General features: G+C 52.5%; 40 protein-coding genes and 2 tRNA genes (1 of these 42 running past the window's edge). 18 read left to right on the plus strand and 24 right to left on the minus strand.

Going from position 1 to position 57,671, the window contains the following annotated elements; genetic code table 11:
* Positions 1 to 609: 609 nt before the first annotated feature.
* Positions 610 to 750 (plus strand): hypothetical protein, encoded by a 141-nt coding sequence (locus P8N76_28745; GenBank protein ID MDG2385691.1) that lies wholly within the window; start codon positions 610 to 612, stop codon positions 748 to 750.
* 15 nt (positions 751 to 765) lie between these two features.
* Here the strand turns inward: P8N76_28745 and P8N76_28750 are convergent, their stop codons facing one another.
* On the minus strand, positions 766 to 2,205 hold the full coding sequence (locus tag P8N76_28750; GenBank protein ID MDG2385692.1) for an MATE family efflux transporter: 1,440 nt from the start codon (positions 2,203 to 2,205) through the stop codon (positions 766 to 768).
* Positions 2,206 to 2,682: 477 nt separating this feature from the next.
* Positions 2,683 to 3,402, minus strand: coding sequence for a hypothetical protein (locus P8N76_28755; GenBank protein MDG2385693.1), 720 nt, complete (start codon positions 3,400 to 3,402; stop codon positions 2,683 to 2,685).
* Between the two features lie 259 nt (positions 3,403 to 3,661).
* On the opposite strand from P8N76_28755, the gene P8N76_28760 reads away from it, so the two are divergent.
* Entirely contained in the window at positions 3,662 to 4,720 is a 1,059-nt protein-coding gene (locus tag P8N76_28760) for a glycosyltransferase family 2 protein (protein ID MDG2385694.1), read from the plus strand.
* Positions 4,721 to 4,749: 29 nt separating this feature from the next.
* Here P8N76_28760 and P8N76_28765 read toward each other — a convergent pair whose 3' ends face one another.
* Positions 4,750 to 5,883, minus strand: coding sequence for a glycosyltransferase family 4 protein (locus P8N76_28765; GenBank protein MDG2385695.1), 1,134 nt, complete (start codon positions 5,881 to 5,883; stop codon positions 4,750 to 4,752).
* A gap of 244 nt (positions 5,884 to 6,127) precedes the next feature.
* Here P8N76_28765 and P8N76_28770 point away from each other — a divergent pair, with 244 nt between their 5' ends.
* Positions 6,128 to 7,318, plus strand: coding sequence for a glycosyltransferase family 4 protein (locus P8N76_28770; protein MDG2385696.1), 1,191 nt, complete (start codon positions 6,128 to 6,130; stop codon positions 7,316 to 7,318).
* A gap of 255 nt (positions 7,319 to 7,573) precedes the next feature.
* On the opposite strand, the gene P8N76_28775 is transcribed toward P8N76_28770, so the two are convergent.
* The 4 genes from P8N76_28775 to P8N76_28790 form a co-directional block, all read right to left on the minus strand.
* The gene (locus P8N76_28775; GenBank protein ID MDG2385697.1) at positions 7,574 to 7,906 is read right to left on the minus strand and encodes a hypothetical protein; all 333 of its coding nucleotides are present in this window, start codon (positions 7,904 to 7,906) and stop codon (positions 7,574 to 7,576) included.
* A gap of 232 nt (positions 7,907 to 8,138) precedes the next feature.
* A complete protein-coding gene (locus P8N76_28780) occupies positions 8,139 to 8,288 on the minus strand; it encodes a hypothetical protein (protein MDG2385698.1) in 150 nt (49 codons plus the stop codon).
* Positions 8,289 to 9,175: 887 nt separating this feature from the next.
* A complete protein-coding gene (locus P8N76_28785) occupies positions 9,176 to 10,897 on the minus strand; it encodes an ASPIC/UnbV domain-containing protein (GenBank protein ID MDG2385699.1) in 1,722 nt (573 codons plus the stop codon).
* Positions 10,898 to 10,918: 21 nt separating this feature from the next.
* On the minus strand, positions 10,919 to 12,760 hold the full coding sequence (locus tag P8N76_28790; protein ID MDG2385700.1) for a VCBS repeat-containing protein: 1,842 nt from the start codon (positions 12,758 to 12,760) through the stop codon (positions 10,919 to 10,921).
* Positions 12,761 to 13,868: 1,108 nt separating this feature from the next.
* Here P8N76_28790 and P8N76_28795 point away from each other — a divergent pair.
* The 4 genes from P8N76_28795 to P8N76_28810 are packed head-to-tail and all read left to right on the plus strand — an operon-like array spanning position 13,869 to position 19,883.
* Positions 13,869 to 16,178 carry a 3-hydroxyacyl-CoA dehydrogenase NAD-binding domain-containing protein gene (locus P8N76_28795; protein MDG2385701.1) on the plus strand — a complete coding sequence of 770 codons (2,310 nt, stop codon included), beginning with the start codon at positions 13,869 to 13,871 and terminating at the stop codon, positions 16,176 to 16,178.
* A 42-nt stretch (positions 16,179 to 16,220) separates the two neighbouring features.
* Entirely contained in the window at positions 16,221 to 17,516 is a 1,296-nt protein-coding gene (locus P8N76_28800; protein ID MDG2385702.1) for an O-acetylhomoserine aminocarboxypropyltransferase, read from the plus strand.
* 43 nt (positions 17,517 to 17,559) lie between these two features.
* Entirely contained in the window at positions 17,560 to 18,357 is a 798-nt protein-coding gene (locus P8N76_28805; GenBank protein MDG2385703.1) for an alpha/beta hydrolase, read from the plus strand.
* Positions 18,354 to 19,883, plus strand: a complete 1,530-nt coding sequence (locus tag P8N76_28810; GenBank protein ID MDG2385704.1) for a BCCT family transporter — start codon at positions 18,354 to 18,356, stop codon at positions 19,881 to 19,883. The genes P8N76_28805 and P8N76_28810 overlap by 4 nt, the downstream gene beginning before the upstream one ends.
* A 15-nt stretch (positions 19,884 to 19,898) precedes the next feature.
* Here P8N76_28810 and P8N76_28815 read toward each other — a convergent pair whose 3' ends face one another.
* On the minus strand, positions 19,899 to 20,804 hold the full coding sequence (locus tag P8N76_28815; protein MDG2385705.1) for a homocysteine S-methyltransferase family protein: 906 nt from the start codon (positions 20,802 to 20,804) through the stop codon (positions 19,899 to 19,901).
* 180 nt (positions 20,805 to 20,984) lie between these two features.
* Here P8N76_28815 and P8N76_28820 point away from each other — a divergent pair, with 180 nt between their 5' ends.
* On the plus strand, positions 20,985 to 22,589 hold the full coding sequence (locus P8N76_28820; GenBank protein MDG2385706.1) for a long-chain fatty acid--CoA ligase: 1,605 nt from the start codon (positions 20,985 to 20,987) through the stop codon (positions 22,587 to 22,589).
* A gap of 55 nt (positions 22,590 to 22,644) precedes the next feature.
* On the opposite strand, the gene P8N76_28825 is transcribed toward P8N76_28820, so the two are convergent.
* Both P8N76_28825 and P8N76_28830 read right to left on the minus strand, forming a co-directional pair.
* Positions 22,645 to 23,535 (minus strand): aldo/keto reductase, encoded by an 891-nt coding sequence (locus P8N76_28825; GenBank protein ID MDG2385707.1) that lies wholly within the window; start codon positions 23,533 to 23,535, stop codon positions 22,645 to 22,647.
* 46 nt (positions 23,536 to 23,581) lie between these two features.
* Positions 23,582 to 25,075: a radical SAM protein gene (locus tag P8N76_28830; GenBank protein MDG2385708.1), complete on the minus strand. Its 1,494-nt coding sequence runs from the start codon at positions 25,073 to 25,075 to the stop codon at positions 23,582 to 23,584.
* Between the two features lie 535 nt (positions 25,076 to 25,610).
* On the opposite strand from P8N76_28830, the gene P8N76_28835 reads away from it, so the two are divergent.
* From P8N76_28835 to P8N76_28845, 3 genes are all read left to right on the plus strand, one after another.
* Positions 25,611 to 31,385: a lamin tail domain-containing protein gene (locus P8N76_28835; protein ID MDG2385709.1), complete on the plus strand. Its 5,775-nt coding sequence runs from the start codon at positions 25,611 to 25,613 to the stop codon at positions 31,383 to 31,385.
* Positions 31,386 to 31,474: 89 nt separating this feature from the next.
* The gene (locus P8N76_28840; GenBank protein ID MDG2385710.1) at positions 31,475 to 32,164 is read left to right on the plus strand and encodes a TIGR02466 family protein; all 690 of its coding nucleotides are present in this window, start codon (positions 31,475 to 31,477) and stop codon (positions 32,162 to 32,164) included.
* A 323-nt stretch (positions 32,165 to 32,487) separates the two neighbouring features.
* A tRNA-Ala gene (locus P8N76_28845) sits at positions 32,488 to 32,560 on the plus strand.
* A gap of 102 nt (positions 32,561 to 32,662) precedes the next feature.
* Here the strand turns inward: P8N76_28845 and P8N76_28850 are convergent.
* The gene (locus P8N76_28850; protein MDG2385711.1) at positions 32,663 to 33,769 is read right to left on the minus strand and encodes a sulfotransferase family 2 domain-containing protein; all 1,107 of its coding nucleotides are present in this window, start codon (positions 33,767 to 33,769) and stop codon (positions 32,663 to 32,665) included.
* A gap of 415 nt (positions 33,770 to 34,184) precedes the next feature.
* Between P8N76_28850 and P8N76_28855 the strand changes: the two genes are divergently transcribed.
* The 3 genes from P8N76_28855 (at position 34,185) to P8N76_28865 (ending at position 38,202) form a co-directional block, all read left to right on the plus strand.
* A complete protein-coding gene (locus P8N76_28855; protein MDG2385712.1) occupies positions 34,185 to 36,380 on the plus strand; it encodes a PEP-CTERM sorting domain-containing protein in 2,196 nt (731 codons plus the stop codon).
* A gap of 254 nt (positions 36,381 to 36,634) precedes the next feature.
* Positions 36,635 to 36,952 (plus strand): DUF202 domain-containing protein, encoded by a 318-nt coding sequence (locus P8N76_28860; GenBank protein ID MDG2385713.1) that lies wholly within the window; start codon positions 36,635 to 36,637, stop codon positions 36,950 to 36,952.
* Positions 36,953 to 37,083: 131 nt separating this feature from the next.
* The gene (locus P8N76_28865; protein ID MDG2385714.1) at positions 37,084 to 38,202 is read left to right on the plus strand and encodes a Gfo/Idh/MocA family oxidoreductase; all 1,119 of its coding nucleotides are present in this window, start codon (positions 37,084 to 37,086) and stop codon (positions 38,200 to 38,202) included.
* Between the two features lie 73 nt (positions 38,203 to 38,275).
* On the opposite strand, the gene P8N76_28870 is transcribed toward P8N76_28865, so the two are convergent.
* Positions 38,276 to 38,395: a winged helix-turn-helix domain-containing protein gene (locus tag P8N76_28870; protein MDG2385715.1), complete on the minus strand. Its 120-nt coding sequence runs from the start codon at positions 38,393 to 38,395 to the stop codon at positions 38,276 to 38,278.
* A 1,338-nt stretch (positions 38,396 to 39,733) separates the two neighbouring features.
* Here P8N76_28870 and P8N76_28875 point away from each other — a divergent pair.
* From P8N76_28875 to P8N76_28885, 3 genes are all read left to right on the plus strand, one after another.
* Complete coding sequence (locus P8N76_28875; protein MDG2385716.1) at positions 39,734 to 39,946, plus strand: hypothetical protein; 213 nt, start codon at positions 39,734 to 39,736, stop codon at positions 39,944 to 39,946.
* Between the two features lie 426 nt (positions 39,947 to 40,372).
* Positions 40,373 to 41,491: a Gfo/Idh/MocA family oxidoreductase gene (locus P8N76_28880; protein ID MDG2385717.1), complete on the plus strand. Its 1,119-nt coding sequence runs from the start codon at positions 40,373 to 40,375 to the stop codon at positions 41,489 to 41,491.
* A gap of 68 nt (positions 41,492 to 41,559) precedes the next feature.
* Positions 41,560 to 46,035, plus strand: a complete 4,476-nt coding sequence (locus tag P8N76_28885; protein MDG2385718.1) for a ThuA domain-containing protein — start codon at positions 41,560 to 41,562, stop codon at positions 46,033 to 46,035.
* Positions 46,036 to 46,173: 138 nt separating this feature from the next.
* On the opposite strand, the gene P8N76_28890 is transcribed toward P8N76_28885, so the two are convergent.
* The 4 genes from P8N76_28890 to P8N76_28905 form a co-directional block, all read right to left on the minus strand.
* Positions 46,174 to 46,743 (minus strand): hypothetical protein, encoded by a 570-nt coding sequence (locus P8N76_28890; protein ID MDG2385719.1) that lies wholly within the window; start codon positions 46,741 to 46,743, stop codon positions 46,174 to 46,176.
* A gap of 259 nt (positions 46,744 to 47,002) precedes the next feature.
* Positions 47,003 to 48,121, minus strand: coding sequence for a BON domain-containing protein (locus P8N76_28895; GenBank protein MDG2385720.1), 1,119 nt, complete (start codon positions 48,119 to 48,121; stop codon positions 47,003 to 47,005).
* Positions 48,122 to 48,421: 300 nt separating this feature from the next.
* Complete coding sequence (locus tag P8N76_28900) at positions 48,422 to 48,703, minus strand: hypothetical protein (protein MDG2385721.1); 282 nt, start codon at positions 48,701 to 48,703, stop codon at positions 48,422 to 48,424.
* 889 nt (positions 48,704 to 49,592) lie between these two features.
* Entirely contained in the window at positions 49,593 to 51,485 is a 1,893-nt protein-coding gene (locus P8N76_28905; GenBank protein MDG2385722.1) for a thioredoxin-like domain-containing protein, read from the minus strand.
* Positions 51,486 to 51,897: 412 nt separating this feature from the next.
* Between P8N76_28905 and P8N76_28910 the strand changes: the two genes are divergently transcribed.
* A tRNA-Ile gene (locus P8N76_28910) sits at positions 51,898 to 51,971 on the plus strand.
* A gap of 36 nt (positions 51,972 to 52,007) precedes the next feature.
* Here the strand turns inward: P8N76_28910 and acpS are convergent.
* The 8 genes from acpS to moaA form a co-directional block, all read right to left on the minus strand.
* Positions 52,008 to 52,394 (minus strand): holo-ACP synthase, encoded by a 387-nt coding sequence (acpS, locus tag P8N76_28915; protein ID MDG2385723.1) that lies wholly within the window; start codon positions 52,392 to 52,394, stop codon positions 52,008 to 52,010.
* A gap of 12 nt (positions 52,395 to 52,406) precedes the next feature.
* Positions 52,407 to 53,375, minus strand: coding sequence for a tryptophan--tRNA ligase (trpS, locus tag P8N76_28920; GenBank protein MDG2385724.1), 969 nt, complete (start codon positions 53,373 to 53,375; stop codon positions 52,407 to 52,409).
* A 114-nt stretch (positions 53,376 to 53,489) separates the two neighbouring features.
* A complete protein-coding gene (locus P8N76_28925; protein ID MDG2385725.1) occupies positions 53,490 to 54,494 on the minus strand; it encodes a dihydroorotate dehydrogenase in 1,005 nt (334 codons plus the stop codon).
* A 136-nt stretch (positions 54,495 to 54,630) separates the two neighbouring features.
* On the minus strand, positions 54,631 to 54,849 hold the full coding sequence (locus P8N76_28930; GenBank protein ID MDG2385726.1) for a hypothetical protein: 219 nt from the start codon (positions 54,847 to 54,849) through the stop codon (positions 54,631 to 54,633).
* A 39-nt stretch (positions 54,850 to 54,888) separates the two neighbouring features.
* Positions 54,889 to 55,311: an integration host factor subunit beta gene (locus tag P8N76_28935; GenBank protein MDG2385727.1), complete on the minus strand. Its 423-nt coding sequence runs from the start codon at positions 55,309 to 55,311 to the stop codon at positions 54,889 to 54,891.
* Positions 55,312 to 55,802: 491 nt separating this feature from the next.
* Positions 55,803 to 56,234: a YkgJ family cysteine cluster protein gene (locus tag P8N76_28940; protein MDG2385728.1), complete on the minus strand. Its 432-nt coding sequence runs from the start codon at positions 56,232 to 56,234 to the stop codon at positions 55,803 to 55,805.
* A gap of 25 nt (positions 56,235 to 56,259) precedes the next feature.
* On the minus strand, positions 56,260 to 57,414 hold the full coding sequence (locus tag P8N76_28945; GenBank protein MDG2385729.1) for an aminotransferase class V-fold PLP-dependent enzyme: 1,155 nt from the start codon (positions 57,412 to 57,414) through the stop codon (positions 56,260 to 56,262).
* Between the two features lie 3 nt (positions 57,415 to 57,417).
* Positions 57,418 to 57,671, minus strand: partial view of a GTP 3',8-cyclase MoaA gene (gene moaA, locus P8N76_28950; GenBank protein ID MDG2385730.1) — the final stretch only. It continues 775 nt past the right edge of the window; only the last 254 of its 1,029 coding nucleotides appear in the window; its start codon lies off the right edge, out of view — the gene reads right to left on this strand; it ends in the stop codon at positions 57,418 to 57,420.

A 57,671-nucleotide genomic window follows, 5' to 3' on the forward strand; every position in this document is an offset into this window, starting at 1 on the left:
TCCAGCCACCCGGATCAAGCACTGGCGCTTCAAAGCTGGCGTTGTTGATGTTAATCGTCTCGGCCGACGCGTATCCCGTACACGCAAGAACCGCGACAAGGGCGATAAGTTTCTTCATTGTTTCACCTCGGTGCATGCTCAATAAGCAAAAAAAAAAGGCACCCAATCTCACATTGAGCCAGAACCCTCGTCTTGGGGTTTAAGCACAACGTCGAGACCAGATGCCTTCGTTAGCGTTCTCCAAAAAATTGGTCAAAAGGTTGCCTGCCGATTAGTCGGAAAGCAGCCCATAGCTCCGCATTGTAAAGCTAACTTCTAAGCAATCAAGTAATTTCTGTGAGAAAGGCAGGTGGAGTGGGGTGAATAGGGGTGTTTCGAGGTCGAAGCATCCATTGGTTTTTGTTCGCAAAAGCGTTTTTTTCAGCGAAAAATTGGCTCCGATCGGATGCCTGGATCGGCCAGCTTGCTTGGATTTGTCCGTTTCAACCGCGGAAATTGTCTTTCCCTTGGCGCTAACTTTCGCTATCGTTCCTCGCAATTCACACATTCACTTTTTGCACTTGTCTGTCTTGTTGAAAACTTAACTGCTCGTTTTCAAGGAAGAATGCGATGTCCCAAGAACTATCGAACGGTCGCAAGGATTCTCAAAAGCTCACACCCGAAGAAGCTCGGCTGGTCATGAAAGCGATTGAAGAGGTCGAACGCGAAGAAGCAGCTGATCAGGAAAGTCAACACGACGGCCCATCTTAAGCAGGTTTGGCCTTTTCAAACTTGCACTCGTGTCCATCGTCCACTTTTATAATAGGCTGTGGACACGATTGCGCGAAACGTGATCTCGCTACAGATAGCGACCCAAATGCCGGCCACCCCTTGGTCATATACGACACCGACGATGTAGGCAGCGGGTAGGCGGATGAAGATGGTTGAACCGGCGACAATCAGCGTTGCCATTCTCGTATCTCCAGCTCCTCGCAACGATTGATCGAAGACCATTGCCGTTCCCAGGAATACCTGTGCAGGCCCGCAAATGCGCAAAAGTTGGGGAGCCATCTTAAGTAATTCTGGTTCGCTAGTGATCAAACGCACTAACTGATAGGGGACCAGCATAAAAATCAGTCCCATACTACCCATCGTGATGGCCGCGATCAGCAGGCAGTAAGAGGTTGCTTGTTTGGCTCGCTGCACGTCTCCCAGTCCCAGGTACTGGCCGGTGAGTGTTGCGGCTGCAACTGCCAGCGCCCAACCGGGTAAATAGCTGATCGCTTCGATGCGAATCACGATCACGTGAGCACCTAGAGCTCCTGGTTCACTCGTTCTTCCGATGTAACCCACGATCGACGCGATCAAGAAATTACCGGTCCACATCGTCAAAGAGTCGAGGAATTGTGGAGTGCTAATGCGTAAAATCCGCCGCATGGTTTTCGGCTCTGGCCGCAATCGGCCCCAACCAAGTCGAAGCGGGGAGTTGCCACTGCGAAGTGCACGTACAGCCAGAATCGAACCCACACACCAGGCAATTACCGTCCCGGCGGCAATACCGTGCACCCCGTATCCACCCAGGGGTGCGGAAGCGAATACAAACAGCAAGCTACAAGCGACATTGATCAGGTTGACAACGGCAAGGATTCGGAACGGAGTTTTGGTATCGCCGGAGGCGCGGAGACAAGCATTCGAAACGAACAGAACGCCGCTGGCTGGGGCTGCGATCGCTAGGACTCGTAAGTAGGTGGCTGCCATCTGAATACTGTCATCGGACAGGTTCATGGAGGCCGAGATTAAATCGGCAGTCAGTAGTAGAAATGCGGTCAGGAAAAGACCGACTACCAAACCGAATACGATCGCTTGTCCCAACGCTTTGTTTGCCAAACGCCGCTGGCGTGCGCCAATCGCACGCGAGACCAATGCGGCCGCACCGATACCGACCGCTCCATACATGAGCACCATCAGCCAGCCGATATAGGCCGCAACCGCAATTGATTCAGTGGCCTGGACGCTTAGCCGTCCAGCAATCGCGGTATCAACGAAGCCAACCAGAAATCCGAGTAACTGTTCCATGAGCGGCCAAATGGCCAGGACCAAGACCTGGCGCCAGACAGACAGCCCCGCAAGTCGTCCTGGTAGTTCAGGCGTCTTGGAGCTGGAAGAATTTTTCGGTTCGCTGGTATCTGGTTCGCTGGTATCTGATTCGCTGGTATCTGGTGCCATCTCGTTAATTTTCTTGGTCGAACACGTGGGCAGGGGGCTCACTATAGCGTAGCAGTTACCAATCGACGAATCCTCTGACGGCGAGATTCGAGATCGATGATGCCCACGGTTGATGCCCGCGGTTGATGCCCGCGGTTCGTTCGATTGATTGGTCGATACCTATCAGATACCGCGGAAGGCACGCCCGCTGCATTGTCGTGGGGTAAGCGGAGCTTGACAATTGTGAGTCACCGAGGTGATCGACGCTCGCAGTCATTCCGTTTCCACCCGGTCAGTTGTCCAAACGACCTGCGTTGCGAATCGTGACTAGAAAGCCCGCATCGCGTGGTGATCGGGCGCGGAGCGTGCGAAAGGGGAGGCTGCAATACGGGTTGCTGACTGATGCCGTTTGACCTGGTAGAACGTTTTGGAATCGGAAGTTTTCGTCTCACGCATCGACTGTTTGATCGAAATAGAAGAGCCGTAAAGGATCATTGTTTAGGCTGCCTTTGATCGGCGACCTCCTGAGGTAAAGCGGAGCTTTCGTTGGATATAACTTCGAAAGCGAAAGGCTCGGTTGCTAATCGCTTGGCAGCCAATGAAAGCTTCGTGCCCGCTTCGATGTGGGTCACGATAATCGAACTTCCAGTCGGCGAAGGTGCCTTCCCATTTCTCAGGTTTACAGCTGGCGACAGATAATGTGTAGACGGAGGAGGCTCGATGGCGATTGAAGTCTTGATAAATCAGCTCGAATCCCTGACGTTCAAAGAGTTTCTGGATGGCAAGTGGCGTTAATCGCCAATAATCACCGTAATTCGAGTGATACTGTTGCAGGAATGGCAGGATGATCACAACTGTATCCCGCGACATGCTGCACAGATTACTAAACGCTTGCTGAATATTGAATACATGTTCGAGTGTCGTGTGATTGAACACGGTGTCAAAGCGGCTTTCCAATTCCTCGGGGAGAGTGGCTTCTAGATCGAGATAGATCTCACCCTCTTGGCCTTGGAAACCGCGTTTGTCAGCGTCGAAATTTGTGATGGTATAGCTGGATGCATTTTCGAAGTAGTCACGGTATTCGCGACCTTGTTTGTCCTTGTCTTTCCACGCGCTTACGTTCACGATGTCTCCCTCGAAAAGGTGTGCGATTTGATCGAGGGTCTGATTGGACCAAATGCGTGGAATTCGATGGATACGGTCAGTGAATGGATTCATGACTTTCCAGTAAGAAAAGGAAGGGGACAGTGTCAGCTAGCACTTTGGGTGCCATGCTAATTCATATTGTTGCCCCATGTCCTATTGATTAGCTTTTGCGAAGTTCGAATATCTGCGAAGGCATCGAGCCTGTCTTCAAACAGAATTTAAATTGATAAGTCAAACGCTAAGCTAGGTCAACGTCAGTCGCTCTGCCTGCCATCAGGATGCTTGTTGACTCTGACACAATAAACTCGGATCGACTCAAAGGAATTGTGGTATGTCATTCAGCTTGCGGAAGGAAGTCGTAAGGGCCTATACACGATACATTCGCCCGTCTGTGCAGAAAATTAAGATTTCTTGCGACGTTGAAGTCGTGCGATTGTGTTCCAACTGTCGCTTGAACGAAACCGATCTGGTGGTTTGTTGTTTGGTGCGCGATGCGGCCTATCAAGTTGATTCCTTCATCGATTATTATCAGCGGCTTGGAGCCCGCCATATCGTCATTATGGACAACGGTTCCGTTGATGACACGATGGAGCGGGCTCTGAGTTGGGATGGCGTGACAGTCTTGCGGACAGGACTGCCCTATCCGGTGTACAAGTACGGATTCAAGCAGTATTTCTTGGATCGATTCGGACTGCAATGTTGGTGTTTGATTGCAGATGTTGACGAGCGATTTGATTATCCCGCGTCATCACGGATTTTGATGTCGCAGTTTCTTGCTTATCTCAACCTGCACGGCTACACCGCTGTGATGAGCCAGATGCTAGATTTGTTTCCTGCGGGGCCTATTGCTTCTTGGTCCGAGAATGGGCACCTGCTGGAACAAGAAAGTCGCTTTTACGATTTGTCGAGGTTGCGATTGCACTCGCCGATCCGCGGCGCCGGTAATCGATTTGCGAATTCGGGAATTCTGCGATTCTCTGGCGGGGTCCGTGAGGATAAGTTTCAAATGGCGACAGCTCCGGCGTTGACAAAGATGCCACTCTTATTTCGTTCGAAAGGGGCGATCCAGTCGCCCCTCTCCGCTCATGAATGTCGATTTGCTCGCGTTGCCGACATCAGTTGCGTCTTGCGTCACTACAAATTCCATCGTGATTTTGTCGAGCAATGTAAAATGGCTGTCGAAAGACAGAACTATCACAACGGCTCCAAAGAATATGCGTGTTATCTCAAAGCGATGCGGAAAAATTCTCTGCTGACCTTAAAGGGTGAAACTTCTCGCGAATTCCAAGGGGTTGACGCTCTGGTTGATGAGGGGTTTCTTGTGGTATCGGCTGAATATGAAGCGTTTGTGGAATCGCACTGCGGGCGTTGGCGCCAAGCCGCGGCTTAGTCGAACCGTGTCGCCATCTTATGGGGAGGTTAGGCGCTTTGGCGGGACGATTCACTCGTCAGCGATCGAACCCATGCGACAAAGTCAATTGCCCAGCTCTCTTCGCAGAATGGTCGAATGGCTTCTTGTCCTTGCTGGACCATTCTGTATTTTTCTTCGGAGGACAAATTGCATCCGATCCGGATCTGTTCTGCGAGTGAATTCGGTGAATCCGCCTGATAAAGCAGGCCGTTGCAACCGTGAGTCAAGAGTTCTGAGACGCAAGGCAGATCGGGGGCGATGACCGGTCGTTGCCATGACAGATAGTCGAGCAACTTGAACGGCATTCGCAGCTGTTCTTTTGCAGCAAGTGTTGCCACCAGCACGTGGCTCTGATTGGCCAGCTGGGGTAGCCGCCCCATGGGAACAAATGGTGTGAATGTCGTGCGATCTGCTATACCCAATTTAATCGCGTCCTGGATGAGTTGTTGGCGGTATTCGTCTTCTGGTGCGCCGCCTATGATTTCCAGGTGGAAGTTGGTGGGAAGGAGCGTGTGTGCTTTCAGTAATAATTCCAGGTTTTTCCACGGCAAGATGCTGCCGGCGTACATCGCGCGTTGGATGTTGTTCGAGCCAACTGGGGGGATTGTGGCTGCGTTGATCTTTGTATTGATCTTGTGGTGGGAGACTCGCTGGGCCTTTGACTTGATGAAGGGATAGCGATGAACCATTTCCTTCTGAAGTGACTCGGAAGTGAAGATCAAAGCGTCCGCAGCCAGCAATTCGGAGCCGTCGTCAAAATCTGCATCGTGGCATTCCAGCAGCAAGAAAAAGGAGGTTGGCTTGCTACGTCGTAGTTGCTGAAAGAAGCGAGCGCACTTGCGCTGTGAGACGTAAACCACGCGGGTGCGAGATTTGCCCTGATTTAACCATCTCTTGGCAAGCTGTTTTCGCCATATGCTGGAAAGTCCCTTGTGGTGAATGGGAGGCGCATGAAGCTGAAATTTGGGGAAATTCTTTAAATTGATCCCGTACAGCTCCTGCAGGGAAAATGCAGAGTGACCATTGGCGGCGATCATTTGCACGGGCACATGATGGCTGAGTAGGGCACAAGAGCGAACGCCGTAAAGCGAGTGGGCTGTTGTGCTGGGAACTCGCACGTTGCGATAGCAAAGGATCTCCATCAGCTGACTACCAATCGATGCAGAGTTTAAGCGCCGTTTTGCTCAGAATGAGCGAGAATCTTATCAGTTGTCTGAAGGAACTGTAACGCCAGAATATCCATGTTGAAGCAAAAGTCGGCGAGCGATAAGATCAGTGCAAAGAGGGCGCAGTCCAAGTTCTTTGCTAGCGTCTTCTGAGGCTCCGAATCTTCCTGTTGACCGCATTTTCCAAGAGGGGCCCCGGTCCATCTGTGTCTGGTGAACTTTGCGTATTGCATTTGCTATCGAGCGTCTTGATCCATCACGAGGTGGTCGTGAGCGGTCGACGCTGGAAATCGCGCGGACGCTTCAACGCCAAGGCAATGAGATCACCATTCTTTGTCAGGATAATGCGGTAAAAGACTCCTCGATGAAAGTCGAGCGTTTGGGCCCGGTCTCTGGTTCGCGGGTACAACGGCTGCGAGGCTTCATTGTGGATGTGCAAAAGTTGATTCGAGCGAAGAAGTTCGAAATTGTGCATGCGATGTTACCTGTTCCGCAGGCAGACGTCTATCAGATCCGTAGCGGGACGCTTCCAGAATTACGCGCTGCGGCACTGCGGCGTCGCGGTTTATTGAGTCGCGGAGGAGCCTTGCTCGCTTGGCACCTTAATTCATACCGTAACTACTTGATGGGGCTAGAGCAGCAGGTGATGCGAGATCGATCAGTCTTGTGCTTGCCCGTGAGTCAAGCGGTTGCCGTCGAGGTGGCTCGTTACTATGACCGGATCAAAGGTGTCAATGTCGTCTACAATGGCGTGGCTTGCGTCCGCCCCTCGGATTGGCAGGCAACTCGACAAAATCGCCGTCGTCGGCTTGGGTTAAACGATGACGATTTGATGATGTTATTGCCGGCCAATGATTTTCGTCGCAAGGGAGTGCGGGAAACGTTAGTGGCTTTCGCGAGGTGGCTGAAAGTCCAGCGGGGGCGATCGTCCGCGAAACTGGTTGTGATTGGACGAGAATCGACGTCTGAATATCAGCGATTGGCTACCAGGCTGGGATGTGCCGACGCAACGGTTTTCGCTGAGTTCGACGAAGATATTGCCGGCTGGTTTTGCGCTGCGGATGCCTGTTTGTTGTTGTCCTGGTATGACCCGTGTAGTCGAGTGATTCTCGAATCTATTCGCTTCGGGGTTCCGTCGGTTACCACCTTGATGAATGGCGCCAGTGAAATTCTGCGGGACGGGGCCGGAATTGTCGTCTCATCGCCCGACAGTTCAGCTGAGGTTCTGTCTGCTTTTAATCACCTGTCGGACACAAAAACGAGAGCCGAAATGAGCGAGTCCTGTTTGAGGATTCAAGGGCGATTGAGTATTGAGTCTCACGTTGCGCAGCTGCGAAGGATCTACGATCGGATCGTTCGAGATCGAGAGTCGTCAGGCAAGGGGCTCGGAGGCACGCGGCACGCGGCCTAGTTTCGATGGGGCGGACCCGTCTAGACTTTTGGGTGAGACTTTTTAAGGCGGATAGACGCGAGCTGTTTTTTGCCCAATGACAGACGAGACGTCAGCCTGTTTGAAGTCATTGGCGTTGGCGACCATCCGGCGGGCTCTGTTCGTTCGTGGACCGAAGACCGCCATTTTGCGTCGAGGTTGCTGCCTTCCTGCAGTGAGTGCAGCAACCTGAGGCTCGTGGGCTGACGTGAAATCAATGCTTCCGGACACGAACGGCTAGTTGGAATGGCTATCGAGCACGTTGCGAATGCGATTCCACGGTTCATGCTCACGGGCCCAAGCTAAAGCCCAGGCGTCCGGCGACGCGAGTTCTCGAAGCATGTTCTCGAGCTCGTCGATTCTGCGCTGCAGCCGATCGACAACATCATCGTCGGAAGGGCCTTTGCAATCCGCCTCAGATAACTCCGAAAGAAGCGATTCGAGCTGGGAAATCCGTTCGATCTGCTTTTCCAGTGCGTCGTTATCGGTTCTCGTGGTATCCCTCGCGACAGGTACCGCTGTTTTATTTTGCGAGGAAATCATCCCAGCTTGGGTGTCGGATATCGGCATTGGTATGCCTCCCTTCTCAAAGACGAGATATTCTGAATCACGACTACCTTGTCGTTTTCACAGACCGGCTCTGATAATCAGAAACCGGCGAAACCACCACCTGATGGGGGGAACGCCTCATGCGTCTATCAAACAACGCGTCAAATGAGTGAGTGCCCCGCCAAATATAGCTTGCTACTCTGGAGAAGGCCTATTCACGATTCCTGATTCTCGCAATTCTTCCGAAGGCTCGTCAATAGAGATTTGGCGGTGGTGCGGGTTGGTTCAATTGTAATAAGTCGGGCTTTTGGGCCACGTCAAAACCATGTCGAGGAGCGGTACTTGGGTCGGCGGGAGTGGGTTCGTTCCGTTTGCGATTCGGAGTCACCAGTGGCGGGGGCATCGGTGCTGCCTTCGGCGCGGTGACTTCTGAGGGCGGCGTAGGGAGGGCGATAGGGATTCTTGCGGACTTTGGGGGAGTTCGTTCGGTATTGACCTTGCAGAAAGATAGCTGGCCATGAGAGATACTCTCGCAGCAGGTTGGACGACACGCCCGGTAGCAACCTAGGCGATATCCGCATCCGTATTGCCCCACTAGCAAGATGCCGAAAATCAGCAGGAGATTGAAACGTTGCATGAGTTCGCCCTTTCGTACTCGGAAACTCAGGGAGGTGCGATCTGTGTGTTGACTACAACCGATCTGTTTCGTGAGATGGTGTTGAATGTTTCGATTGGCAGTTTGAGTTTCATTGATGCATCACATGGGAGACTATCGACAGTGACAAAAAGGTTCATCGGCGCAACTGTTGCGAGCTTGTCAACAAAATCATCTGAACATGCATAACCAGACACGCTCGCGCCGGTAGAATAAAAACGAATCGGACGAGTGTCGATTGTGCTAAAACCGATTTGAGTCGTTCATTAGGGAGGATCAAACTCTTCGATATTCGTGGGGAAAAACGAATGACTGTCTTTAGCTCCAAAATCCTTTCGATCCTTATAATCGGATCCTCTCCGAGGCTGCCGAATTCGCGGTCTCCTGATAGAACCTGATTTGCGCTGGATTTCAGCTTTGCGTGGGAATTCTATTGGAGCCGACCGAATCCAATAAATGAGAGTGGCGCGCAACGATTGGCTTGAGGATTAGGTGAAAGAATAGCCCGCAGGGCATCGGCCAGAAACTTTTCATTTGGGTTGGAAGGTGACGTTTTCGACTGCTCGGTGTTGTACAGGATGCCAGTCGGCCCCGATTCCTTCCGGTCGATCGCTTTATCTAAAACCACATCGCTGTTAGAGGCTGCGATAGGGTTCTCCGCGACCATAGAGAGTGAGACGACTTCGTAGTCGTCCTGATAACGGAAGATTGCCCGACCGTTCTGCGATCTCGATTGCTCGCTTGCTGACTCCGATGGCTTGAGAAAAGTCACCCGCTTCGGCCAGGCTGGCTGCGAGGGTATCGAGTAAACCCGGGTTGTTGTTTTGCGTGAGTTTGGCAGCATGAGTTGCCATTTTGACTGCCATTTGACCGTTGCGAATATCATCGCGGGGATTTGTTGCCAGCTGCCATGCGAAATTATTTAACGCAATAAGATCGTTGGGGTTTACTTGTAAGGCTTGCCGATACTGATCGAGACCATCCTTGAGCTTACCGTCTTCAATTAATTGATCGCCTAGCCAGACGAGTATTTTTGAAAAATCACTATGCGTCTTGAGTGTTTCAAGGTGAGTTTGCGTAAAGGCCAAGACGTCCTCGGTAAACCCTCGCGTCAGAAGGTCTCGCGGTAAATCGAGCGAGGCTCGATTTGATGGGGAGCGGTTCCATTTGCCTGTGAATCTTGCCGCATAGGCTTTCCAATCGCTGGGGGAATCAGCGAGGTGTTGGACATCAGCGAGTATCTGCTGACTGTCAACCGGGCCGTGGTAAATCGCAGCCAGTTGGCCAGCTTGGTTGAAAAGGAGGCTGGTCGGTACGGGAATGTCGGCCTTTACGTTGAAATTGAGGTCGCGTATCAATCCGACACGGGTAAATAGTTCATCGGTGGCCAGCCCGGCGTCGAAGGGGAATTTAAGTTCCTGCAGGATTTTTTGGCTTGCAGGCCGCTTACCTGAGCGCGGCGCGGCGCCGTCCGTTGCCAGGACAAGAATATTGATTTTGGCCGCCCGGATTGCTTCAGCGTTTTGTGTCAACTCTTCCAGTTCAGCGAGGCAGGGGAGGCAGGTGGTTGACCAGAGGTTCACCAGCAACGGGCCCTGTACGGCGGGATCAATGATGCGTGTCTTTCCGTCGAACTGTCGGTAGGGTAGCCGAGTTGCTGGAATGGGATTGGAAAGTAAGATTCTGGCGCGGGGAGTCTCACTCGGGACGGGTTGATCTGTGGCTTGAATCTTCAGCTGTCGCTCTTGGCGGTGATCGGCGATCGCGGATGACTCTCCTTGTATCAGATGGTATCGCTGATCAGGCTGGAGTTTCGTAAACATCTGCGTTTCACCGCCGGGCCATCGTACTTCGACGTCAATTGGCGTCTCGTTGTCGCCAAGGCCAAAATGAAGCCACTTGCTTGACTGCGAGAGGAAGCCTTCACCTGCTCGCAAAGTTTTGAGGAGCGGTTTTTCGCCGAGTTGTATCCGAACGGTCGCACCGATGGCGTCGCGGTTGCATTTCACCCCTTTGAGCCGGAGGCTGATAAAATGATGTTGCGTGGGGGTTTGGTTGCTGAGGAACCGAACTCGAGGAGCCGTCCGATTGCTGGTCCAAATATCAAGATCCCCATCGCCGTCCCAATCGCACACCGCCATACCTCGTGCGTCATCGGTGAAATCAAAACCGATGATCGATGCGATATTGGCGAAACGCTTGCCTTGGGTGTTCAGGAATGCGCAGTTGGCTTCTCGACCGCTCAGACTTCCACCTTGGCTCATCAGCTCATTTAGGCTTTTGAGGTTGCGACGATAGACTGATTCCGGATTGATTGCTGCTGAGAATTGTTCCTCGGAAACGGGCGAACGCGACACGACCTGTCGCCACAGCAGGCTTCACATGTCGTCGGTCGACTCGCCGGTAATAAAGCCGTTGGTGACTAATAGGTCTTCCCAGCTGTCGTTGTTGATATCCACAAATTGAGACGCCCAGCTCCATCGTCCCATGGTGACGCCCGCTTCGACGCTCACATCTTCAAAGCGGTTGTTACCGAGGTTTCGGAATAGCGAATTCCCTCGGGCCAAATGTTGGAATTTGGCCCGAGTTTCTTCGTCGTATTGTGACTTGAAACGGGGCTGGAAGGTGACTCGATTACCAGCTGCTGAAAACATGTTGGATACGTAGAGGTCGGCTTGGCCATCATGATCATAGTCGCCAAAACTAGCTGACATTCCGAAGGCACCATCGAGGAGCCCGACCTGCTTGGCAATCTCTTTGAATTGGCCCTCATCGTTCCGGTAAAGGTGATTTGGGCCAAAGTCGTTGACGACCAATAAATCGGAATCGCCGTCATTGTCGATGTCTTCCCAAGCAGATGCGAAGCTGAATCGGCGATTGTCCTGGTCGAGTCCGGTCGCTTCAGTGACGTCGGAGAATCGCCAGTTACCATCATTGCGAATCAAATGGTTGCTGCCGCCGTTTGTCGCGTCGAAGTAAGGGAGGGGGAGAGGTAAATTCGAGATCGATTCCTTCGGTCCGTAATAAACGCAAACGTACAAGTCGGTCAAACCGTCCAGATCGTAGTCCGCAGCTGCCATCGAGAAACCCTGGGTGACGCTCGAAATCTTTGCTCGCTCCTGAAATCGACCCTTTCCGTCATTTTCCAAGAAAATAATTCCGCTTGCCAAGGCAACGACAAGGTCTTGGTCGGAGTCGTTGTCGAGGTCAATGAACAAAGCACTCCGAGTGTTGTCGAGATAGTCGAGAGATGCCGCCTGAGCCTCGTCACGGACGGTACCGTCTTCCTGCTGGACGAGCAGGTGGTTGGGGATCGCGCCTGTCTGACAAATGTAAATGTCGTCGAGTCCGTCACCGTTAATATCACCAATTGCAAGGCCGTGATGGCCGAAATTGTAGACGCCGTGATTGTCTTCAATACGTGGGTGCCAATGAGCGATGTTGCGGAGTAAGGCTTCTTGGTAGATCGGCCAGTCCTGCACTAATGATGAGGTGCAGTCGACAAGCATCGGTTGGCCGATCGACGAGTTCGCCGAAACATGTTCGACATCAATCAGCCGTATCGATTCGATTTTCAGCTTCTTGCCTTTTTCTGTGGCCGTCCAATCAATCTCCCAAGTTGCGTTGTATTCGTGACGCCCTTCGGAGTTCTGACCACTCAAATGGAAATACTGTTGCGTCGATGGCGCGGCAGCTTGAAGATCCACTCGGAACAGTTTGAATTTGAAATGGACGTTGTCCAATTTCGCGGCCAAATTACGTAAGTTACTGATGCCTGTCGGAAGGGATTGACTGTTGGGTAATGCTTCTGATGTTTGACCACGCCTTACTTCAAATACATCATCGCGAAATACGACGGGTAAATCGGTGGGTAACAGAGAAGAACAACGTGCCTCAGAGGTCGCGATTGATTCTAAATCCTGCTCAGTGGACTTGCCGAGGATTATCTCCCCAAGTTCGTTTAACTGTTGCATGCCCCGTCGACTGATGTCCTCAGAGTCCCAGCCATCCAAGGATGGATCATCAGCGGTCAGTCGAAACGAACGAAGCATGGGGAGCGGCATGTTCGCCAAGAGGTCGTCTGTTTGTCTCCGCGTCTGAGAGCGATCGACCATGGCACCATTCGGTGACTGCTGGGAATTGCAGCCGATTCCGATTGCTGCGAATAACAGCACGAATTCGGCCAGTGCCAGGCGAACTGAATCCAAGCGGAGTATCATTTTATTCTTGTTGTTTTTTTCGTCTGATATTTCGAGGTGATTTGTGAGCCGGTGAGTCGTTTGTGACCGTCTGGCTCGGCTGTTCGCATTGTAGTGGAATACGTTCGGAGTCCGTCCGGGTTCATTTTGGCTCCATGGTTCCTCAAATCGACTTAAAAGTGGGCAGTTTTAGAGATTCTCATCGCTCGACGTCGACCTTCTTGAATTATTTTAACCCGTAAATAGGCTTTGAGTTCGAGGGTCGCGGACTTGTATTCCACCTGCTGCTACACGTCGATCGACCGTTTTAATGGAATTGTTTCTCGTAAACTGTCTTGTCGACGAGAAATTCGTGCAAATTGTATTGCCTTGTACCGTTCTGAGGAAAACGGACATTCTTGGAGGCCCAGCTTGGAAAAGGATCGTTGGAAATAAAAGGCTGCTGCGGTTGATTCGAGGTGAGTTCTGTTGTTCGTTTGGTCCCATGCTTGGCATGCTTTGGGAGGAATCCACACGCTTTGTTTCCGCAATCGTATCTCGCTGGCCTTGGGCCGAGGCCGCATGGAACGTCTGAGTCCACAGGGTTCTCTGTCCGGAATCGCAGACGATTCGAAATGCGTTCATTTCGATGGCTGGGCATCGCATTCCGGTGCTGGTTTTTAGTCTCTGTGGTGGAGTGGGTGACGACAGAGTGACCGGATCTGCAGTTGTGGGGTGGGCTGGTTTGGGGAGTTGGCGTTGCCTCACTCTCTCCGTCCCAACAAGTCAATGCTGCGAATTGATCCAAATCATGTTCGCCGTATGGTTGAGGCGATTCACGGCCTTTATTTTTGCCTCGCTGACGAAACCGATGCGGATTGGAGAATGACGTGCCCAGAGATTCATTAAGATCGCTGGCCATCGTTAATTTTCATCCGCTTCCATCAAGCTGTCATCTTCCGTGTTTCTTGTCGGAATGGAGGGGCGTTTCACGTTTCGTTTGGCGATAGGGTTGCCGACTGCTCAATCAGGACTCGTGGTGTTGCACTGAGAGATGCGTTATGATCCACGCCCGCAGGTCTCAACGGCTTTTGTTGAGGCGGGAGTTTGGATTTCCCCCTCCTTGTTTCAATGAAGATATCAGGCTTTTATGAAACCGATTCAACGCGTGGCGGTGATTGGTGCTGGGACGATGGGGTCTGGCATTGCTAGTCACCTGGCCAACGCCGGAATTTCCGTTCTCTTGTTGGATGTTGTTCCGTCGGGTTCGACTGATCGTAATCAGATTACCGAGCAATCACTGGAACGCATTCGCAAGTCGCGACCTCCTGCCTTGATGACGCCCGAAGTAATCGAGCAAATCGAAATTGGAAATTTGGAAGACGATTTGCATCGCATCTCTGAAGTGGACTGGATTGCAGAGGCGATTGTCGAACGGCTTGATGCCAAGCATCAGTTATACGTTGAGATTGAGGAGCATCGGCGTCCGGGCACGATCGTTTCCTCGAATACGTCAACCATTCCGCTGCGTGACTTGACGCAGGAAATGCCACCTGAATTGCAGCGGGACTTCTGTATTACGCATTTTTTCAATCCCGTTCGTTACATGCGGTTGCTGGAAATTGTCGCTGGACCAGCGACGGATCCTGAGGTGATAAAACGACTGACTGCTTGTTGTGATTTGCAGTTAGGCAAGGGGGTCGTGCACTGCAAGGATACGCCCGGATTCCTTGGCAATCGTGTGGGTTTGTTTGCGATTCAATGTGCGATCGCCACCGCAGTTCGGATGGAGCTGGCTCCGGAAGTCGCCGATGCCGTGATGGGGCGCCCGATGGGCATGCCAAAAACGGGTGTCTTTCGACTTTATGATTTGATCGGACTTGATTTGATGCTCGACGTGTTGGAAAGCTTGCGGAACACGCTTGCGGCTGATGACGCGTTTCATCCATGGATCGACTGCCCGGCGGTTGAATCTTTGGTTGAGCAGGGGCACACGGGCGATAAACGGGGAGCCGGTTTTTATCGAACGCGACAGACGACCGATGGTCGAAAAGCGGAAGTATTTGACCTGCAGCGGCAGGAATATCGTCCGCTCATCCGACCCCAACTGCCAGCCATGGCAGCTGGGGGAGCAGGCGGCCTGCGAGCGTTGGTCGAGCGCGACGATCCTGCCGGTCAATTCGCTTGGGAAGTTCTGTCGCGGACCTTGGTCTATGCCGCATCGTTGGTACCGGATGTGGCTGACGAGTTGGTTTCGATTGATGAAGCGATGAAGCTGGGCTTCAGTTGGACTCACGGACCGTTTGGGATGATTGATTTGCTCGGGACCCAATGGTTTTGCGAACGAATCGAGCAGGATGGTCTCGTCGTGCCGCCATTGCTACAAGTGGCTGCCGGTCAACCGATGTATCGCGCCAATCGTGGTCGACTGCAACAAATGACGATCGATGGTAGTTACCGAGACGTGGAGCGACCTGCTGGTGTAATAAGACTGGGCGATGTGGCCAAGACGACCGAGGCGATTATTACAAATGATGCGGCGACACTTTGGGATCTCGGTGATGGCGTTGCTTGCTTCGAATTTCACACGAAAGCAAACTCGCTTGATTCCCGTACGATGTCGTTGCTGGACCAGGCTTTGTCGATTGTCGAAACTCGTTTTCGTGGATTGGTGGTTTACAACGAAGGCCCTCATTTTTCTGTCGGGGTAAATCTGCAGTGCGTGCTGGATTGGGCTGAGCAACGAGCATGGTCAGAAATCGAAGCGATGCTCAGCGATTTTCAGCAGACTTGCAAACGAATGAAATATTCATCCTTTCCCGTCGTTGGAGCGCCCGCGGGAATGTCGATCGGCGGCGGTTTTGAAGTGTTGCTGCACTGCGACGTTTTGCAGGCCCATGCCAATACAGTCGTTGGCTTGGTGGAAACAAAAGTGGGTTTGATTCCGGCTGGAGGAGGATGCAAGGAGCTGCTGCTCCGTTGGTCGGAGGTTGAGGGCGATGAAGGGATTCCGCCTCAGCAGAGAGTATTTGACTTAATTGCTGCCGGGGTGACAGCTTCTTCGCCTCTCGAAGCGATGCCTCTGAAAATGTTTCGTGCTCTTGATCAGTTCACTATGAATCGAGATCGTGTTTTGGCGGCTGCGAAGACCCGTGTGATTTCAATGATTGACGGTTATCAACCACCGGTCCAAAAGCGGCTTGTGCCCACCCACATCGGCCCGCTGATCCAGCGGTGTGAGGAATTGCGCGATGCAAAACAGATTAGCCCGCACGATTTGACTGTTGGACACGCCCTCGCCAAGATACTCTGCGATTCAGCAGTAGACAAAGAATCGTATTTAACTGAGGACGAACTATTTGAACGCGAACGGGAGGCTTTTTTGGGACTTGTGCAAACGCCTCAGACGATCGCGAGAATTCGACACATGTTAGCGACCGGACGTCCGCTCAAGAATTGAGGCCCAAATTGTTGTTACGTTTACGTTGATAGGGAGCCACAGATGTCGAAGTCAAAGACGTATCAATTTGATACGCTCACCTTGCATGCCGGGCAGCAGCCAGATCCCACGACCGGAGCACGCGCGACACCGATTTATCAGACATCCTCTTACGTCTTTCGGGATACAGATCATGCGGCTTCCATCTTCAACATTGAACGTACCGGACACGTTTATTCTCGAATTACGAATCCAACGAATGCCGTCTTAGAAGAACGTATTTCTGCTCTGGATGGAGGCGTGGGAGCGGTCGCCACCGCCAGTGGGCAAGCCGCGCTGCACTTGGCCCTGGTTACCCTGATGGGAATGGGTTCGCATATCGTATCTTCACGATCGATTTACGGCGGCACTCACAATTTGTTGTCCCATACGTTGCCTCGTTTCGGGATTGAAACAACGTTCGTGGACCCGCGCGATCTTGATGCAATTCGAGCTGCGATTCGGCCGGAAACCCGGCTCGTGTTCGGTGAAACGTTAGGTAACCCGGGCTTGGAGGTACTCGATATTCCTCGAGTTTCCGAGCTGGCGCACGAAGCGGGCGTGCCGTTGTTAGTGGATTCCACGTTTACCACACCCTATCTGTCTCGGCCTTTGGAGCTGGGAGCTGATATTGTCGTTCACTCGGCGACGAAATTTCTGAGTGGGCACGGTGTTGTGATAGGGGGGTTGTTAGTGGATGGTGGTAAATTTGATTGGGAGCAATCAGGAAAGTTTCCCGCGATGACAGAGCCATATTCGGGGTTCCATGACTTGGTATTCACCGAAGAGTTTGGCCCGGCTGCCTACATTACGCGGGCTCGCAATGAAGGTGGGCGAGATTTTGGGGCTTGTATGAGTGCCCATACGGCTTTCTTGGTGTTGCAAGGGCTGGAAACGCTTCCATTGCGAATGCAGCGGCATGTGAGTAACGCTCGCAAAGTTGTCGAGTTTCTCGGGCAACAGGATGTGGTTGAATGGGTCAATTACCCGGAGTTACCCTCGCACCCGGACTATGATCTGGCGAAACAGCTGCTGCCGAAGGGGGCAGGGGCGGTCTTTAGCTTTGGAGTCAAAGGAGGAAGGGCGGCCGGGCAACGCTTCATTGAAAGACTCGAACTCGTTTCGCATCTGGCAAATATCGGTGATGCAAAGTCTCTGGTGATTCATCCCGCCAGCACGACGCACCATCGAATGGATGCCGAAGCTCTCAAGGCTGCGGGAATTACGGAAGGACTCATCCGAATTTCCATCGGATTGGAAGATCCAAATGACTTGCTCGTTGATCTCGAACGCGGGCTACGTGCCTCGCAACGGACGTAACGATTCGGGTTGAGGTTGAGGCAGACTGTTTAAGGGGATTCGCTTGAAACTAATCATTGATGAACAGCAGGTGTTTTGTTCCACGGCCGGGCAAAAAATTGATCCCCGTCGTGAATCGGTTGTGTTCGTGCATGGTGCGGGGCAAGATCATTCCATTTGGGTGTTGGCAGGTCGTTATTTTGCGCGCCACAATCGTAATGTGTTATCAGTCGATCTGCCTGGTCACGGTCGTTCCCAAGGCGATCCACTCCCGTCAATTTCAGAAATGGTCGATTGGCTGCGGTCAGTGATGAAGGCAGCAGGGATTTCACAGGCTTCGATTGTAGGGCACAGCATGGGATCGCTGGTTGCTTTGGCGATGGCGTCACAGTTTCCGAATGAAGTCAAGTCTGTCGCCATGGTGGCCACGGCAGTGCCGATGCGGGTCAGCGATTCTTTACTCGCGATGGCGGAGGCAAATGACGATGAGGCAGTCCAGCTGTTGACCCTTTGGGGGCATAGCGCCAGAGCGCATTTGGGTGGATCGCCAACGCCCGGATTGTGGATGTTGAATTCCAGTACAGAGCTGATGAGGCGGTCCAATCCAGATGTGCTTTTTACTGATCTTTCAGCTTGTCAAAACTATTCGACGGGACTTTCGGATGCTGGCAAGGTTGACTGCCCTGTACTCCTGGTTCTGGGGGAGCGAGATGCGATGACGCCGGTGCGTGCCACCAAGGAATTGTGCGACGCGCTCCGTCGACCTTTCAAAACCGTGATTCCCGCTGCTGGTCATTCGCTCCTGAACGAATGTCCGGATCAAGTTCTTGATGCTTTGATTCCGATCGTGGAAGGGGGTTGAATTTGCAAAATTCGCCTAAAGTCGAATGGACCGTATTTACCGCGGCGCTCGGCATCTTAATCCTTGTCTGTGCGCCATTGTTTGCCTTTCCTACTGAGAGCGAACAGATGATTACCCAAATCTACAAAGGTATTACGAATAGCTTTGGCGTGGTCTATCTGTGGGGAGGGGCGGCGGTGCTGATTTTCTGCCTCTGGCTCGCCTTCAGCCGCTTCGGAAATGTGACTCTTGGGGATCCTCAAGAGCCGCCTCAATTCTCAAACTATAGCTGGATTTCGATGCTGTTTTGTGCTGGTGTGGCGACCGGTATTTTGTATTGGGGTTCGATTGAATGGACCTTTTACTATCTTGCGCCGCCATTTGGGATTGAGCCGAAGTCGGTCGAGGCGATCGAATGGGCTGCGACCTACGGTATCTTTCACTGGGGGCCGACCGGTTGGGCCTTCTATTGTTTGCCTGCGCTGGCGATCGGGCACGCGTACTACTGTCGGAAAATTCCCCGCATACGTGTCAGTTCGGCGTGTCATGCAGTCTTGGGACGGCAAACCGACGGGGCGTTGGGAAAGCTGTTTGATCTTTGTTTCATGATCGGCCTGCTAGGGGCTGCTGGCACCTCGCTTGGTTTTGGTACGCCGATGATTGCCGCGGGGGTCAGCCATATCTTTGGAATCGAACAATCTCGTACTCTGATTATCCTTATTTCCGCCCTTTGCGCACTGATTTTTGCGACCAGTGTTTATCTGGGACTTGAGAAAGGAATCCGTCGGCTCAGCAATATCAACATGGGGATGACGTTAGTCCTGCTGGCGTTCATCGGGATAGTTGGTCCAACAGCTTTTATTCTCAAGATGGGGACCAATAGTCTTGGTCTCCTCTTGCAGAATTTTATTCGCATGCACAGTTGGACCGATCCCTTGACGGATTCAATGTTCGTTGAACAGTGGACGGTGTTTTACTGGGCTTGGTGGATTGCGGTGGGGCCGTTCATGGGCATCTTTATTGCCCAGATCTCCCGTGGGCGCACATTTCGTCAAGTTGTACTCGGAACGTTGACGTGCGGTAGCTTGGGTTGTGCGATTTACTACATCGTGCTGGGAAATTATGCGCTTTACTTGGAAACAAAAACTGATTTGTCGATCGTGGCAGTTCAAGCCAGCCAGGGAACCGAAGCCGCGATTATTGCCGTTATTGCCAGCTTACCGGTTTCCCAAGTGATCGTGCCTTTTTTCTGTCTAATCAGTCTGGTATTTCTGGCGACGACCTACGATTCGGCGTCGTACGCGTTGGCTGCCAGCGCATCCCGCTCCTTGGTCGGAGATCTCGCTCCCGCTCGTTGGCATCGCTTGTTCTGGGCGCTCACGTTGGCGATTTTGCCGACCGCATTGTTGGTGGGAGAGCCCGGCCGGGGGAGTTTGCGGGCCTTGCAGTTTGCGTCGTTAATTGTGTCTGTGCCGCTGTTCGCGATCTTTATCGTGATGGGAGTTTCATTAGTTCGCGCGTTGCGACAAGATGAAGAACGCAATTAGCACGTTTCGTTACGCTCACCGAGCTGCGTTCAATTCTGGCATGGCCTGCCGCAAAGCTTGAATGTGGTCCGGTCCCGTGCCACAGCATCCGCCCAATAAGCGAACACCGTCAGCGACCCAGGCGTTGGCACGGCCTGCCAGTTCAGCAGGTGGAATGATGTCAACAAAGTTCCAGTCTGGTCGCGTGAAATAGCCCGATTCCGGATAGACGCCGATCGGTCCCTCCCATCGCTCTCGCACCATCTTTATCGCGGGGGTGATGGTATCAACATCACTGTGCATGATATTCACGACATCAGGGCCCAAGGGGATCAGACAATCGAGCACCTCGTCTAAAGGCAAATTGGTGTCTCCGAAGCTGACCAGTCGTCCATCGTTTAATTTGCAACTGATACCCAGCCAGATCGGTAAATCTGATTTCAATGCTGCCTGCATCGCCAGTTTTGCGTGATGGGTGTCATCCATCATTTCCAGAGCGATCAAGTCGGCGCCTGCTTCGGTTTGTGCGTGAATGGCTTCTTCGTAACAGGCAAGTTCTTCTGCCGGGGAGAGATATTGATCCCGTTTAAAACTGGGAGGCATCGCGGAAAGGGAACCCGCTACGGCAATCGGACGATCAGCGGCCTGTCTGGCAGCAATTGCCAGCTTGATGGCCTTTTGATTGACCTCTTGTACCCGCTCTCCATACCCAGCCGGCTCAAGCATTTGGCGGGTGGAACCGAACGTGTTGGCGATGACTACTTCTGCGCCTGCTGCGATATACGCCAGGTGGGTGTCGCGAACCGCCTCTGGGTGGCTGAGCACTGCTGCGCCGCTCCAGGCGATCTCGTTCATGGGGACCCCGCGACGCTGAAGTTCGGTTCCCGTACCGCCATCGATCAGAATGATCTCATTCGTTGCTAATTGTCGTTGCCAATGCACTGGCAGACTTCCAGTTATGGGGTGATTGGATTCAGCCACGCTGCGTCGAATGTTCCGCTTGTGAACTTAGGGTGGTTTTTTATTCTGCCCCGAGTTCGACGTTTTTGCTTGGAGGCGCAACGGATTATCAAATATGATAACACGTTTTCACGAACGTGTCTTTTGCGGTCGAGGCCTACGATGGATGGTTTAATGATGGAGGTTCCGCTCACGCTCGATATGATTTTACGTCGCGCGGAAACAATTCACGCGGACCGCCAAGTGGTTACTCGTTTGGCCGACAAATCATGGCATCGGTATACCTATGGCGAGATGGCCGAGCGCGCCAAGCGATTGTCGCTGGCATTGAACGCTTTAGGGATCAAGTCGGGCGATCGAGTGGCGACTTTGTGTTGGAACCACTATCGACATCTGGAGGCTTATTTTGGTGTCCCGATTGGCGGTGCTGTTCTGCACACTCTGAACTTGCGATTGCATCCTGATGAGCTGGCCTACATCGTCAATCAAGCTCAAGATAAGGTTTTGATTGTGGATGAATCCCTGTTGGGAACTCTGGCCAGATTTCGCGAGCAAATCCAACCCGAACAAATCATTGTGATTCGGGAGTCGGATGGCGACTTGCCAAGTGAACTGTTTGATTATGAGTTGCTGTTAGCCGATGTCGATCCGGCTGCTTACCAGCAAGTCGCGTTGGACGAAAGCTCCGCTGCAGCCATGTGTTACACGTCAGGAACGGTCGGTCAACCGAAGGGCGTTGTCTATTCGCACCGAGCTGTCACGTTGCACACGCTGGGTGCAGCGTTAACGAGCGGCTTGGAGGTATGGGAACAGGATTGTATTTTGCCGGTGGTGCCCATGTTTCATGTGAATGCATGGGGCTTGCCTTATGTTGCCGCGATGATGGGGGCGAAGCTGGTGCTTGTTGGTCAGCATGTTGACGCGCCTTGTCTGCTGGAGGCATTTGAGCAAGAACAGGTAACGATTACCGCGGGCGTACCAACGATTTGGATCGGCTTGCTGCAAGAACTTGATGCAAACCCGCAGAAGTATAATTTAAGTGCTTTACGGAAATTGGTGGTGGGCGGAGCGTCTCTGGCGAAAAGCCTGATTCAGGCTTTTGAAGAGAGGCATCAACTGCGGCTCGTACAAGCTTGGGGAATGACCGAAACAACACCGATTGGAACGGTTTCGCTGTTGCGAGAGGGACAAGATCAAGCCGGGCAAGATCAGCAGTACGAATGGCGTGCTCGACAAGGTACACCGGTAGCCTTTGTTGAAGTGCGTGCGCGAGGTGATGCTGGTTTGGTCCCTTGGGACGGAAGCACGATGGGGGAACTTGAGGTCCGTGGCCCCTGGATCGCACGAGCTTATTATCAACGTGCGGATACGGCAGATCGATTTACCGATGACGGATGGTTTCGTACCGGAGATATTGTCTCGATCGATACCAACGGTTGCGTCAAAATTGAAGATCGACTCAAGGACCTGATCAAATCAGGTGGGGAATGGATTAGTTCGCAAGATCTCGAAAATACCTTACTTGCACATCCGAGTGTTCTGGAGGCAGCAGTCGTCGCGATTCCGGACGAGAAATGGAGTGAACGGCCGTTGGCCGTTGTCGTGCTCCATGCAGATCAGCAGGTGACTGCTGATCAACTTCGTGATCACCTGCGCGATAAGGTCGCCAAATGGTGGTTGCCGGAAAGATTTGAATTTGTCGAGTCACTTCCCAAAACATCCGTTGGGAAAATCAAGAAATCTGTTTTGCGAGAAATCTACAGCTGACTGGATTGATGAAATTAACTTCACCCACTTGGCTGCTGGTATGCATCCCCAACACTTAGTAACTCAAGGCGGCTTCATTAACGAGGCCAAAATCGTTCTTCCATAACTCGATCAGGCTATTCTCAAGCTGTGGATTGAGTGGAGGTGCTTCCTTCAGCCGGGCCAGTTGCCTGACATGATCCGGCTTGCGTACGCCCGCGATGACTTGGTCAATTTGCTGATGCGACAAGAGAAATCGATAAGCGAGTTCCGGTAGTGGTAGATCGGATAGCTGGCGAATTTGATCGACTCGCTTGATGATCGATTTGAGTCGATCACCCTTCAGCCAACCTGACCGGTGATCGTCTGGGGCGAATTGTGTTGCTGCATTGACATGGCCGCCCAGAATGCCGGATGCAAGTGGCGAGCGAGCCATGAATTTTGGGCGAGATCCCGCGTTCATGCCCTTGATGGCCGATAAGTCTAGCAGATTGGTATCGTCTTGGATGGCATCGAACTGCGTCAGCAATTCCTGAGGGTATGGATGGTGTTTTGCCAGGCTAATTCCTGATTGTTGGATTTTTCCTGCCTGTTTCAGACTCGTGAACATTTCCAAAATCGGTTCATAATCGTGGATCTCATTCCGAGGATTGTGCAAAAACAAGATGTGGACTCGGTCGATTGCAAGACGTCTCAAACTTTCGTCCAGGGAGGCGATGAGATCGGCCGTTGCGAAACTTTTACCCCGATAAGGACGATTGCCCACTTTTGTGTTGATTTTGATTTGCGGGTTTTTCGAGAGCTCTTTTCCCAGGCATGATTCGATAAACCCGTTGCCATAGTTGGGGGCCGTATCGAATTCCAGCAAGTTGTTTTCCACGCAGGTACGTAGCGTTTCCGCGATCTGCTCGAGTTGGATCTGTCCGAAGTCGCCGCTCAAGGGCCAACTACCAATGACGAAAGACACGAAGGGCTTCCCTTTTACGAAAATGATGGGGCAGACACGGGTTCGATTAGGAAATCGCGAAGTGATTTTGTTTTAATTCGTCCAGGCGGTCCAAACCATCTCGCACGAGTGTTACGAAATTGGCTTTGTAGAACTCGAGCAATGGAGGGCTGATAACCGCCGATTTGCTGCAGGTTCGCAATTGCCCGTCGACATCGTATTCATAATCGTCAAAATAATTCTCCTGCTGGCCGCGGGCTGCTTCTGGGGTACCCAGGTAGGGGGAGTAAAAGGCTACCGTGATGTTGTCGGGGTCCAGCAGTTGATTGAAGCGAATCGTATCAAGAATCATCGATTCCGTTTCTTGAGGTAAACCGATGATGTTGTAGGTTGTGCGGCGAATTCCATGTTCTCGCAGCAAGGCGAAGTTCTCTACCAAGCGATCGGTGGCCGCGTGACGGTTGAGACGATCTTCACGAAACGTTTCGCTCGACAACTCAATGCCGGTTCCAATGCCATCCACCTTAAGTCGTTTCAGTAACAGAAAATCTTTGTCTCGCAAATGGTCTGCCCGTGTCTCAATGTAAAGTTTGATGTCCAGATCCGATTTCTCAAGTCGCGCGGCGAGTTCCTTGAGAAGCGAACGATTGATGGTCATGAAATTTGTGTCTTGGCAACGAATTAGCTCAACGCCCAGGCCCACATGCAAGAAGGTCAGTTCCTCCATGATTCGTGCTGCGCTTTTATTACGCAGATACTTTTTCGGTTGGAGTAACGCGCCGGAGGTGGGGCTGGACTGATTGGCGCCATAATATTTTTGAATGACTGTTTCGACGCAGTAGGAACAGGTGAAGATACAGCCTCTCGACAGTTCGTAATCCACGCCTTTTACAACTCGGCCGTTGTAGGGTCTTAGCAGAACCTGTGGATCAAACAGGGTGTAATCGTAGGTGCCGATCGCATCAAGATCCGAGATGATCGGCTGTCTCTTATTCGCCAACGCTTGCCCTTGTGGATCTCGCCAAATGACACCCGGGATTTGTTGGATTGCTGTCCGATTGGGGACGGCAGATGCGACTTGAGTGAGCGCGAGGTCGGACTCTCCAGCAATCAGGAAATCGACGTGTGGGAATCGATCGAGAATCAATTGGGGCGCTGCGGTGGCTTGTAACCCGGCGGCCACACGCAAGGCATTGGTTTCGAGTTCGCGGATCAGATCGTAACCATATTGCACGTTGACATATTCGCCTTCTCCGTGAATGTGAGATGAAATGGCTGACCAAAATAATAGGTCGGGCTGAAAAAGTTCGACTTTTTCTTGCAGGGCTTTGTGGACGTCATCCTCACAGAATTCTACCTGAGCTTCGTAAGACGTTGGACGATACTGGAGATTGGCCGTGTTGAAGGCCAGTTCATTATTCGTCCAGTGCCGAAAGAACGTTGCATCGAACAAGTCGACCTCGTGCCCGGCCTCTTGGAGGGCTGCCGCGTGGGACGCGATCCAGATGGGGGTAATTCCTCGCCCCCATTTATTTGGATTTATCAAAAGAATTTTGGCCACGTTTTCACTCCTTTGCCAAACCTAGCCAGCGATGCTGCTGTTTGATACGCAATCTGTGACAACGGGTCAATACAAACTCTTTCTGGAAGGGAGCTCAGACGGGATGATCGGGCCTCTTGCAGTGATGAAACCCGAGGATGGAAAACGGTTGACTTGCGATGCGTCTGAGCGTGCAGGAAAGCTCTTCTTTCCCGAGCAGTTGCCGTCCATGATGGTCAGACCGACAAGCGAGCAGCCTTTGTGGAATCGGTTGGTTGGTTGTTTCAGAATCCTTGTGAGGAATCGCGAAAAGTTTGGGCCGGATATCGGATTTCGATTGGGACGCTTGGGGTAAAGTCAGGTTGGCGGACGGGGGCAGTCTCGATTTTTAGCCTTCAAGGCCAGAGAAACGTTTCGTAACCGCAACCAAAGTTGCCATTTCGCCAAGCGGTGTTAACGCTTGGTTGAATAAGCAGAGTGCAATACGTGGCGTGAAATACGACCGTTAGCTAAAGTGAGGGTTGGTAAGTCCAGAAGGAAGAATCGAGGCGGAAACATGAAAAGGCGTCAACGAAGACTGCGTAAGAGCTACCAGCCTAGGCTGATCGAGTCCTTGGAGAACCGAAATCTATTGACGGGTTTCACTGCGTTCAACGGTTTGTTTTCAAGTGGCGACACGAACGAAAACACCACCTTCTACTCGGACGTGGGTGGCCGAGATTCAGCCGGTCCATTGGTTGACGTTGAAACAGGAGAAGCGACTCAAGTTTTGCTAACGACCTCCCAGGTCGGAGTGCACTTTGGTGGTAATGGATCGCCACCCGCCTCGGGGACGGATGCCCATTCGATATTTGATGGCTTTGTTGATTTTTCTGCGGGGGGAGAACGAAGTATTGAGGTGTCTTCGGGCGACGCTTATCAATATTCGTTCGAGAATCTTGATGCGGGGGCGACTTACGAGTTTGCCGGAACTGCAATTCGCGGTAACAGTGGTTACACGGATCGTTGGACGTTGATTGAGTTGCAGGGGGCGGTGTCTGCTACGGCTGATCACAGTACGGGACCAGGCGTGGTACGAAGTGGCTTGCCCTCCAATCAAATAGCGATCTGGACGGGCAACAATGCATCTTCGGGCGAGGGCTATGTGGCTCAATGGCTGGATATCGATCCAGGAGCGGACGGTACCTTTCATGTGACCTCCACCCAGTACACTGGGCCCGTGCCGACACAAATTAATAGCAGTGGGGAGGCGGATGGCAGTAAAGGCTACGGTATTTCCGGAATCCGACTTGTCGAAAACGTTCCGGCCGGACCTCCAGCCGTCGAAAACTTGATCGCCTCGGAGGTGATGGCCTTTGAGGCCACGGTGGGCGGTCGAGTCACGACCACGGGTGGGCAAGTTCCTGAGATAACCGTTTATTATGGTGAGACGGACGGCGGGACTAATTCGCAACAATGGCAGAATTCACTCGACTTGGGAAAAGCGAGTCGTGAGTTTTCTGCGATTCTGGATGGGTTAGATCAGGCCACGACGTATTACTATCGCAGCTTTGCTGAAAATAGTCTGGGAAATGACTGGGCGGATTCTTCCCCGTCATTCACGACCTTGAGCGCTAGCCCGCCAGAGTTGCAAATCTTACCCGCCGAAAATGTGGGGGCGTTTGCAGCTGAATTGACTGGGCGAATCACCAATACGGGTAACGATGCGCCGATTGTGACCGTCTATTACGGCGACAATGATGGCGGCACGAACAAGGGGAGCTGGGATGAATCGATCGAGCTTGGGGTCCAGAGTGGAACATTCACTGCGGCCGCGAGTGATCTAGATCCAACGAGTCAATATTTTTTCTCAGCCCGTGCGCAGAATTCATTAGGCAGCCAATGGACCGATTCGTTGTCGTTTACTACGACGGAAACTCCGCCTTTGCAGATCAGCGAGTTTGTTGCTGACAATGCGACGACGTTGACAACACGAGTACGAACCACGCCGACCGCTTCTTTCCGAGGCGACCGTCTGACTCCGGATTGGATCGAATTGCATAATCCAACCGCGACGGTGGCGGATGTTGGCGGTTTCCACATCACCGATGATTTGGGACAGCCACGGCAATGGAAAATTCCAGCAGGTACTCTGATTGCGGCTCGCGGTTATCTGGTGGTGTTTGCATCTGGTTTGGATATCCGCGATAGCCGATTAGATGAGCGAGGTAATTTGCATACCAACTTCCAGCTGGCCAGCAATTCTGGAGCTGAGCTTGCCTTGACCGACGCAGAGGGCGAAGTGGTATTTTCGCTCACCAATTTGCCCGTTCAGAGTGAAGATATTGCGTACGGAGTAGATCAGATCGGTACGGAACGTTTCTATGCGTCACCTACTCCCGGCGAGAATAATGCGAATGACGTGCCTAAGGCACCTCAGATTAGCCATTCGAGTCAGACGTTTACCGGGTCGATCGTCGTCGAATTAAGCCCTGCACTTCCTACTCATTCGGTGCGTTACACGTTAAACGAACGATCACCAACAACGTCTTCAACGCTCTATTCGGGACCCATTACGATTGATTCGACCACACAATTGCGCGCAATTTCGGTGGCGCCCAATGGCAAGTCCAGCACTGTCGTTGGTGAGTCGTATATTGAACTGGCCAGAAGTGTGACTGACGATACGTCAAATCTACCCATCGTGATTGTTGACACGTTTGGTGATGGGGTGCCGGGAAGGGGCTCGAGTTTTGGTGACGCATTTGTCGGGATTATTGAGCCAGGTGAAAACGGTGAAGCATCCCTGACCAGTGAATTCGATGTCGAGACGCGGGCAGGAATACATGTGCGAGGTTCCAGTTCAGCTGGCTTTTCCAAGAAACAATACCGGGTGGAGCTTTGGGATCAGCGAGACGAGGATCAGAAGTACCAAGTGCTGGGAATGCCGAAAGAGGCCGACTGGATTTTTTATGGCCCGGGGCAGTATGATCGCTCGCTGGTCGCCAACCCGTTGATGTATGACTTGAGTAATCAGATCGGGCAGTATGCTACTCGAACGCGTTGGGTCGAGATGTATCTGAATAGCAACGGCGGAACTGTTAGCTCGTCTGACTACGTTGGCTTGTATGCGATTATGGAAGTCATTGAGCAGGGGGATGATCGCGTCGACGTGGAACTGCTCTCAACAGGTGCTGGCGGGGTGCCCGTGAATGGTGGGTTTGTCTGGAAGAATGACCGAGGCAGCGCTTATGTCGATCCGGATGATACAACTTCCGCCCAGCGGCGACACATTGATGGTTGGATCAACGATCTGAAACGAGCCGCGTCTGGAGCGAACGCAGGTGATCCGCTGCGTGGTTATGAAAAATACTCCGACGTTGGCAGCTTCATCGATCACAATATTCTGAATCTGTTTGCCATGAATGTCGATGCGATGCGGCTGAGTTCGTTTTATCACAAGACGGCGGAAGGTAAGCTGGTCGCTGGTCCGATCTGGGATTTTGATCGGTCGTTGGATTCGACCGATGGTCGTGACAACAATCCGCGAACCTGGTACGGATCCGGAGACTCGACGCGTTATTTTAATGACAGCGATCGCGTCATGTCTTGGTGGCCTGATATGTTCGACGACGCCGATTTTGTGCAGGGCTATATCGACCGTTGGACAGAACTCCGTCAAAACGAGTTGAGTCTCGAGAATGTCTACGCCACGATCGATGCACATGCCGCAGAAATTTCAGATGCGGCTGCCCGCGATTATCGTCGTTGGTCTGGCTCCCGCTACAGCACCTTTGCGGGAGAAATTCGACATCTCAAAGACTGGATCGAAGATCGAGTCAATTGGATCGACTCCAAATGGATGGACCCACCTAAATACAGTGAAGCCAATTCCCAGCTTTCGGTTGGCGCTAAAGTGTCGCTAAGTTCATCGCAGGGCACCGTCTACTACACGTTGGATGGAAGTGATCCACGCGGTGATAACGGTGCGATTCGGCCGGAAGCAATCAGAGCGACGGTACCCGTTTCAATCGACGGCTTTACCCGCATCACAGCACGCGTTTACAAATCCGGCCACGGATCATCACGGAATGGATATGAGGCGACGGGAGACGATTGGTCAGCACCGTCCACGGCCGTCTACTTTAATGACCCGCCGGCAGCTGCTGGAAACCTGGTGATTAGTGAAATTAACTACAATCCTTCTGACCCGACAGCGGCAGAAGAGTTGCTTGGTTTCGACAATAACGACGACTTTGAATTCATCGAATTGTTGAATGTGAGTGACCAGCCGCTGGTTTTAACAGGCTCCCGTTTGGCAGTGGCAGATTACGAAGGTGAGGAAGAAGGGGTTGCGTTTGATTTCTCCAAGGGTTCGATCAACACCCTCGCGCCGGGTGAACGATTGATTGTGGTAGAGGATGCAAACGCTTTTGCAGCTCGTTACGGCAAAGGAGCTCCAGTTGCAGGAGAGTGGAATGGTTCGTTGAGCAACAATCGAGAACAGCTCACCCTATTGGCTTATGATGGAGCGATCATTCAGCAATTCGCTTACAACGATAGTGGGCTTTGGCCTGGCCGCGCCGATGGGAATGGCAGTTCGCTTGAGATCGTGAATCGAGATGGCAATTTGGATGATCCTCGCAATTGGCGAGCAAGTGTGATGTTCAACGGATCTCCGGGGGGGACGGATGCAGCACCGCTGGGAGTTGTCGTCAACGAAATCTTGGCCCACACGGATCCGCCCGTAACACCGCCGGATTCAATCGAACTTTTCAATCATACATCGACGGCGATTGATTTGGGGGGATGGTATCTCAGCGATTCCAGCGAGAATATGCTGAAGTACCGGATTGCGAACGGTACGGTGTTGGCAGCCGGTGAGTATTTGGTGTTTGACGAAAACGACTTTAATCCAACACCTCTCAATCCGGGCCCAAATGATTTTGCGCTGAGCAGTGCACGCGGTGATGATGTCTGGTTGGTTGTGGCGGAGGGTGGACAGCCCTCGGAATTTGCTGACGATGTGCACTTTGGGGCGACTCCCAATGGTGAATCGATTGGCCGTTTGCCAAATGGCAGTGGTGTGTTTGCTCCGATGTCGCAACGCACGTTGGGTGCCACGAATTCGGCTCCTCGTGTGGGGCCCGTTATTATCAGCGAGTTGAATTACAATCCGGGTTCTGTCTCCATTCAAGCACTCGTGCTCGATCGGTCGATGACAACCGATGACCTGGAATTTGTCGAAGTCTTCAATTCCACCGGCCTCCCGATCAATTTGACCGATTGGCGCATGCGAGGCGGTGTTGATTACGATTTCGATGCCGGTTTGCAATTAGCTGCAGGACAGGCTCTGCTGGTTATTCCTTTCGATCCTGACAAACCCGAAAATGTCAATCGTACCGCAGCCTTCCGGGCGCACTACCAACTGGATGCGTCAGTGAAACTGGTGGGTGGCTATGACGGCCAACTCAACGATCAAGGTGAATCTGTTCGCCTTGATCGACCGGATTCACCACCGGCCGAGGACCCCGATTACATACCGAACATGTTGGAGGATCAAGTCACTTACGATGTGGTGGCCCCTTGGCCCAACGCCAACGGAACTCGCACCTCCTTGACACGTGTGACAACTACCAGTTTTGGGAGCTTCCCCAACAGCTGGGTGGCCGCAACGCCGAGTCCCGGGCAAACTGACTTTGATGTGGATCCAGTCTCGGGAGACGTGAATGGCGACGGCAATACGGATTCAGAGGACATCGATCTGGTTTGCGTCGGCGTTCGGACGGCCGATCTTGTTTACGATCTCAATCAAGACGGTAGCACCGATTTGGCGGATGTTCTCTTCCTGGTTGAATCGGTTTTGCAAACCACTGCCGGCGATGCCAACGCAGATGGAGTCTTCAATTCAAGCGATCTCGTGCAGATTTTTGCGAGGGGAGAGTATGAAGACGGAATCGCCGACAATTCGGTTTGGTCGGAAGGTGATTGGAACTGCGATGGGGATTTTGATTCGAGTGATCTGATCGTTGCCTTCCAGGCCGGAAGTTACCAAGCCGGAGCGGTTCTCGCTGCGACCCGAGGTGTGGGGGATGTAAGATCTCAGCTCCCGGATCTGACCATTCAGGTAGGAAATGACAAGCGGGAGAATTCGACGGCGGACCCGTCCGCAGAAAACTCCGCCTGGCAGGATGCACGGGATTCCCGTCGTCCCTTGTTGCAGGCAGACCAGGTCGAGGCGCGCGATGCGGTGTTTGACTCGGACCAATCATTCTTGAATTCGTCTTCGGATCAAGCGATGGAGGATCTTGATCTTGATCTGCTAATCGCCGAAGAAAATCGCTCGGTTTAGACCGAGCCAGCAACTCGACTCGCGTAGACTCGACTCGCGCATGTGGTACACTCCACTCCGGTTTGATTTCCCTTGCGCTGAGGTTCGGTATGTCGAATTTTATCCATCTTTTTCCACTCTCCGTTTATCACGCTTCGGTGGAGCTATCCCCCGAGTACAAAAGTCAACTGGTTCAGCTGATTTTGGAGATGGAAACGGCTGCGAGCAAGGAACAATCGCACAGTGCTTGGCTCGGGGATACCTCCGGTTTTGAGTTCTTATTTCAAAGGGACGAATTTCGCGAATTCTATCGACGGATTGCGGAGGCCGTGAAGGATTACACGACCAAGTTGGGTATGAATAACGATTTGATCGACTTTTATTTTCAACGTTCGTGGGCGACGGTGACGCGCCGTGGCGAAAAAATTAATGAGCATTCGCACGATCAGTCAAACATTAGCTTCGCCTACTATTTGCAGAAACCACCAGGATCAGGCGGCATCAATTTCATTACCTACAATCACCCCAATGAACTATCTCGCGGCATCTTTACTCCCGCCAAGGCGGAAATAGGCTTTATCGATCGCCCCAGTATGCTCACCTGGAACAACGTTTCGATTGAACCTAAGGAAGACGAAATCTACATCTTTCCTTCGAAGACGTTGCACTCCACAACCGCGAGTGAGTCGGACCAGCCGAGAATCTCGATCTCAGCTGACATCACACTGATGTTACGTGACAGCCAAGGGCATGAAACGATGATGCCCCACTATCGGAATTGGCGATCGTTTGATGAATAGCCGACTGTCGCCGCTTCTTTTTGCCTGTGCACTTTCCGAGAGATGAGCCTGAGTCGGTAAAGTCTGATTCTGCGATGATGGCTTGGCAACGGAGTCGCTTGCCGACACTGTCGGATTCATCCTCGTCGCTCTCAAGCTTATCGTCTTCCTGGCTTGATCGGGTTGTCTAATCGGATTCTTCGGGAAGATCGGAAGCGTTTCGAGCAAAGATTACAGAAGTCGACCGTGCTTTGCTGGCGACCGCTTGCTAAGAAATGCTATGATCTGTAAACTTTGGAGTGCAGATTCGCAAGTCGCCGCATGTCGATGACGGGCGAATACTCGGGGACGTAGCTCAATTGGGAGAGCACCGGCTTTGCAAGCCGGGGGTTAGGGGTTCAAGCCCCCTCGTCTCCACTTTCTTTTTTCTTTCTTTAAATCGTGATTGTCGCCATCGTTGCGCTGTCTGAGCGATTTCGGACCCGGGCAAAAAAAACAAGGCGCCGGATCCAGGCCCGGTTAGGCCGCTGATCTCGCTTGGTGTGTCCGAGCTTCCACCTTGGATTTTGCTAACTGGTAGAGTTGGGAATCGATGGGATTCAGCGCTCGTAGGTACGCCTCGTCCTTGGGCGATACGGTGACCGAATTCAATGATTTGTTCCGATAAGCACGGTTGATTAGCTCTTCCGTGGGTGGGGCAATGGAAACTCGCAGCAAAACGAGTAGGGCGTCGAAAAAATCTGTCAATTGATCGGTGACGCCAACCAGATCGTACGCAGCCAGTGTTGCCCTCGCCGACTCTGCTGCAGAACAGTTGTCAGCCATCTTCAGGTTTCCCGAAAGAACCTCAAATTGCTTATCGCGGAACCGATATTGAACTTGCTTGCAGCGGATGAATTCGGAAAAACCCAACTCTCGAGCCGCTTTTATGGTCGGCTCATGATAGGCGGGATTAGCGGGTTTGATATTGAATCGTAACCAAGTGTAGACCGAGCGGGTGCGGCTGACTGGATCCCGAATAAGCGTGCAGATCTGACGTTGTTCGATGTCAGGGATGAAATGGTGATGAATTTGCCCAACGTGGCCGGATAGGATCGGCCAGCGAGCCCATTCGGCCCATTCTTGTCGACTCGGATCAACTGTGGTTAATAAGTCCAGACGGTTTGAGACACAGTGAAATGGAAAGAGGTAGTTCAAGGCGACGGTAATCGTCGAGCCCCCCGTTTTCGATACATGATCAAATAACAGACGTTGCCCTGGCGGGAAATCAGCTGTCATCGATTCCAGCATTTGGCGTAATCGGCTGCGAATTGTTGGATCTTGGGCCAAGATCGGCGTTGGTAATTCTTCCGAACTGGAGAGGATAAGTGGCAAAAGACTTTTTGTGCCTCTTGCGTCCCTTCCTGTCAGGCAGCCATAGAGCGCCTTCGTCAGTTGGGTCCGTTCTCGAACGAGTCGTAAGGGTGCCGTTCGGCCAACGTCTGAGGCAAGAAATCGACTAATCACCGATGGGGGAATGTGGTCGATCTGTAATTCTTGCTTCAGATAGGCGGCGATTCGCCCTACTTCGCGTTTAGTCGCTTGTCGACTAAGAGTGTCGAGGAACCTCTGAAGCAGCTGCTGCATACGTCCGATCCCTGTCTGTTATCAGCCAGCGTTTTTCCCGCTCTCCGGTGCGGTGAGCGTAACCTATTTTAAACACGTTTCCAACGGCAGTTGTTTGCGGTCAGCTGGGCCCGAATTGCGTGCGGACCAACGCTTGTCAACGCTGCCGGCAGCGTTGACAAGCGTTGGGATCTCTTGACTTTTTCCTTATATTGGTCTGTCCATGAACATTGGCATCGCGATGAAACGAACGGATTTGTCCTGGCTCTAGGGCGTCCAAAAACAGTCTGCCAGACGAATTGTCGATTAGTGCTTTGTTTGTGCACCTTATTCGTTGATTTCATGGATTTTACGAGTAGATTGTGTCCTGAAGCACCGTATCAATACTGACGATTTGGCGCACAGGCGAAACATGGGATTCTCAGGAGGAAGCGTGATGAAGAAATGTTGGGTATTCATGATTGGGGTCATCTGGGCGGCCTCCGTCCATGCTTCGCCGACAGGCATAAGTATTGGCCTCAATTTTGGCGCCGATGAGCCCAACGGCGGTCTCGAGGGTGTCATTGAGGGGCCAGCTGGTGTGGTCGGAACTGCGAATTGGAATAATCTGGAACTGGCGGGTGATATTTACGAAGACGTTTTCATAGACGCGAATGGAACTGAGGTAGGAACTGGTGTCGAAGTCGAATGGGCTTCCAACAACACTTGGTCGAGTGACGGACGTGGGGAAGCGAACAACAGTGCGCCCGCTGGGAACGATCGGGCGTTGATGCTGGGCTATCTGGATACGTCGGATACGTCAATCACCGAAGTAAGTATTAGTAATTTGCCATCCGAGCTTTCCAGCGGGTTTGATGTTTTTGTCTATGTCCAGGGAGGTGTGAACGGCCGAGGCGGAACTTACACATTGTCTGCTGGGGGCGTCACCGTCGCTCAGGACAATCTTCAGACCGGGCCGTTTGACGGAACGTACATCGAAGGCGAGGAAGGAAATTATCTCGTCTTTCCAGGATTGAGCGGTGATAGTCTCACTGTTGAGGCTCAGGCCACCACGCCCGATCTTTTCCGCGCAGCCTTGAATGGTATCGAAATCTGTGCTCCGGGTGCTTGCTTGGCTTTGCCGACGCCGGTTGCCGGCCGCGGAACCATTGGAGATCAAGTCGTTTCGACTCGGCTCGAAAACCCGGTCTACGGTCCCGGTGATGCCAACCAGGCTGGTTTGGCTCAAGCTTGGTATGCTCAAGGAAACCCAGGTAGCAAAGCAGGCGTCGATTCGGTGGCCCTGGAATCGGATCCCGCCGTACCCGTTTTTCGAGCGGGACATGGTGCGACTTGGTGGACAGGAAGCGTGGAGAGTTTTGGTGATCTGGTCAAGTATCCGGAGGAAATTGCTCCGGCCTGGGATCCTGAAGCGGACAATAACGATACTTACACGGTAAAGGCACAGGGTGAACTCCTGGTACCCGAATCGGGCTCTTATCGTTTCACTGATGGCGTCGATGACTTCACTTACTTAGCGATTGACATCGATAAAAGTGGTGTTGCGGGCGACAATCCCGATGAGATTTTAATTGACGACAACAATTGGACGACACCGCTCCGTGATGGCAACAACGGAGGCGGTGGGTACGGTGAGGCTGATTTCGACATCGCCGATGGTGGTGAGTGGTTGGCCATTGAAGTCAACATTGCGGAAGGCGGCGGCGGCGACAGCGGAGTCATCTATTGGGATTACGATGCCAACGCTCCTGCGGGGCAGCGACTGGGTGGCGCCGAAGGGTTCCCTGAGTTTGTTGAAGATCCGTTGTTTGAAGAAGACGCTGAGAACATGTTTATCCCCGACAGCCACTTGCGATCCTCGATCAAACCACTGTTGAGCGGTGATTTGGTGGGTGAACTCACCGAGGTTTCGCTTGGTTGGGAATTCGAAATTGATGGGGATACGGATAAGGCAGATCGTTTTGTATTAGAAAATAAGGACGAGAACGTCTACACCACGATGCTCGACGTCGATGGCGTCAACGTGATTGTGAACGCTACCGGTGATTTGCAGGCGGGAGATGCATTCCAAATTATCGATGCGGATCAGATTACGGGGACTCCCGTGATCTCCTCAAGCGATCCCTCTCAAGAATGGTCATTCAATGCTGCGACGGGGCAGTTGATCTTCGGTGCTGCCTTGACAGGTGATTACAACGGCAATGGTCTTTTGGATGCCGATGACTTGGATTTGCAGGCCTCTGTAGGTATTGCTAATAACGATCTTTCGTACGACCTTAACGATGACGGAGTTGTCAATTCGACTGACCGACGGGTTTGGGTCAACGATTTGAAGAACACCTGGATGGGGGATGCAAATCTCAACGGTGCGTTTGACAGTTCCGACTTGGTGGCGGTTTTTGCTACTGCGAAGTATGAAACCACCCAGGCCGCCACATGGGGGCAGGGTGACTGGGATGGAAACGGCGTTTTTGATTCGGGTGACCTTGTCGAAGCGTTCAGTAACGCAGGTTACAACGTCGGTGAAAAACCCGGTGGTCCAAATCCGGCAACGGCAGCCGTTCCTGAACCGTCTAGCATCCTGTTATTGCTGATTGGTTCGCTCATGATGCTTCGGCTTCGTAAGTCGTAGTCGCGGCGCTGATACTTAATGTTGAAACGGGAGACCTCGTCTTGAGGCCTCCCGTTTTTTTTCGGGGGGCTTGGGCGATTGAGTGCAGGCGATTGAGTGCAGGCGATTGAGTGCAGGCGATTGAGTGCAGGCGATTGAGTGCGGGCGATTGAGTGCGGGCGATTGAGTGCAGGCGGAACGCGTTAAGGTGCGGGGGTCGTGTAAGCTGTTCCTTTGAGCTGGGCATTGTTGCGGCCTCGTTAGGACTTGAACCGATGTTGGATCAGGCGGTTCCACTGAAAAGCTGTGACCATGGCGAAGGGTTTTTTTGCGTGCCGGAAGTTGAAAAAACGACTGAATCATCATTGCGTGACCGTCTTGCCTTGGATCGGACGGTACTAGCCAACGAACGCACCTTGTTGGCTTATGTTAGAACGGCCATGATGCTTGCCGCCACGGGGGCAACGGCGATTAGTTTCTACAGCGATCGATGGTTTCCACTTGTGAGTGGCTGGTTTTTGATCGCCTTAGGATTGGTGATTGCGACCGTTGGTGCAATTCGCTTTCGAAATCTGGCAAGATCACTGAAATGATTCTGAGACGAGCCTCGCGTCCGCAACGCTGGCCAATTCTGAACTCTTTTTCACGATGCATTCGGACATTCGTTGTGGTTTAATGCTGGCTGGACGGTGTGGGTGTATTTTCCATGGCAGCAGGTGTTCGGATGCAAAACTTTTTGTTCGCGATTTCGTGCTTTGTTTGCTTGGCTTGCACCGTGTGTGGCCAGACGGTTGAGAAACCGCCGTTGCGAGTGGTGGTGGCGGGGCTTTCGCATGATCACGTTCATGCCGTTCTGCGACGTCATCTCCGGGGGGATCTCCAAATTGTCGGAATTGCAGAGTCAAACCGTGAGTTAGCGAAGCGGCATGCCGATCGGTACGGCTTTAAGATCGATCTGGTTTCGAATTCGCTTGCTGATCTGCTTGAGAAGACAGAACCTGAAGTGGTTTGCGACTATGGTTCGATTTACGGTCACCTGAACACGGTTCAGATTTGCGCACCGCGAGGCGTTGACGTGATGGTTGAGAAACCTCTGGCGGTTAGTTTAGAGCACGTGCGTGTGATGGAACGCTTGGCGGCAAAGCATGGAATCAACCTAATTACCAATTATGAAACGACTTGGTATGCCAGTCATCTAGCGGCTAAACGCTTGTTAACCGAAGCAGCGACTTTGGGTGAAATTAGAAAAATCGTTGTGCATGATGGGCATCCTGGTCCTGCAGAAATTGGTTGCAGTCAGGAATTTCTCGCTTGGCTAACTGATCCTCGCTTGAATGGTGGCGGTGCATTGACTGATTTTGGTTGTTATGGCGCCAATCTGTCCACTTGGTTCATGAACGGGCAGAGGCCAACCAGTGTGACTGCGGTGACTCAACAGATAAAACCTGATCGGTATCCTCAGGTTGATGATGAAGCTACCCTGGTGCTGACCTATCCGAAGGCTCAAGCAATTGTGCAGGCGAGTTGGAATTGGAATTACAACAGAAAAGATATTGAAATCTATTGCCAGCATGGCTTCGTTCACTGTCTCAATTCGAAGCAGATGCGGACAATGCGTCCCCCATCGAATGAGGTAATGGGGCAGGTCGCTCCACCGATTTCTGCACCGCACGGTGATCCGTTTGAATATCTAGCTGAGGTGGTGAGGGGAACGATCCAAGTCAAGCCGACCGATCTATCGTCATTGCAGAATAACGTAACGGTCGTTGAGATCCTGGAGGCAGCGAAGATTTCTGCTGACACATCAAGAACGGTTCGGATGGACGAATTGAAAGCCGACTGATTTGAGGCCTCTTCGGCTATCTCGGATCGTGAAAACGATATCCCACGCCACGAATCGTTTCGATCAACTTGGCCTAACTGCTGAGCTTTTTGCGAAGGGCTCGAATGTGCACATCGATCGTTCGTTCCAGAACGATCGCATCGTCACCGAGTGCTGCGTCGATTAGCTCTGGACGACGAAAACCCCTTCCCATGTGTCTCATCAGCGCTTTCAGCAGAAGAAAGTCACTCTTGGTGAGCTGCGAATTTCTCCGCCGGGTTGGTTGACCGTAATCAGCCAGCCGTTTTCAACGGAGTGCGCGCATTGCTGACCAAATCGTCGACTTGATGCACTTTCGCCAGCACACGGACGCTGAGCCTGAACAACTCCATGGCCATGGTTTAAGTTCGGTTCGAGCCCGACACGGTGGGTCGGTGGGTCGGTGGGTGGCAATGTGCTGCGCTTGACTCCGACCGAATTTAAATTGCTCTGGAAATTGGCTAGCCGTCCTGGATACGTGTTGTCTCGCAACGAATTAACCAAGCTTTGTAAAGGAGCCGATGGGGCAACGGCCGTTCAGTCGCGGACCATCGATGCTCATATTAAATCGATTCTTCGTAAATTGTCAGAACGATCGAGGCTCATCGAAACGGTGCACGGTGTTGGCTATCGGTTTCAAGAGCCCTCCGCCGTTGTCGGCTGAACCTGGGCGATGCCCAGGTATTGTTCTTCCTCATTAAGTCAATTCAAAAATAAAATCTCCACTGCTAACCAGTGAGGCCGGCCCGTAGCGGAAGCCGGCTCAATCGAAATCGATGACCAGAATTGGGAAGGATTAGCATCGGTTTTTCACTTGAATGCTACCGCATTGAGGGCCGCGAAGGTGAGAGCGAGGCCTGTCAGCCGCCGCCGCAGAAAATGGAAATGATCGGGTTTGGCAGCGTTTACAGTCGATTCGCCCTCAGGATGTGAATGGAAAGAAACATGCGCGGACGCAGTCGGTCGATTGAATCAACGGTTGCACGTTTTACACCGCGGCGATTTCTCGATATACTGAAGCGGATAATACGAGCGATTGCGCTCAAGCCTTCGGTAATCACGAACTGGTGGTTGAAAGCTCTTTCTTTCGCGGTTTGCAGCTCTGCGCGGAGTGCTGGCGGTAGTTCTGTTCACGTCGGTTTGAAGGGAAGGAGCGTCGTGGTTAGCAGGCTGCTTTTGGGCGGTTTTCGCGTTCGTGTTTCTAACGTCGGCTCCGCACGACTCGCTTGGCGTTGGTGATACTGCATTCGACTTCATTATTGCAACGCCATCGTCGAAAGATGTTCAAGTATTTGAGCTTTGTGCCGCACTAAAAGCGATACTTTTGTTGCGTTGCCTTCCAGGATGGGTGGAAGCGTTGATCAGGACGATCATGCACGGTTTAAAGGAACAGTTAGAAAGAAAAGATGACTTGAAGCGAAGCTGGTTTGTTTTCGTCGCCAGATCACGATAACGAACATTCACAGCGGGCATCGAAACGCTTTGGGCGGGTCCATCCAATCGGGAGAACAACTTGTTAAGCAAATCCGAACAACGAGTGTTGCGAACCTTTCGTCGCTTTTTGATGACTCCAGGCGAAATGCTGTGCTTTTATGGTCCCAATTTGAAGCAAGATAAAGCGACCCTTGAGTTACTGGCCGACAAAGAATTTCTGGTCAAAGAAAAATTCCAAGGCGGATACTCTCTGACGAAAGCAGGCTTTGCCGCAATGAACTCCTGCGAGTGACTCATGAGTAAATTGTGGGCTGCTGTACAGGGCATTACCGGATCCGCCTCTTAACTGGTAAGCGGTTACCTCAGACTAGATTTTCTGACGACGCGAAGAGATGAACGGATAACGTGCCTAGGCTTCTTTCAACGCTAGGCCCTTTGATCAACCGGTTTTTTGGGGACGTCCCGTGATAAGCCGGAGGCAGTTTGTCCTGCGACATGAGTTGGCACATCGTTTCATGCTGCCAAATTCCGGTGATTCTCACCGCTTGGCTACCTCTAGGTGCAACCGGGTTGAGTAAAAACTATGATAGGGGCTGAGGAGTCATTGGGAACCCTCGGGGCCGGTAATGGTTTTGATAGAAGCGAAGCATCTTCCGAGGACCGGCGGTATACTCCCGTGCGCTACAAGCGGGATTTCGTAGGATTGAAAGGATAAGCGATGAGTAACAAGGCAAAGGTAGCCATGGTTGGATTGGGATTTGGAGCTGAGTTTATTCCGATCTATCAACAGCATCCGCAAGCCGAGGTTGTGGCCCTCTGTCGTCGGAACGAGTCTGAGTTAAACAAGGTCGGCGAACAATTTGGGATCTCGAAGCGATATACGAACTATGACGATGTGTTGAATGATGCGGACATCGATTATGTCCACATTAACAGTCCGATCCCGGACCATGCATGGATGTCTTTAAAAGCGCTCGATGCCGGAAAGCATGTGATGTGCACGGTTCCCATGGCGACGACCATCGATGAGTGTCGGCAGATCGTGGATAAAGTCCAATCAACCGGACTGAAATACATGATGGCTGAGACTGTTGTCTACAGTCGGGAGTTCCTTTTCATCAAAGAACTCTATGACAAAGGTGAGCTAGGAAAGATTCAACATCTTGCCGCATCGCATCCCCAGGATATGGACGGTTGGCCGAGCTATTGGGAGGAAATGATCCCAATGCATTACGCGACTCACGTTGTTAGTCCCTGTTTAGGGCTTTTGGACGGTACCGCAGAATTTGTCAGCTGTTTTGGTAGTGGTACGGTAAGGGATGACATTGCGAAGAAATCTGGTAATCAATTTGCCGTTGAATCGTGCCACATCAAAGTCAAAGACAGCGATGTGACGGCGCACATTTGGAGATTTCTCTACGACGTGGCGCGTCAATATCGTGAGAGTTTTGATGTCTACGGAACAAACCGAAGCTTTGAATGGACTTTGATCGAAAACGAACCTCATGTAATCCACACGGCCAAGAAAACTGAGGCGGAGATTCCAGAAAAAATCGAAGTTCCGGATTTTGCTCATCGACTTCCGGAAGCGATCCGTCGCTTTACTCAACCGGCTGAGATTCATGATTCTGAGCATTTGTCGTTTGTGCAAGGTGGTGGCCACGGTGGATCTCATCCCCATTTGGTACACGAATTTGTAAGTGCACTGATGGAGGACCGAGATCCATGGCCAAACGCGGTGCAATCTGCGAATTGGACTTGTGTTGGGATTTGTGCTCACGAATCGGCCGTTAAGGGCGGTGAAATTGTTCGCTTACCTAAGTTCACGTTGGCGTAGACTGTCACTAGCAAGATCGTTTTCATGGATCGAGAGATAAATTGAGAATCGAGCGGAGAATCCTTCCAATGGTGCGTTCAGCTTTATGGCTTCCGTTGTTACTCGTGAGTTTGTTATCCGGTGCCGCCGAGGCAAAGGATAAGACTCTCAGACTGCTTTTTTTGGGTGATCAAGGCCATCATCAACCTGCGTTACGAGCGCGACAACTGATTCCAGTGCTGGCCGATCGGGGCATCCAGGTCGACTATACGGAAGATCTGGGGAAGACATTGTCAGCCGAGAGATTGGCTCAGGTTGATGGTTTGATGCTTTATGCAAACATCGATCGCATTGAACCGGACCAAGCGGAGGCGTTGTTGAAATTTGTGGCGGATGGCAAGGGATTTATTCCCTTGCATTGTGCCTCCTATTGTTTTCGCAACAACGATGACATCGTTGCTCTGATGGGAGCTCAATTTCAACGACATGGAACGGGGATCTTTCGCGTCAAGCCCCATGCGCCTGCTGATGCCCATCCAATCATGGATGGTTATGGAGGGTTTGAGAGTTGGGATGAAACTTATGTGCACACCAAGCACAACGAACGAAACCGGACGGTATTGGAATTTCGTCAGGAAGGTGGCGAACGCGAGCCGTGGACCTGGGTGAGACGGCATGGCAAGGGGCGTGTTTTTTATACGGCCTGGGGCCATGATCATCGGACCTGGAGCAATCCGGGCTTCCAAAACCTGGTGGAGCGAGGCATTCGTTGGGCTTGCGGTGATGATCCCAAAAAAGCAGGCCCTTTTACTGATCGGGGAGCTTTTGTCGTCCCACCGATGACGAAACCGCGAACTGACGTGGCTGCTTTTGAATACGAAGACGTGGGTCCCGAGATCCCCAACTACACTCGCAGTAATCGTTGGGGAGTCCAAGGGGATCCCATGACTCGAATGCAAAAACCGGTTTCGTCGAGCGAGTCAATTAAGCACTTCGTGACGCCGACCGATTTTGAAATGGAATTATTTGTTGATGAGACCCAACTGGCTTCCAAGCCGATCGCGATGAATTGGGATGAGCGTGGGCGGCTTTGGGTCTGTGAAACAGTTGATTATCCGAATGAGTTACAGAACGAGAATCGTGGCAATGACTTGATTGAGATCGCTGAGGATACGAACGGGGATGGACGGGCCGATCGTATTACTTGCTTTGCTGACGGCTTGAGCATTCCGACTGCCATGCTGCCATTTCAGAATGCTTGCATCGTTCAGAACGGGACTGAAACGCTTTATCTTGCCGACACGGACGGTGACGGGGTGGCTGATTTACGGCACGATTTGATCCGGGGATGGACTCTGGGAGACACGCACGGCGGCGTCAGTAATTTCCGCTTGGGGCTGGACAATTGGATCTACGCCATGCAGGGCTACAACAATTCTTCGCCGGAAATTGACGGCCAAGCTCGCCAATCATTTCGGATGGGGTTTTGGCGTTTTAAAATTGATGTTGGCGATCCGGCGAAGGGGACTCCGCCTCGCGTGACCGCGTTGGAGTTCCTGCGTTCCACCAATAACAACACTTGGGGGCTTGGTATTAGTGAAGAAGGATTAGTTTTTGGTTCGACTGCAAATCGGAATCCAAGCTGTTTCATGCCGGTGGCGAATCGGTATTACGAACGGGTCCGAGGTTGGTCGCCTTCGGTGTTGGGATCGATTGCTGACAATCATTTGTTTGATCCGGTGACCGACAAAGTGCGACAAGTGGATCAGCATGGTGGTTACACGGCAGGCGCGGGGCACGCTTTGTATACGGCTCGAGCCTACCCCAAGAGCTGGTGGAACCGGACCGCGTTCGTTTGTGGTCCCACTGGAAAACTTGTGGGAGCCTTTGTGCTCACTCCAGATGGCGCCGGTTTTCGATCGACGAGCCCGACCAATCTGGTTGCCAGTGATGATGAATGGACGGCGCCAATCGTGGCTGATGTGGGGCCCGATGGGAATGTTTGGGTGCTGGATTGGTACAACTTTATTGTGCAGCACAATCCGACACCGCAAGGATTCGAGAATGGTCGCGGGAATGCTTATGAGACCAAGTTGCGCGACAAGACGCGTGGCAGAATTTATCGTGTGGTTTATCGAGGTTCGAGGGCGGAATCGAGCCACGCAGTCGATTTGGCAAAAGCCGATCCGTTGGCGCGGGTTGCGCAACTAAAGCATCCGTCGATGATTGTTCGCTTGAACGCGCAACGCTTGCTTGTTGAAAATGGCGACAGAGGGGTTGTGCCACAGCTGATTCAACTCCTGCGCGACCAGTCTCAGGATGAAGTCGGACTCAACGTGGGAGCGATGCACGCGCTTTGGACATTGCAAGGTTTGGGAGCTTTCGAAGACTCTGATACTGCCGCAGTCGCCGTAGCGATTGAGGCACTGAGCCATCCTTCGGCAGGCGTGCGAAGAAACGCGTTATTGGCGCTGCCTCCGAATGATCTGAAGCTGGAGGCCGTGCTGGCCAATGAAAGCTACCGCGATGGACATCCCCAGGTTCGTTTGGCGGCCATTCTCGCACTCGCGGACCAGTCACCCAACCCGGTTGTCGGTCAGATCCTCGCCGATTTGGCCAGCTCTTCACCATTTACCAGCGATCGATGGATCAAGGATGCCTTGACCAGTGCCGCTGCGGTGCATGCGCTTCCGTTTTTGCAGGCCGCAGCAACCAAATCTCAGCCGACTGAATCACTGCAAACAATTGTTTCGATCGTATCCGAGCACGTGGCGCGGGGTCAGCCAAATGCCGAAACAACCCTGGCCATTGTCTCATCCCTTGACCAAACTGATCCAAATCTCTGTCGTACTGTGCTGGCAGGACTCAAACGCGGTTGGTCCCCAACGCATCAGCTCAAACTGGATGCCAAGACCGACCAGGTGCTGCTACGGTTACTGGGGAAACTTCCCTCTTCTTCTCGAGCTGATTTCATTTGGTTAGGTGATATTTGGGCGAGTGCGGCGTTGCGACAACACTTGCAAGAAATTGTCGATCAATTGACGCGTGAGATTGTCGACACCGACCTGGACGCGACCCCGCGCATCAAGGCGGCCAACCAACTTGTCAGCTTTCGTCCGGACGATGAACAGGTTGTGACCACTGTCCTTGATCAAGTTACCCCTCAATCGGCCCCCGAATTTTCGGTCGCCATGATCGATGTGTTAAGCATTTGCACTGCCTCCAACCTGGGGCCGGAAGTGGTTCGTCGGGCTCGCACGATGACGCCTTCGTTGCAAAAGGCCGCCTGGAAGATTTTGCTGGCGCGCCCCCAATCAACGAAAGCCTTATTGGCTGCCGTTGCTGCTGGCGAAACGCGTTTATCGGGCTTGACTCTGGATCAAAAAACGGCCCTAAGAGAACATCCTGACCGTTCCTTACGCGATCAGGCACGTCAAGTTCTTGCCCAAGATGGTGGCCTGCCTAATCCCGATCGACAAAAGGTGATTGAGCAACTGCTGCCGATTACCCATCGGTCAGGAAGCGTGGGAAATGGTGTCGCTGTTTTTAAGAAGCAATGCGCTAAATGTCATCAACATGGTGCAATGGGTGAAAATATCGGACCCAATCTGACGGGAATGGCCGTTCATCCCAAAGAAGAATTACTCGTGCACATTCTTGATCCGAGTCGTAGTGTGGAAGGCAATTACCGCCTCTACACGGTTGTCTTGTCGGATGGTCGAATCCTGAACGGAACGCTTGCAAGTGAAACCAAGACCTCGATTGAAATGATTGATGCCGAGGCAAAACGACATCCGATTTCCCGCAATGATATCGACGAGTTGGTTGCCACACCAAAATCGCTCATGCCGGAAGGTTTTGAAAAACAGGTGACCGAAAGCGAGTTGACCGATCTGCTCGAATTCTTGACGCACCGAGGCCGTTTTCTACCGATTGACCTGCAGAAATATGCAACCATTGTCAGCACGAAAGGCATGTTCAACAGTGAACAGGCCGATGTCGAACGACTTATCTTTGCTGATTGGTCTCCGAAAAGTTTTCAAGGAATCCCTTTCCAATTGGTTGACCCACAGGGCGATCAGGTCGCAAACGTCATCATGTTGAAGGGGCGGAGTGGTCAAATCCCACCGAAGATGCCAAATGCCGTCAAGCTGCCCTGTAATTCGACAGCTAAGTCGATTCATCTGTTGAGCGGCATTAGTGGTTGGGGGGCCCAAGCTGCGAAGGAAGATGGTGCGGTTTCGGTCGTTTTACGTTTGCATTATGCGGATGGAACGTCCGAGGACCATGGATTGCGGGACGGATATCATTTTGCTGACTACATCGGTCGTTTTGATGTGCCTGGCTCTGAATTTGCCTTTCCGTTACGTGGACAGCAAGTACGGTATTTGGCAGTCCATCCGCTACGTTCCGAACTCATCGAGTCGATCGAGTTGATCAAGGGGCCAGACGGCAGTGCACCCGTTGTGATGGCGATCACAGTCGAAGCGTCTACAGATGAAGCGTCTACAGATGAAGCGTCTACAGATGAAGCGTCTACAGGCAGCCTTGAGACGGGAAGTTGACAAGGCTTTTCTGGTCGATTGCCAGTCGGGGCACCCATTGAGCAGGGGGGGATGAGGTGTTGGGCGTTTGAGCAAAAAAAAAGCCCGCAGACCGAAGCCTGCGGGCCAACCCCCCTGGTTGTTCTTTCCGTGCGTTGGCTAGAGCCCTGCTCCGCTTCCCGTATCGACGTTGCCAACCATGTGGAGATGGTTGTGATCGATGTAGAGCACTTCGCGAGAGTCCTCGTCGGTTAGTGTGTGCGGAACTGGCCAGCCGATACGTTTAACTTCGGTGAAGTAAACGGTGCACTTGTAGTGAGCGTGATGCAGCTGTGCGGGGCCGATCATCGGGTAGAATCGAGGTGGATCGACGTAATCTGCGATTAGCTCTTTTCTAATCACAACGTTGTTTCGTTGGACTTCGTGGAGGAATGGAATTCCGCCTTCGACCGGATGACTTCGTTCTAACGCTCGAACGACTTCGTCATCACTGGGCGGATCCAAAGCTTGTACCGGTCCTCCCGAGCTGAGGGGGCCGAGAATTGGAACACGGTCGTATCGTTCATGTTCCCAGAACTCGTCTTCTTTTTCATCTTGGAAATACGGGCTAACGGGAATCGGCACACCCAAAACACCAAACGTAGGACCGGTGTGCGTGCACCCACTGCTCGCCAGGGTTGCCAGTAGCAACGCACCGCAGGCAACGGATTTGAGTGATTTGGTCGACATGATCAATCCTCGAGTCTGGTTTTCATTGGCTTCCGTCTCTCGTCAACGATTGGGAAACGTCGGGCCAATGATTCACTTCCCTGTGCTTGTCTGTGTAGATGTTATCGCGTTAATCTGGACGGGACTTGCGGGTTTTTTCGGTTGTGCGGGAATTTCCGCCGAATCCATCTCTCAAGTCTGCCGTCGATTACGTAAGAAAGGCCCTTGGAGAGATCTCTCTCCAAGGGCCTTTGTCGATTTATTCGCTGCGAAGCGGTGGTTATTTCGACTTGAAGTCGAGGAACCACCAACCGTCATCCCATTCCAACATCACCTTTCGCCATCCGAGCGGTACTTGCGGATAGGGGTAGAACGGACCGATGTAGGGCCAGGCAGTTGCCGAATACTGATGCGGATAGGTGACCGCAGCGTAGTTCGGGTAAGCTGCGTAGCTCGGCCAAGCGTATCCGGGCATTTGAGGATTGTCGTACGAGGCTGTGCCAACACTTCCCGGGGTGTTTCCCATTGGGACCGGCGCTGGGCCGCCCATCGAACTGTACTGAGCTTGTCGCGATTGGTTGTATTCGGGTGCGACATAGGACACAGGACGGGCATTGTTACCGTAGCTGCGGGCGAATGCCAGCGGAGCTTGCGACACATGTTGCGGCTGTGGGGCGGTGATGCCAGATCCGACCGGAGCGTATGCCGTTGGACGCTGCTGTGGAATAAAACCAGCTGCTGTGCCACTTTGCTGTGGTCGCGATGGTGCAATGACTAACGGCTGTGCGACCGGCTGTCGGAACTGCTGCTGAGGTGGCTGAATGGCTGGAATGGCCGCCGTGTGTGGCGCTGGAATGGCCGCCGTGGCCGCCGTGGCCGCCGTGGGTGGTGCTGGAATGGCCGCCGTGGGTGGTGCTGGAATCTCGGCAGGTTGCTCCATGGCGGCCTGTTGAACCGCTGTAATTTCCACGTTGGCCGTCGGATCAAAATCCACGGTCGCCACTTCGTCTACCTGAGGCGTTTCCGTCACCTCAGAAGGCTCGGGAGCTTCCATGCGTTTGGCTGGTTCTGGAGCTGCCGAAACGTTGCTCGGATCAGCTGCATCTGCCGGTTGAGCCTGAACATAGAGGTCGTTGATGACCAATTTGACGCCCGGGATCCTCCGCGCGATGTCCAAGGCCAGAACTGCGTGGTCTGACGCGGCGACGTTGCCCATCATGGTCACGGTGCCTTTGTCGACTTGGACACCAATGTTAAAGTCCTGCAGCTGGGCCGACTGTTGGTGCTGCTGTAGGCGATCGACGATCTGTTTCGCGATCTGTTCGTCATCCGCTGTGGCGAAGGCGCCGGACAGCGTGGTCAGCGCTAGGGCTAAGAATGCCACTAATGCTCTCTTCATCGTGAAATCCCCTCCTGAGTTATTCGCCAAGTCGATGGCTCGCTGTTGGCTTGATTGCGAGTCTGGCCTGATTGCGAGTCCCGGGCGAACGGGGGGAGCAGAATGATCGATGTGACGAACCGACCGCGGCCCCCCCGACGCGCAGCCTCGTTCCATCCCAATTTCAACTGCTTTATCTTTCGGTTCGAAACGGCTCTGGAAAGAAACGAAATTGTCGGTTTTAAGGGGTTTACCGAAATTTCCCAATTGGAGGCGCGAACTTCGCTAGCGTTGCAAGAAGCTAGCGGCCCGCGGCAGTTGCTACTGGCAGGGCCTGACTTGGTGCCATCGACCGCAGTCCAAAGTCGCCCCCACGACCATTAATCCGAGCGTGGTCCCGGAAATCGCCCAAGCACCACTACCGACCAACAGTGCAACGATGATTGAAATGGCGACCACAATCATCGCCACAAAAAAAGTGCACTGACAGAGAGAATGGCGGCCACACTTCTCCCCCAAACGACTGGCGACCAGTCCGAAGAGACCGAAGATTTGAATTGAGGCCAAAAAGAGAAAGGCTGTCGTATCGATCGTCCAGATCATGCTCGCTCCAGGATTCCATTCCAGGGAAGTAGATTGTGGAGGGAAGATATAGCGAGTGTTGTGCCATTAAATCAATGACAATCAAAAAAAAGATTAAAGAATCAGATTTCCCGCTGATTTTAGTTGTTTGTCGAACGATGCTTTTATCGGCACAATCCAAAAATCTTGTAATCCTTACAAAGCGTTTGCAAGGTTTGGATTTCACTATTTTGGTGAAGGTCGAATCAGTATGACTACGTATTACGTAAGTGTCTTATTAGTAATGGTTTGTGGTTTTTGAAGGCTTGTGGGTCATCTGTTCTCGACGGCCAAATCGTGCCCTTTTTCTCGATAAAGTGATGCTAGCAATGGACTTGTGCAGCTTGGTAGGGGCACTTCACAATATCTGTGAGAATAGGTGAGAAGCATCGGAAGATACTGATAGGAAAGGATGGGGTGTGTGAGGTGGATGGGGTGTGATAGTAAAGTCTTACGATATCGTAGGTTGCGCTTCGTTATCCTTGGCGTGAACTACCTTGATTTCTGGAATTCTGGAGTCTGACAGGCATTGGCGCGCGGCTTGCCTTTTGTTGAGCCGTTCAGCGACTCGGCAGGAGTCGCAAACTCCTTTAAACATGAGAGATAGGAAGACAAAAGCCAATGTCTAGCAATTACGATCAAAACGACGAATTGGATCGAGAAGAGCGCCTCCGCAGAGACACTTATCGAGTTCGTCGGCCCCACGCGTCCCGACGTCGTAGCCGCCAAACAACTGCTGGAAAGCCTGGTGGAATACGCCAACGCCGTAACAAGCATTGGAACTGGTAGAGGCCCAAAAGAGTTGGGCACAGGGGACGCGAGGTTGGTAAGGAGCTCCAACCTCGCTTGAGACGAGACTTCTAATCCGCGTTTACTTTCTTGAACGTGTTGAAAGCCGCTTACTAACTTCGGCTTCGAGTTCTTCCACAGCAATCGATCGATTGACCACCGTACCGTCCTTATCGATGAGCATCATCAGCGGTAGTGTAAAGACACCCAGCTGTTTTGCCAGTGGACTTTCCAGTCCGCCTTGGGCATGCAATTGGGGCCACTTGATTCGTTCGGCCCGGACGTAGTCCACGGCCGACTGAGCTTGGTCGTCGAGATTTACACCAACGATGGCGAATTTTCGTCGTGCGTTCTTTGCCAGCAGATTGCGGAGCTGTTTCATGTCTTCTTTGCAAGGCTCACACCAGGTGGCCCAGTAGTGGACGAGGACAACGCGTCCACGGAGGCTGGCCAAATCGATCGGGCGGCCATCGAGCCCTTTGCCGCTCAATTCGAGAGGTTCGCCAATTGACTTCAGCCGTCGGATTGCACCTGCGGCTTTCTCTGACATTTCCGTGTTTGGGTAGTCGCTGACGATTTGGTCGTACCATTTTGTCGCAGCCGTATCTTCTCCTGCGAACTCTTGAGAAACGGCAATTTGCAGCATTGCTTCGCCGGCAGGGCGAGTGCCAGCGTAGTTGGCGACGAATTCTTCCAGCGTTTCGATCCAGTCGGATTGAATTTTGCCGAAGTTCGCATTGGGTTTTTGAAGGCTTGCTGTGTACTCGGCCATCCGCAGGGCAAAGTTAGCTTGCGATAAGATTTCCTGATCCTCGGTGAGTGAGCTCACTTTTTTGCTAAGTGCCTTCAACGCTTGAATCCCACCATCGCCGGTTCCCGGTTCGGCTGTTGCCACCACACTGTCGACGAGCTGCAGCAGCCACATGTTTTTTTCTGTTTCTGAACTGGCGGAAATCAGTTTCTCAAGAACCGCAGAACGTCGCTGGTAGATTTTGCGAATAGCTGGTGGCGAACTGGCTTTGGCCAAGCTTCGATCAAGATCCTCGAGTTGTTCCACCAGTAATTGTGTTTGAGGGCTGGCCGTTTCGGAATCATTCGCCCCTGAGCTCGCCGAACGCTCGTTGACCGTAAAGAAAAAACCCGAATTGTCGGATGACGGTAAATCGATCAAACGCCACAGGTCTCCGACGCGAACCAGCGTGCCTACTTGGACTTCTTCATGTTTGCCGGCAGTGTCCGTGACGGCGATCACATTCTCATAAACGATCAGATCCTTCTTGGCTTGCTCTCCGCCGGCGGGAACCACACCCGGTCGAGGTGCACTAAAGTCGACCCAATTCGTCTGATCCGTAACCACTTTCTGGCCCTTTGCATAGGTCAGGAAGTTATCTTGCGCGTTTTTGGCACGTGTCGTGATTTGTTTACCAAATTCCGTCTTCAGGCCGAGTTGGGCGATTTCTTTTTTGGTAATCAGCAAGGTACTGAATCGGTTGGCGTCTTGATCTCGCATCGCCCGTACCAGTTCGGCAGAGACTTCTTCTGGCGAGATCCATTTCCAAGCATCAATTTGACCGTCTTCGTTTTTGTCCGTACCCCAACGCATGCCACCGGTTCCGAACCAGCGATACTGATCTGCTTTCTCGTTGAAATCGGCATCGATGTCTCGGTAAACCTCGATCCCACCTTGGTAATAGCACCATTGATCAATCTTGTTATCGCCGTTGGTATCCACAAAGCGGCGTAACAGGTTGCCTTTAGAATCTTTGACAATCCAGGCACGATTTCCATCTGTTTGGGTTGCGCTGATCGTGCATTTTTTGATCTCAGATTCATTCGGGCGATCAAATTTTACCTGCTTCTGCATGGGAACCAGGCTTAATGCTTGCCGAGCGGTTGGCTGAGCGGCGAAGGTTTGCGTGACAATGGCTAGCGTGAGTACCAGGCCAAGCAGATGAGAAGAAGCGTGACGAAGCATCGGTTCAGATTCCTTCGTTGGGGATCTTGGGCGACTGGACGACGCCTGCAAGCATGACGCGTCGAGCAGACGTAACAAATGGGTAGTGGTGAGTTCTCGGATCACACGTTTCGTCCGATTTAACTCAAGCGACGACTCCACTCAAGCGAATGGAGGTCTTGCACCTTCGGTATGTATGTCGGTTAATTTCGGTCGCAGGCGTTAGGCAAAATAGAGCGGAAATAACAATCGGGCAACGTCGATTACTTTTCGCGCTGCGGCTCTCGACGTCCCGAAGTTGGGATTTGCTCGTCCGACTCCCGAAAACCTGACAGCTTTGCTGGCGTAGGGCCGCAGCGATTGACGATGGAAAAGCATCGAGAGGGCCTTTGACAGCCGGCACACCAAGCCTAAAATGGGGGACTTCTTTGCCGGGCGCATAGCTCAGTTGGTTAGAGCGCGTCGCTGATAACGACGAGGTCCGAAGTTCGAATCTTCGTGCGCCCACTCCCACCGGCTTGGCTTGAACCTGTATTTCAAGCGTCAATCTTCGCAGATCGCGATTGCGAAAGCGGTCGCGTGGCTGCGGCAATGGGAGATTGAGATTTGCATTTCTCCGATTCCCAGTTTCTCGCAGATCTCCCTCGCCCCCCCCGCTAGAGCGATGGTGGGCTTGCCCCCTTGTCGATTGCGTACCTCGACATCCCGCCAGGTGATGCCACGAATCCAACCGGTCCCCAAGGCTTTCAGGACAGCTTCCTTGGCGGCCCAGCGACCTGCATAATGCTGGGTCGCGGCTTTGCGTGTGCTGCAATACTCGATTTCGTGGGGCGTGTAGACTCGCGTGATGAACAATTCGCCGTGACGCTCGATCATTTGAGCGATTCTCAGACATTCTACGATGTCGGTTCCAATGCCGATCACATTCATAGCTGTTTTGTGCTACCTATGTTTCAATCCACAGGCTTCTTGGGCCCGATGCAATACTGCACCCGCCTTTTGGCGAGCCCGACTCGCACCATCCTCCAGAATGTCGCGAACCTGCTTGGGATTGGCGACAAACTGCTCCCGCCGTTCCCGTGCTTCGGCAAAGAAGTTCTCCGCCACATCGGCCAGAGCTTTCTTGACATCTCCGTAGCCGAATCCACCGCGTCGATACATGGCCGCCATTTCCTCGCGTTCTGGCTCGTTGGCAAACAGTGAAAACAGCTGATATAGGTGATCGGTATCCGGATCCTTGGCCTCTTCCATAGGGCGCGAGTCGGTTGTGATTCGCATCAATTGCTTGCGCTGTTTTTTGGGGACCTCGAAGATTTCGATCGTGTTGTCGTAACTTTTTGACATCTTTTGACCATCGGTGCCCGGTACTTTGGCTGTCGCAGACAGCACTTTTGCCTTCGGCAACACAAACGTCTCACCAAATTGGTGGTTAAAGCTACCCGCTAAGTCGCGAGTGACCTCGATATGCTGTACTTGATCTTCTCCGACGGGGACCCAATCGGCGTCGTAGGCCAGAATGTCGGCCGCCATCAAGACGGGGTAGGTAAACAGCCCAGCGTCAGCTTTGATCCCCTTTGCCTTCTTTTCCTTGTAGGCGTGACAACGCTCTAGCAACCCTAAAGGCGTTCCGGTCATCAGCAGCCAGCAAAGTTCGGAAACCTCGGGAACATCCGATTGCAAGAAAAGCGTGGCATGTTCGGGATTCAATCCCAGTGATAGCAAGTCAATGGCAGCGTCCAACGAATGTTGCCAAAGCACTTCCTTATCGCGGATCGTCGTCAACGCATGCAGGTTAGCGATGAAATAGTATGATTCATCCTCGTTTTGGAGCTCCAAATATTGTTGGATCGCGCCAAAATAGTTGCCCCAATGGAACCGACCGGTTGGTTGAATTCCCGATAAAACTCTCATAGTTGCAATCGCTGATCTGTGAACGGTGAAGAAGTGAGCCAGTATTGATATCGTACAACGGTCGTGAGTTTGACTGGCCGAGGGGCGGTCGGCAAACTTGCCGACTTTCCAAAGCTAGTTTCTGGTTTCCTCGAGGTCAGAACAAAGTGCGTTGGTTGACTTTTGCTGGGTTGCTTGAGTCTTCAGTGAACCGATGACTTGGCTCAGTTGGCTCGCCCCAAGTTGGGCAACTGCGGCCGGCATTTCATCCAGAATCCGCATTGAGATTGTAGGATCATAGAAGTTGACGGTACCCAGTTGAACGGCAGACGCACCGGCCACCAGGAATTCCATCACATCATCCAACGTTGCGATTCCGCCGACGCCGATGACCGGAATCGAAACCGCTTGGGAGACTTGGTAAACGCACCGTAAGGCAACCGGTTTGATGGCCGGCCCGCTGAGTCCTCCCATCACGTTTCCGAGCAGCGGCTTTTGGCGCCGCCAGTCAACTGCCATACCTAGCAGCGTGTTGATCACGGTGAGGCCGTCGGCACCCGCCTCTTCGGCAGCTTTCGCGACCGCTCCGATATTGGCTACATTCGGCGTTAGCTTGGCCAGAATGGGGGTTTCGGTTGACTTTCGCACGCCGGAAACCACTTCGTGGCAAAGTTGCGGATTGCTGCCAAAATCGACTCCGCCCGAAACATTGGGGCAGGAGACATTCAGCTCGATTGCCGCAATACCTTCGTAATCACTCAATTTGCGAGCCAGATACTGGAAGTCTTCGCAGCTGCTGCCAGCGACACTGACAATCACGGGACAACCCGTCTTTTGCAGGTACGGCCAATGATCTTCGACAAACGCATCAATGCCGTCATTATCCAATCCGATGGAATTGAGCAGTCCAGCCGCTGTCTCAACCGTTCTCCAGGGGGAATTTCCCGGCCGCGGTTGGCGAGTGATCGTTTTGGGAACCATGCCACCCAAACGCCCCAAATCGATCATGCCGGCCATTTCCCGGGCATAACCGAAGGTGCCAGAGGCCACTAAGATCGGATTAGGAAGCGTCAAACGGCCCATTCGAACCGAAAGATCGATCTCTGTTGCCGTCGTCGAGTGATCTGCTGTTGAGTTCATCGCTGCATCGCCTCTGGATTCGTGAGCGAACGCAGCTAGCTCGGATTAGCATCCACGGTCGCCGAAACGAGAGGTCAATTTAGCTGTCCCTGCTGGAGCAGGCAACGACCCCTGGTTGGCGGCGGTCCGAACCCGATTACAGCAAACCACCGTGGGTTCGGTAGGGCTGCATGTGCGAGGGCTGATCGAGGAACCAGATCCGCTCCCACTCATCGAGCACTTGCCGCATATTTTCCGAGGTGAACAGCAACTGTCGAGCTCGTCGGACCGGGTCAGCCGAATAAATCGGTACAAAACAGCCGGTTGAAGAGGCCAAAGCCGCGGCAAGCAAGAGGCCACAAAGCAAGCGTCGCATGATTACTCCTCCATGAGTATTTCAAAAGTAACTTCGGGCTCAGGAGCCTGGGTTACGTTCAAAACCGGTCGGCAGATCGGGGCGAGGCGGCGGAGCTCCAAGTCCGGGATTTTCATCCACGACGGGTGAAGTCGATGGCGGATTGCCTTCGGCTTGGGCCCGAGCTTCCTGATTCGCCTTCTCCTCTAACTGCCGAACTCTTTCTTCCATTTCCTTACCGGGCTTAAATGTGACCACGAACTTTTCGGGGACGAAGACTTTATCCCCTGTCCGGGGGTTGCGAGCCTTTCTTGCGGCCCGCTTCTTGACCTCAAATACCCCGAAATTTCGTAGCTCGATCCTGCCTTCCTCCACCAGCGTTTCCACGATGGCGTCGAAGGTCTTCTGGACGATTTCCTTCGTCTTGAGTTGAGTCAGGCCAATTTCCTCGGAAATTGTTTTGACGATCTCTTTCTTGGTCACAACGATGCTCCAGTTCGGAACCCGGGAGGGGTTTGACGGACGCTTTGGAGTCTGTCGAAAAATGTCTCCGACTCGCTCCAAGTGTATATAGCATAAGACTTAGTGTCAACCCAACCGGTTTCGTAGCGGCCTCCATTTGAGCTCATCTGCTTCGTTTTGAAAGCGACAGTCGTGTTTTGCCGAGGATGCTTCGATTCTCGTAACTCGTTTTTTTGTAACGGGTTAGACGACGCGGGCGTTGGTCGGGTGACATTCTTTTGCGTTAAATGCTTGTGAAACAACAACATGCGTCACTTTGACCGTCCCAAATACACACATCGACCGCGCTACCGAAGCAGTCGCTCCCAACCGCTTCATCGACAACCCAACCGTCAAACTTCAACCAATCGGAAAAATAATCAAAATCGCTGCGATACGTCCCTTGCTGAAGAGATCGGCAGGAACGGATTGGTGCGGGGCATTCACTCGACATGTGGTCGATTCGAAACAACTCAGACACGCATCACTTTTCGGCGGGTCTCGATCTCTTCGATCGAATAAACTTTGCCCTGGCCGCTGCCTGGACAGATCTCACAAGTCGACTGCCAAGTTTCTGCAGTCTTCAAATTGGAATCCCAGAATGGCCATGTGCGGCATTGGCGGGGCCGCGCTTCATAGACTTGGCATTTCCGACTTTTGCTGTCGAAGAAGACGCAATCGCCGTTGGGAAACTCTTTTAAGCTTTTGCGAATTCCAACCTTGCGAACATATTGGTCCTCAAATTCTTCGATGTCTTCGATACCCGCCACGCGGGCCAGTTCCGAGATTTCTTCTTTGTTGATCCAGACGTAGCCTGGGGCGCCAGTACAGCAATCACCGCATTGCGAGCAGTTGAATTTCAAGCCGCTTTCGGCATACCAGGGTTGTTCGGCCTTCTGAGTCATAGGATGGGTCTCTTTTCGTCCGTGTCTAACTGGAGATCAGTGCTTGAATCGTTTGTACGGTCATGTCGATCTCGGATTCTGTTGTGAAGGGACTACAACTGATCCGCAAGGTACCGCCCAGTTGGTCGGTTTTCAACGCGGTGTGCATCCGGGGAGCACAATGGAAACCGGCCCGTGTTTGAATGGAGGCCATTGTGTCAAGCAGCGTCGCTAATTCCTGAGGATCGTGTCCATCGATGTTGAGGCTTGTGACTCCAACGGATCGGTCCACGTCGGCCCCGTAGAGATGAACGCCTGACAGATGTTGCAAACCGGTTCGCAAACGCTGCGTCAGCCGCTGTTCATGTTTTGAGATGCTAGCGAGTCCTCGTTGGCGAATGAATTCCAGACCTTGCTGCAATCCGACGATGCCGGGCACGTTCAGATTTCCAGATTCGAATTTGTCTGGCATGCGATCCGGTTGCTCGTCCAGTTCGCTTTGACTGCCCGTGCCTCCCATTCGAACGGGTGTGAGTCGTTCGCTCATGGTTTTGGACAGGTAGAGGAAGGCGGTGCCAAGTGGCCCCAGCATTCCCTTGTGACCCGGCGCGGCAAGCAGGTCGCAATGCAGTTCTTTGACACTCACCGCACAATGCCCGATGGTTTGTGCCGCATCGACTAGAAAGGGAATGCCGCGTTGGCGGCAGATTTGCCCCACAGCTTCCAGGGGTTGGATGGCTCCGGTCACGTTGGATGCATGGACCATGGCAACTAGGCGAGTGTCGTCTCGAATCGATGATGTGAAATCATCGATGGAGATGACGCCATCCGAATCGACACCCAGATGGGTTAAGTCGATACCTCGTGCTCGCTGCAGATGACTGAGGGGCCGAAGGGTGGAGTTGTGATCGCAAACGGTGGTAATCACATGGTCGCCTTTTTGTAGCCAGTCCCCAATGGCGAGGTGCAAAGCGTCGGTACCACTGTAAGCGAAGATGATCTGTTGTGCTTTCTCGACTGATATCAGTTGAGCGATTGCCAAGCGAGTCTGTTCGATCGTACGCTGCACATCGATTGCCTCTTGATAAGCGCCCCTTCCTGCGGGCGCTCCGGACCGACGCTGATAGGCATCGATGGCATGGAAGACGGTGTCTGGTTTGGGCCAGCTCGTGGCCGCATTATCCAGATAAATTCGCTTCATTCTTTACCCACCGATCTGATACATGGCACGTTTAGGCCGCAGAAAGTCATCCGAGTCGATGCCGTGTCCCGGTTTCTTGTTCGCCACACATTCACGCACGAGACTCTGGATGTTCGCGGGATCTGCTTGGTTTCGCAGCAATTTTCGTACGTCCCATTCCTGATTCGAGAAGAGGCAGTTACGCAGTTGTCCTTCTGCGGTCACTCTCAATCGATTGCAATCCTGGCAGAAGGGTTGGGTGACGGGGTTAATGAAGC

Source organism: Pirellulaceae bacterium (assembly GCA_029243025.1).
GTDB lineage: Bacteria > Planctomycetota > Planctomycetia > Pirellulales > Pirellulaceae.

Bases quoted from the DNA above. Each gene is read 5' to 3' on its own strand.
- P8N76_28745 (MDG2385691.1), top strand. From the start codon at position 610: ATGTCCCAAGAACTATCGAACGGTCGCAAGGATTCTCAAAAGCTCACA.
- P8N76_28750 (MDG2385692.1), bottom strand. From the start codon at position 2,205: ATGGCACCAGATACCAGCGAATCAGATACCAGCGAACCAGATACCAGC.
- P8N76_28755 (MDG2385693.1), bottom strand. From the start codon at position 3,402: ATGAATCCATTCACTGACCGTATCCATCGAATTCCACGCATTTGGTCC.
- P8N76_28760 (MDG2385694.1), top strand. From the start codon at position 3,662: ATGTCATTCAGCTTGCGGAAGGAAGTCGTAAGGGCCTATACACGATAC.
- P8N76_28765 (MDG2385695.1), bottom strand. From the start codon at position 5,883: ATGGAGATCCTTTGCTATCGCAACGTGCGAGTTCCCAGCACAACAGCC.
- P8N76_28775 (MDG2385697.1), bottom strand. From the start codon at position 7,906: ATGCCGATATCCGACACCCAAGCTGGGATGATTTCCTCGCAAAATAAA.
- P8N76_28780 (MDG2385698.1), bottom strand. From the start codon at position 8,288: ATGCCCCCGCCACTGGTGACTCCGAATCGCAAACGGAACGAACCCACT.
- P8N76_28790 (MDG2385700.1), bottom strand. From the start codon at position 12,760: ATGATACTCCGCTTGGATTCAGTTCGCCTGGCACTGGCCGAATTCGTG.
- P8N76_28795 (MDG2385701.1), top strand. From the start codon at position 13,869: ATGAAACCGATTCAACGCGTGGCGGTGATTGGTGCTGGGACGATGGGG.
- P8N76_28800 (MDG2385702.1), top strand. From the start codon at position 16,221: ATGTCGAAGTCAAAGACGTATCAATTTGATACGCTCACCTTGCATGCC.
- P8N76_28820 (MDG2385706.1), top strand. From the start codon at position 20,985: ATGGATGGTTTAATGATGGAGGTTCCGCTCACGCTCGATATGATTTTA.
- P8N76_28835 (MDG2385709.1), top strand. From the start codon at position 25,611: ATGAAAAGGCGTCAACGAAGACTGCGTAAGAGCTACCAGCCTAGGCTG.
- P8N76_28840 (MDG2385710.1), top strand. From the start codon at position 31,475: ATGTCGAATTTTATCCATCTTTTTCCACTCTCCGTTTATCACGCTTCG.
- P8N76_28850 (MDG2385711.1), bottom strand. From the start codon at position 33,769: ATGCAGCAGCTGCTTCAGAGGTTCCTCGACACTCTTAGTCGACAAGCG.
- P8N76_28855 (MDG2385712.1), top strand. From the start codon at position 34,185: ATGAAGAAATGTTGGGTATTCATGATTGGGGTCATCTGGGCGGCCTCC.
- P8N76_28860 (MDG2385713.1), top strand. From the start codon at position 36,635: ATGTTGGATCAGGCGGTTCCACTGAAAAGCTGTGACCATGGCGAAGGG.
- P8N76_28865 (MDG2385714.1), top strand. From the start codon at position 37,084: ATGCAAAACTTTTTGTTCGCGATTTCGTGCTTTGTTTGCTTGGCTTGC.
- P8N76_28870 (MDG2385715.1), bottom strand. From the start codon at position 38,395: ATGGGAAGGGGTTTTCGTCGTCCAGAGCTAATCGACGCAGCACTCGGT.
- P8N76_28880 (MDG2385717.1), top strand. From the start codon at position 40,373: ATGAGTAACAAGGCAAAGGTAGCCATGGTTGGATTGGGATTTGGAGCT.
- P8N76_28885 (MDG2385718.1), top strand. From the start codon at position 41,560: ATGGTGCGTTCAGCTTTATGGCTTCCGTTGTTACTCGTGAGTTTGTTA.
- P8N76_28890 (MDG2385719.1), bottom strand. From the start codon at position 46,743: ATGTCGACCAAATCACTCAAATCCGTTGCCTGCGGTGCGTTGCTACTG.
- P8N76_28895 (MDG2385720.1), bottom strand. From the start codon at position 48,121: ATGAAGAGAGCATTAGTGGCATTCTTAGCCCTAGCGCTGACCACGCTG.
- P8N76_28900 (MDG2385721.1), bottom strand. From the start codon at position 48,703: ATGATCTGGACGATCGATACGACAGCCTTTCTCTTTTTGGCCTCAATT.
- P8N76_28905 (MDG2385722.1), bottom strand. From the start codon at position 51,485: ATGCTTCGTCACGCTTCTTCTCATCTGCTTGGCCTGGTACTCACGCTA.
- acpS (MDG2385723.1), bottom strand. From the start codon at position 52,394: ATGAATGTGATCGGCATTGGAACCGACATCGTAGAATGTCTGAGAATC.
- trpS (MDG2385724.1), bottom strand. From the start codon at position 53,375: ATGAGAGTTTTATCGGGAATTCAACCAACCGGTCGGTTCCATTGGGGC.
- P8N76_28925 (MDG2385725.1), bottom strand. From the start codon at position 54,494: ATGAACTCAACAGCAGATCACTCGACGACGGCAACAGAGATCGATCTT.
- P8N76_28930 (MDG2385726.1), bottom strand. From the start codon at position 54,849: ATGCGACGCTTGCTTTGTGGCCTCTTGCTTGCCGCGGCTTTGGCCTCT.
- P8N76_28940 (MDG2385728.1), bottom strand. From the start codon at position 56,234: ATGACTCAGAAGGCCGAACAACCCTGGTATGCCGAAAGCGGCTTGAAA.
- P8N76_28945 (MDG2385729.1), bottom strand. From the start codon at position 57,414: ATGAAGCGAATTTATCTGGATAATGCGGCCACGAGCTGGCCCAAACCA.